A 53079-nucleotide genomic window follows, 5' to 3' on the forward strand; every position below is an offset into this window, starting at 1 on the left:
GGCTATGGGGCACGCTACCGCGAACGTCCGCCCCCTAGCCGCTATTTTTTAAGCGCGTTTGCGCACGCATCCCTCCTTTTCCGCTTTAGGCGCGTTGCTGACGGTCCCCGCGAACCCTGCGCGTTTTCTGCACCGCTCAGGGTTCGCGGGGCGACGTCTGTTTTTCCAACTTTCTGATACACAGAGTTACAGCATCCGGTCAGCGCGGACAAGGATGTTCAAGGTTCGGCCCGGCGGCTGCGTAGGTCTTCGGCGCGCGTCTGCGCAACCGCCAAGGCCGGCTGTATGTGACCTGCCCTAAAAAATAAGGGCATCGGTTTCCGGATCATAGCTCTTCCCCGCGCCGTGCTGTTCCACGCGCCGCTGCCAGTTTTTGCCCAGAAAATAGAACCGCAGGCTGTCTTGCGCGGCGTCAAAGGCCTCCAGCAACTGGGCGCGCAATGCCGCCCACTGGGCCGGGTCCACCACGCATTCAAACACGGAATACTGCACGCGCTGGCCGTAATTGGTGCAGATACGGGCAATGCGGCGCAACCGCCGCTTGCCGCCGGGATCTTCAAAACTCACGTCATAACTCACCAGAACAAGCATGGCTATTTCCAGAAAAAGGGCGGATATCCGTCCAGATCGCCGCGCAAATGCCGCGCCAGCAGTTGCGCCTGAATGTGAAAAAGCAACCCCAACGGCAGGGATTCGTTCAGAAAAGGATGCGTCACCTCCTGCTGTTTGCGCTTCTGCCAGGCGGTAAGCACGGTTTTGCGCGCAGCATCGTCCATAACTACTGCCCCGCTTTCCTTGCGCACAAAATCCCGGCCGCGCACCTCGCCCCGATTGATGAGCGAAAGCGCCAGCCGGTCCGCCAGCACAGATCGGAACTCCTCCATCATATCCAAGGCCAGACCAGGCCTGCCTGGCCTGTCCCGATGCAAAAAACCCACCTGCGGATCCAGGCCCACGCCTTCCAGGGCGGAGCGCATGTCGTGCGCCAGCAGCGTATAAAGAAACGACAGCAGGCAGTTGACCGCATCCAGCGGCGGACGGCGGTTGCGCCCGGCAAAGGGGAATTCCTCCCGATTCTGCAGGATCAGACAGTCGAACACGCCAAAGTAGGCGCTGGCCGCCTGCCCCTCCACCCCTCTGGCCTGATCCAGACCAAGAGGACGGCGCAGTTCCTGCGCGCAGGCGTCCAGCAGACGCAGGGCTTCCCCCATGCGCGCCGCGTCTACCCGCTCCCCGTGATCCCGCAGACACCGACGCAGCACCGTGCGCGTATTGGCCACCTTGCCCGCCAGCACGGCCCGCGCCATGGCGGCCGCGCTGGTCGGATCGTCGGCCTGGCGGTACTGCGCCTTGCGCAAGCGCACGTTGCCCTGCTGCGGCCCGCGCACCATGGCCAGAAAGCGACCGTGCTCCGTAAGAAAAGAAACGGCCAGCCCCAGCTCAGCGCAGTGCCCCAGCAGGAAAGGGCTGCACAGCACGTTGCCAAAGCAGACGATGCCATCCAGCACATGCAGCGGGAACCGCCGCGTTGCGCCGTCTTCCCCCCGCACCAGCACGCATTCCCCATCCTTGGAAAGATACGTTCCCTGTGCGGTGATGTAGAGCGTGTTGCACAGTTTTTTCATGACGTAAGCCCCTGGAGAAGATACGCCTCCACGCCCTGCCGGGGGGCCTTGGGCATGCAGTGGGACAAAAGCGAACAGCCCCGGCAACGCGGGCCATAACGCCCTGGGGGAATCCGGCCGCCTGCCAGCAGAGCATGCAGACCCCGGCAGGCTTCCGCCGTTGCGGCGCGCAAACGGGCGTCAAAAATCACCCGCTCCCGCCGACGCGGCTGCCCGTAAAAAATGGCCCCTTCGGGAATGTCCCGGCCCAGCATTTCTTCCAGGCACAAAGCCTGAGCGCAGAGCTGCGCGCGGTCCCAGTCCTCCACCTTGGGGCTGCCCCGCTTGTACTCCACGGGATAAACCGCACCCGTCGTCTCCGCCCCAGGCGCGCCGTGCTCCGCGGCTCCCCCGCGCCGCTCCACCAGATCGGCGATGCCGTAGAGGCCCAGCCGTTCGCTCCTGACCGGCACGCTGCGGTCTTCCGCCACACCATCGCGCGCGCCGGAAGATCCGGCGTCCACGCGACGGTGCAGCAGGCGGCCCTCAGCCGTAAAGCGATTTTCCTCCCAGACCCCTTCCAGATGGATGAGCGCGCACTGGCGCGGGCAGTACAGATAGTGCTGCAGGGCGGACAAGGGCAGGAGGTCGTCCACAATGCCCTCCCCTTACAGCCGCTCCACAACGCTGACCCCGGCGGGCACGGCGGCCGCATCCACGCTTACGGCATAGTCACCGAAAGACCGGGCCGGAGTGGTTCCGTCGCCCTGGCGGACCACGCGCACGGCGTCGAACAGCGCGTGCGCCGGGGCGTTGCCCAGCGCATCCTCATGCTTGAAGACAATAAGTTTGCGGGCGCTCATCAGACCGCGCGCCGCCGAGTGGTCCAGATCAAACATCTTCTCCAGCGCCTGCCAGAAGATCTCCAGGTCGTCGTCGGAAAAGCCCGTGCCCTTGTCCCCTTGCGCCAGATGGGGGGAGATAAAGCCGTGGGCGCAGTACAGGGCGTAAGGCAGGATGTGTTTGTTGCCCATGGTGCGGTTGCCGCCGGACTGCTTTTCGGATTCTTTTTCCGTTTCCACGGCCACGCGGGTAATGCTCACTTCCACGGGCACCACGGCCTCCACGCTGCGGGCAAAGGTGAGCTGCACCGGGCCGCGCACCTGGCCGCAATTGTTGAGCTTAGTGGACATGACTGCGCCGAAGGCGCGCACGTCATAAAAATTGGCGCACATCCAGCGCCGGGCAGCGTCAATTTTGTCAGGTTCCTTTGTGCAGGCTTTGGCTTCAGGGCTTTCATAGGCGGGAGCGCGCGATTGGGAGAGCACGGCCCGCTCCGCCACATAGATGTTATAGCCCGGCTGTCCGGCCTTGGCGATTTCCACAAAATTGCGCACCTTGCGCTTAAGGCAGACGTCCGTCACCAGGCCGAAGCCCGTTTCCGGATCCAGGCGCGGGGTATTGCCCGCGTCCGGGTCGCCGTTGGGGTTGCCGTTTTCCACATCAAACAGGTAGACGAAATCGTAGCGGTTGCTAATGGCGGCCATGGCTTAGTCCTCCTTCTGCGCTTCGGGCGCGGCGGCGTTATTTTCGGATGCGGCGGGTTCTTTTTTCGTAAAAACGGCTTGGCGTTGCTGATAATAGCCCAAAATGAACATGCCCTGCTCCTCCAGCCTGAGCGCGGCGGGAAAGCCGCCTTGGGCGGCGTCCAGGCCGCCCAGAATTTCCTGCAGGGATTTTTCCAGGTTGATGGCTTTCCCCGCCTCCTCCTTGCGGATTTTTGCCAGTCCGTGCTGGGCGTTACGCAGAATTATGGGGAAGGCGCGGGCGGGCGTGGCCGAGGCCGCCCCGAAAAAGCGGTCGCGCACCGTGGCGTTGACGCCGGGCACGGCGTTTTCCTGAATGCGCTCCACCAGGGCGAACAGGCGGCCCAGACGATAGCCCACATCCGTGATGCCGGTATCCAGACTCATGGGGATCTCCTTTTGTGCGTTGCGGGTGAGCCAGGCCTTGAGCAGGGCCGCCCGAAGATAGTTGACGTTCCTGTCCGCCCGGATGCGCTCTATGGCGGCGGTAAGCAGCGTGCGGGGATAGGGCAGGTTGCCCACAATGGCCCGCAGCAGTTGCCCGGCCAGCAGGGGAGAGATGTTTTTGGAGTCCTGCAGGGGGGCCAGCTCCCGCAGCAGCTGCCAGGGGCTGGGAAATTGCGGCTGATTATCAAAGCTGCGGCGCAGGGCCAGGGCCTGATAGTGGGCCGCCAGGCTGGCGGCCATGCCGCCCACCGTATTCCGCTGCCAGAAGCGCACGGCCACCCGGGCCGCATTGCCGGAAAGGCCCAGCACAAAAAAGCCGGTGGCGGGATCGCCCAGCTCTTCCGGGCAGCGGCCCTGGGCCACAGCGCTGAGATAGCCTTGCAGCCGCAGGACCAGGCCGGGGTCTTCGGCCTTGCCCCCCATGCTCATGTTGAACAGCCCTTCCGCCGCCGGAGCCGCGGACCAGAAGACCACCGTGGTGCCGCCGATGACAACCTTGCGGCGGCTGTTTGCGGCCAGCAAATGGTTGAGAGCCGTGGTGTAGGCAAAGGCCGCCTGTTCCCCCACGGGAGCGTTGCGGTTCTGCTCCTTGCCAAACGACGTGAAGGCGGCGATGTTGAAGGATACCAGGGCCGCGCCGGTGGGCTGCGCCCCAACCACGCCTTTAAGGGGCGGATGAATGAGGGGTATGGGCGCGTTTTTCTCGCCGGTGACCAGGCACATGCCCCGCTCTCCTGCGCTGTTGGCCGCCAGATATTCAAGCCAAGCCTTCTGAAGGGCCGGGCGGTCGTGCAGAAAACGCCGCTCCCCATCCAGACGGAAAACCACGTTCCAGCCCTCCATTTCCTGCCAATGCGGCAGGGCGGCGGCCTGTTCCGGATTCCAGGCATCCAGAAAATGCAGCAGGGCCACGGCCCCCTGATCGTCCACGGCATCCAGCAGCTCGTGGGCCAGCGTTTTGAAGGCGGCATGCGTCTCCGCAGTGCGTTTCGCCTTGCCCTTGGCGTCCGCGCCCAACACATAGCCCGTAGTGTCCCAGGCGAAGTTGGCCCGCACGTTGGCAGACCGCTTCACGGGCCCCGGCACGCGCAGTATTTTGGCCTTGCCCTTGGCGTCGCGCAGGTCGTCCACGGCGACCAGGCCGCCGTCGGGGCCCAGCGTCAGGCAGAACTGCACCCCCTGCATGCCAAAGCCGTAGGGCGAGATATCCGCCTCCGGGTCGGCGGCCAGACGTTCATAGTAGTTGTTAAGAGCCTGCAGAATCATGCGCCGTTCCCCCCTTCCCGGCAGTCCAGCACGCCGTCCCGCAGCCGCGCGCGGAAAAAGCGCGGGCTCATGTCCGCCGTGTAGTCCAGGTCATAGAGCATGAGCCCCAGGTCCAGCTCTCCCGCGAGGGCCGAAGCGGGAATCTCTCCTTCCACCGGGGCGAAAAAGGCGGCAAATTCCCGGCAGCCCAGATAGGGCCGGTGGAAGCACTGTCCCCTGGCCGCCCGGCGGTTGAAAATGTCCAGGTGTTTGCCGTCGTTATGGTCCTCCGCCCCAGTGTAGGCGAAGTGGGCCTCAATGACGTAGTCCACATGCCGCAGCACCAGGGCCGCCCGCTGCTGGCGGCTTTCCTCCACAAAAAGCCGCAGAGGCGTGACGCCGTCTTTCATGGCGGCGGCCACGCCCGTCTTGCCCTTGACGGGGATTTTGTCGGCCACCTCGTTGCGCCGCACGTTGTCAAAAACAATGGGCCGCAGCACATGGATTTTGTCCACCACCCAGCGGATGCTGGGCTTCCAGTACACTGCTTCCAGGACGCCACGGGCGGCGGAGGGCGTCATGACGTCGTAACTTACGCGCTCCGCCTTCATTTCCGGGCGGGTAAAGCAGGCGTAATCGCCCCAGACCCGCAATCGCACACCTTGCACAGGCAGACCTCCTTGCTGAAAAGGTCAGATCAGAAAATAAAATCTTCCGCCGCAGGCGCTTGGCAGACAAGGCCCAGGCGCTCGTCATACAGGCTCATGTCCGTCAGTACAGCATAGCCGCCCGCGCCTTCGCCCTGCGTCACTTCCGGCCGTTCCAGCGCGCCGCGCAGGTCCAGGGCCTGGAACTGCCCCTCATAGACCTGCACTGTGTACTGCTGTAACTGCCGTAAAATGCCGCGGGGATGCGCCGCAAACGGCAGGGCGTCCAGCAGCGCGCGGGCCGTGTCGTCGTAGGGAACAACAATAGGCAGCATGGCGTTTTCAATAAGCCGAAAGGCCTCCGCCGCGCTGCGGAAGGCCCACTCCCCTGTGGGGCTGGAAAACAGGCCAAGAATAGACTTGCTGTCCAGCGCGTCCGCCCTTCTCCAGTACACTTCGCGGAAATACTCGTGCAGGGCCGCAGGGCTGAAGGGGTCCGCAAAATGGCGCAGCACCCGGCGGGCGCTTTCCGCCGCGTGTCGGAAGGCCTTGGGCACGCCACCTTCCGGCATAAAGACGGTCACGGGCACGCGCCCGGCATATTCCCCTTCGCGGTTGCAGCGCCCGGCCGCCTGAACCAGAGAATCCAGCCCGGCCAGTTCGCGGAAGACTTCGGGGAAGGAAACGTCCACCCCCGCCTCCACCAGTTGAGTGGCGACGGTCAGGCAGGGCGCGCCCTCCCGCAGCGTGCGGCGGATCTCCTCCAGCACGCGGGAGCGGTGGGCCGGACACATGAGGGCGCTCAGGTGGCGCGCGCCAGGCTGGTCCTGCAGCAGACCGAAGAGGTCCGCCGCCCGCTGCCGGGTGTTGACGATGCACAAAGCCTGGCGCTTCCGCCGCAGACGTGCGGCCAGGGCTTCCAGGCTCAAGGGTTCGTCCGGCACTTCCAGACGGGTGCGGGCCAGCTCCTGCTGCAGGCGGGCCGGATCCGGGGCCAGCTCGCGCACCGCCCCCCGCAGGCCCTGTGCGAACTCGGCGGCGTCATAGCCCAGGGCTGGCTGGGTGGCCGTACAGAACACCACGCTGCACCCGTAATGGCTGGTCAGCTCTTCCAGCACGCGCAGGCAAGGGGCAAGATACTCCACAGGCAGCATCTGCGCCTCGTCCAGCACAATGACCGCGCGCGCCAGATTGTGCAGTTTGCGGCAGCGCGAGGGCCTGGCCGCGAACAAGGACTCAAAGAACTGCGCATTGGTGGTCACCACCACGGGCGCGTCCCAGTTTTCGCAGGCCAGGCGGTGCCGGCGGGCGGCGCGGCTCTCCCCCACCACGTCCGCGGCCGCGCCAGGCGCAAGAACGCGCGGGTCAAAGTTGCTGTGGTGTTCAATAACCGCGCCCTCCGGGAAAATATCCCGAAAAACTTTGGCGTTCTGTTCAATAATGGACGTATAGGGGATGACGTAGACCACCCGCCGCAGGCCGTGGGCCAAGGCGTGCCGCAGGGCGAAGCTCATGGACGAGAGCGTTTTGCCGCCGCCCGTGGGCACCGTGAGGCTGAACAGACCGGGCGCCAGCGCCGCACCCTGACGGCAGCCTTCCAGCACGGCGGCCCGCCAGGCGTTCACCCGGCCCAAGGCGCTGAACCCCGCGCAATGGCGGTCCAGAGCGGCCGCAAGAACCTCCAGACCGGGCGCGGCGCTGGCGGCCTCTTGCCGCTCCGCCGCCGTTTCCGGCTGGGCAAAGGCTTCGGTATCCGTATAATCCGCATCCACCAGGGCAGAAAACAGCATGCGCGTAAAAAAGCTCAAACCGAAAGGCGTGGGCGTAAAAGGCGGCCGCAAGGCGCGCACGGCGGCGGCATCCGGCGTGGCTTCCGGCGGCAGGGATGAGGCCTGGGCGCACAGTTGCCCCAAGGAGACCGCGCCGTCCCGGCCGTTGCTGCAAAAATCCGGCAACCCGCCGTGGTGTCCGGCCACACAATAGGCCAGCAGAAGGCCAGGCGCGCCGCCGTTTTCCCGCAGCCAGCGCGCGCCGGGGCCCTTGTGGTCCACCCGGCGGCGCAGCGTGCCCGCAAGCCGCTGCTGAAAATCGGGCAGGGCTTTGCCCGCATCGTGGTCAAGCCCGCACTGGCGGCCCCAGTCCGCCGCGCCGAAGGCGGCGGCGTAGGCCGCAGCCTTGTCCGCCACGCCCTGCAGGTGCTCGGCCAGGGGCTGCCAGCGCTCCGGCGGGCAATCTTCCAGCGTATGGGCGTACAGCACGAAAGCCTCCTTCTGGCCTCCATGCGCAGGAGGCGCATTGCTTATAACGTATATTTATTTGCATATACCGTTGCTGCACCCAACGCAAGCCGTGCCGGACGCAAAACCGCCCGCCGGACGCGGGGCCGGAATGGGCCGTCGCGCCCGCCGGGCGGCAGGCAGTGCGAAAAGGGCGCGCTGCGCTTACGGCATGGTATACTCGCGCTTGGTAGTAAAGATGTTGCCCTCGCGCTCCAGCCCCTGGGCCGCAGCTTTGCTGTACCACAGGGTGGCCTCGGCCGCGTCCTGCGGTGCGCCTACGCCGTATTCGTAGCAGGCCCCCACATAGCGCTGGGCCTGGGCAAAGCCCTGGTCCGCCGCCAGCTTGGCCCAGCGGAAGCTCTCCTGCGGATCTTTGGGGAAGCCATACTTGCCCTGGCTGCAGTAGAGGGCCAGATTGAAGCGGGCCTCGGCATTGCCGTTGTCGGCCGCGCGGCGCATCAGGTCCGCCACGGCGGCCTCGTTGCGGGGCAGGCCCACGCCCAGCTCGTACTGATAGGCCAGCAGCACCTGGGCCTCGGCGTCGTTCTGGTCCGCAGCCAGCCGGAACCACTTGGCCGCCGTGGCCAGATCCTGGTCCACGCCCAGGCCGTTTTCGTAGCAACGGCCCAGCAGCACCTGCGCCCTGGGGTTGCCGTCCGAGGCCAGGGGCTGCACCATCTGGATCACCTTCTTATATTGTCCTATGTTGTAGGCCGTCCAGGCTTCCTGCAAGGTCTGCGCCGCGTCCGCGGCCAAGGCCGGAGCCGCAAGGCCCCAGGCCAGGACCACGGCCGCCAAAAGCGCCGGGATGGATCGTTTCATGGCAAACTCCTTGGTATGACGGGGAGGAATGCCCCCGTGCGGCCCACGATAGTGTGCTCCCTGCCGCTTGGCAAGCGCCCCGCGCCGAAAACCCCGGACGCGGACAAAGACCCGGCCCCTGCGGGCCGCCCCGCCTTGACGCCGCGGCCCGCGCAAGGCACAACCGGAAGACGCACGTTGCAGCCGGGCCCGCCGGGCCCGCTTCAGGAGAACGCCATGCCCCAGTCCGACCACCAGCCTCCCCGCGCGCCTGGCGCAAATCCCGGCCGCAAAGCCCTGCCCGGCGGCCAGGGGCGCTCCGTCACGGAGGGCCCCAAGGTGGTGGACGCCGAGGTGCTGCACGGGGATGGGGAAGCGAACCAGGAAGACGCCCGCCGCGCCGAAGCGGGCGGCCCGTACCAGGAAGAGCGCTTTTATTACCGTGCCGCGTTCGGCAACGGCGGCAACGGCTTTGCCCGCCTCTGGACCTTCGGCCGCCAGGAAGACAACGCCTGCCTGGCCCCCTGCATCACCTTTGCCCTGTTCCTGGTCTGTCTGGCGCAGTTCGGCTTTCTGGCGGGCCTGGGCTTTGTATTCTTTCACACCGTGGGCGCGGTGCTGGGGGCCTTGAGCTCGGTGCGCCGCATGGCCGCGGGGCATGTGCCCAACCCCTGGGTCTGGCGGCTGGGCAACTGGGCGGTTTCGTTCCTTATCACCGTCTGGCTGGCGGGCGGCTTTGACTGATGCCCAAGGCCAGCGCAAGCCCCGCAGCCGTCGCTTCATCCTCTCTGGAATCTGAAGGACGTATGATGCCGCAGTCTTCTCTCTGGCACGTCTACCTGCTGGAATGCGCCGACGGCACCCTGTACTGCGGCGTCACCCGCAACCTGCGCCGCCGCCTGGACCAGCACAACGGCCTTTGCCCCGGCGGGGCGCGCTATACCCGCGGCCGACGGCCCGTGCGCCTGCTGGAGCACCGCGCCTGCCCCGACCAGGGCGCTGCTCTGCGCCTGGAGCGGGCGGTCAAAGCCCGTCCGCGCGGACAAAAACGGACCTTCCTGCAACAAGGGGCCGGGACGTGCTGACGCCGGAAACCGCCCTGGCATTTTTTGCCGCCGCGCTGCTGCTGAGCGTGGCCCCAGGGCCTGACAACATTTTTGTGCTCACCCAATCCGCCGTATACGGCACGGGCGCGGGCGTGGCCACCACCTTCGGGCTGGTCACGGGGCTCTGCGTGCACACCACGGCCGTGGCCGTGGGCGTGGCCGCCCTGTTCCAGAGTTCGCCCCTGGCCTTTACCCTGCTCAAGGCCGCGGGCGCGCTCTATCTGCTGCGCCTGGCCTGGCTCTCGTTCCGCGCGGGCGCGGCCCTGGCCCTGACCCCGGACGAAAAGCCGCCCTTTCCCGGCTACGCGGCCCTGTACCGGCGCGGCATTGTCATGAACGTGACCAACCCCAAGGTATCCCTCTTTTTTCTGGCGTTTCTGCCGCAGTTCTGCGACCCCGCGCGGGGCAGCGCGGCCCTGCAGGTGCTGCAGCTGGGCGGCCTGTTCATGCTGGCCACGGTAGTGGTATTCTGCGCTGTGGCCGCCCTGGGCGGCCGCCTGGCCCTTTGGTTCAACCGCTCGCCGCGCGGGCAGATGTGCATCCACCGGGCGGCCGGGACAGTCTTTGCCGGGCTGGCCCTCCTGCTGCTTTTTACCGGCCGCGGCGCCTGAACGCCCGCCTTGACATCCCCGCACGCCGGGCGTATGGGAATCAACTTTCAGAGGACAGCATGCAAAACTACCGCATCGGACTCGCCGACCTGCCCCCCGAGGGCAAGGAATTTGTGCTGGACGACCCCACCGTCTGGCAGGAACCCCTTAAGGAGTTCCATATGGATTGCCGGGTGCGCAAACCCTTGCGCGCCACGGTTTCCGTAACGCCTGTGGAGGACGGCTGGCTGGTGCGCGGCAGCCTGGAGGGCGAGGTGGTCCTGCCCTGCAGCCGTTGCGCTGAAGACGCCGTGATCCCCGTGGCCGCCCGCTTTGAGGAATTTGAAAGCCGGCCGGAGGAACCAGAGCCGGAGGCTGCCGGACGCCACGGCGCGCAGGAAGCCGCCCCCGTGGGGGAGCGCCTGATTTTTGAGCGCGGCGCGCCTTTGCTGGATCTGGCCGCCGTGTGCTGGGAAGAATTTGTGCTGGCCCTGCCTTCCACGCCCCTCTGCCGTGAAGACTGCAAGGGCCTCTGCGCCCGTTGCGGGGCCAACCTCAATGCCGGCCCCTGCGCCTGCCCGCCCGAAGAAGGCGACCCGCGCCTGGCGGTGCTGCGCGGGCTTGTCCGGCGCGGGAAGTAGACATCCGCCCAAGTTTTGCGTAACCTGCTGTGTCTTGCGGGCGGGCGTTATCCCGCCCCTTTACGCAGCCAGCCCAAGCCTTCCGTCTGTACGGAAAAGGAGACCCTCATGGCCGTTCAGCAAAATAAAAAATCCCGTTCCCGCAAAGGGATGCGCCGCTCTCACGACCGCGTGGCCGTGCCCGCCGTCATCTACTGCACCTGCGGCGAACCCACCCTGCCCCACAGCGTTTGCCCCAATTGCGGCGAATACAAAGGGCGCAAGGTGGTTGCCGGCAACGACAACGCATAATGAACGAGCGCCCCGTCATCGCCGTGGACGCCATGGGGGGGGATTTCGGCCCCGCCGTGGTGGTGCCCGGGGCCATTGAGGCCGCCAGGCTGCACGACCTGCACGTGCAACTCGTGGGGGATACCCCCAAGGTGGAGGCCGAGCTGGACAAGCTCGACCTCGCCAACGTGCATTTCGACATCGTGCAGGCCGATGACGTGGTGCACATGAACGAGCGCCCCTCGGACATCCTGCGGCGCAAAAAAAACGCCTCCATCCAGGTAGCCTGCCGCCTGGTCAAGGACGGCGCGGCCGACGCCGTGGTCAGCGCCGGGCATTCCGGGGCCACGGTGGCCTGCGGCATGTTCATCATGGGCCGGCTCGCCGGGGTGGAACGCCCGGCCCTGGCGGCCCTGCTGCCAACGGAGAAGAACCCCGTGGTGGTGCTGGACGTGGGCGCCAACGTGGATTGCCGCCCCTACCACCTGTTTCAGTTCGGCCTCATGGGCGACGCTTTTGCCCGCGACCTGCTGGGCTATGCCGCCCCGCGGGTAAGCCTGCTGAGCATCGGCGAGGAAGAAGGCAAGGGCAACAGTCAGGTTAAGGAAGCCTACGAGCTCCTGAAAATGGCGCAGAACCTCAACTTCGTGGGCAACGCCGAAGGACGGGACATTTTTACCGGCGACCTAGACGTGGTGATCTGCGACGGCTTTGTGGGCAATGTGGTGGTCAAAATGAGCGAAGGCCTTGCCGCCTCGCTGGTGCGCATGCTCAAAAAGGTCTTTACCTCCGGCCTGCTGCCCGCCCTGGGCGGCATGCTGGCCCGGGGGGCCTTCCGGCGTTTTGCCCGCACGGTGGACTACGCCGAATACGGCGGCGCGCCGCTCCTGGGGCTGCAAGGTCTGGCCATCGTCTGCCACGGGCGCTCCAGCGCGCGAGCCATGACCAACGCCGTCCGCATGAGCGGCACCTTCGTGCGCAAAGGCACCAACCTTCGCCTGGCCGAAACCATCCTGGCCAACGAGGAGCTCACCCGCTTCTCCCGCGCCATCTAACCCACGGTACACCCATGAATCCTTTTTGCCATCTGCTTGCCCTGCACGCCTACGCTCCCGATACGGTTCTGACCAACGACGACCTGGCCGCCGTGGTGGACACCAACGACGAGTGGATCGTCTCCCGGACGGGCATCCGGCAGCGCCACCGGCTGGACGCGGCGGACAACGCCTCGGACCTGGGCCTGCGCGCGGCGCGCGGCGCGCTTGAGGACGCGGCCCTCCTGCCGGAGGAGCTCACCCATGTGGTCACCGCCACCTGCACGCCGGACGTGCTCTCCCCTTCGGTGGCCTGCATCGTGGCGGGTCAGCTGGGCACAGGGCCGGTCATGGCCTTTGACTTCAGCGCCGCCTGCTCCGGCTTTCTGTACGGCCTTTCCCTCTGCCGCTCCCTCCTGGCCCAGGATCATGAAGCCAGAATTCTTTTTATCTGCACCGAGGCCCTGACCCGCCGGGTCAACTGGGCGGACCGCACCACCTGCGTGCTCTTCGGCGACGCGGCCACGGCCTGCGTGGTCAGCACGGGATCGGCCAACGTACTGGCCGGGCTTGAAGACGTGCTCTGCCTGAGCGACGGCCGCCAGCGCGACCTCATCGTGGTGGGCGGCGGCACCTCCAGCCGCTACGGCCTGGGCGACCCCGTGGGCGAAGATTTCTTTATCCGCATGCAGGGACGCGAAACTTACAAGCACGCCGTGCGCAGCATGGTGCAGGTCTGCGAGGACGTACTGGCCAAAAACGGCCTCACGGCCAAAGATGTGGACCTGCTGGTGCCCCACCAGGCCAACCTGCGGATCATTGAGGCCGTGGGCGGCCGCCTGGGCATCACGGGCGAGCGCGTCTTCGTCAATGTGGACAAATACGGCAACACCTCCTCAGCCTCCATTCCGCTGGCCATTGCCGAGGCCCGCGCCCAGGGGCGCATCAAGCCGGGCTGCCGGGTGCTGGCCACGGCCTTCGGCGCGGGGCTGACCTGGGGCGCCGCCCTGCTGCGGTTTTAAGCGCTGTCGCGCCGCGGGCGCGACGATATTTTCTGCGGGCGCAGCCGGCATGGGCATGGCAAGGCCTTTGCCGCGCCCTTCCAGGGCGGCCTTACGCCGTCCGTTTTTCCCCGCGCGGCCGGGTCGCCACCGCCTTCCCGCGCCGCAGGCCCCAACCGGCGTGGCCGCACGCCGCAGACCAAAGGCAGGCACAGCATGACAAGCGCGCAATGCCCCTCCCCCAACGACGCGCCCACGGCCCTGGTGACCGGCGGCTCGCGCGGCATTGGCCGGGCCATCGCCAGAACCCTGGCCAGAGAGGGCTTTCAGGTCTACCTCACCTATGTGAGCCGCCCGGAAGAGGCGGAAAAAACCGTGGAAGAAATCCGCGCCCAGGGCGGCAGCGCCCGGGCCTTTGGCCTGGACGTGAGCGACGGGGCCGCTGTGACCGCCTTTTTCGCCGCGGAAATCAAAGACAAGGTGAACCTGGCCGTACTGGTCAACAACGCGGGCATCACCAAGGACGGCTTTCTGGTGCGCATGAAGGACGAGGATTTCGACCGCGTGCTCACCGTGAACCTGCGCGGCGCGTTTCTCTGCACGCGCGAGGCGGCCAAAATCATGAGCCAGGCCCGCCGGGGCCGGATCGTCAACATTTCTTCTGTGGTGGGGCAGATGGGCAACGCCGGGCAGGTCAACTACGCCGCCGCCAAGGCGGCCCTGCTGGGGCTGACCAAATCCTGCGCCAAGGAGCTGGCCGCCAGGCAGATCACGGTCAACGCCGTGGCCCCCGGCTTCATTGAGACGGACATGACCGCGGTCCTGACCGACGAAGTGCGCGCCCAGTATGTGGAGGCCATCCCTCTGCGCCGCATGGGCCGCGCCGAGGACGTGGCCGAGGCCGTGGCCTTTCTGGCCTCGGACAAAGCCGCCTACATCACCGGACAGGTGCTGGGCGTCAACGGCGGCATGTACTGCTGACCGGGCCCGCGCCACGAAGACCCCGCCCGGCCCCGCGCCGGGCCAACGTAGAGAGAGACCACTACTTTATTGCTGGAGGATACCATGTCTGACGTCGCTGAAAAAGTGAAAAAAATCATTGTGGATCAACTGGGCGTAAGCGCCGAGGAAGTGAAGCCCGAAGCCTCCTTTGTGGAAGACCTGGGCGCGGATTCCCTGGATCTTACCGAGCTGATCATGGCTATGGAAGAGGAATTTGACATTGAAATCGCCGACGACGACGCCCAGAAGATTCTGAAGGTGCAGGACGCCATCAGCTACATCGAAAACAAGCAATAGCGGCGGCGCGCCGGGGGGCATCCGGCGCCGGCCTGCGGCCCGCCGCCCGGCAGCCGTCCCGCAGCTACAGGGCGCGCCCCACCGGAACGCCGCACGCCGCAGCGCTGCCACGGCCCCGCCGGAGCCGCGCTTTCGCCGCAACGGGCGGCTGCACCGCGCAGCGCACGCCCTGAATTCCCATGACAGCCGCAGCGGGGGGACGCCGCGTCCCCCCGCCTTCAAAGGAGCATGCATGACCCGTCCCCGCGTAGTGATCACCGGCGTTGGCGGCGTTACGCCCCTCGCCAATGATATGGAAAGCACCTGGAAAAAGCTGCTCGCCGGCGAGTCGGGCATTGCGCCCATCACCCTTTTTGACGCTTCGGCCTACGATGCCCGCATTGCCGGCGAAGTAAAAAACTTTGTGCCCGAAGACCACATCCCCATGAAGCAGGCCCGGCGCATGGACCGCTTCACCCAGTTTGCGGTGGTTTCAGCCCAGATGCTCCTTAAAGACGCGGACTTTGCCGTTACCGAGGCCAACGCCTACGATACGGGCGTCATCCTGGGCATCGGCCTGGGCGGTCTGCACACGCTGGAGACCTACCACGCCAAGCTGCTGCAGTCCGGGCCCAACAAAATTTCGCCCTTCATGATCCCCATGCTCATTTCCAATATGGGCCCGGGGCAGATTTCTATTTTCACCGGGGCCAAGGGGCCCAACATCGTCACCACCACGGCCTGCGCCTCGGCCATCCACGCGCTGGGCACCTCTTTTGACGCCATCCGCCTGGGGCGGGTCACGGCGGTTATTTCCGGCGGGGTGGAGGCCACGGTCACGCCCCTGGGCGTGGCGGGCTTTACGGCCCTCAAGGCCCTTTCCACCCAGTTCAACGACGAGCCAGCCCGCGCCTCCCGGCCCTTTGACGCCAGGCGCGACGGCTTTGTCATCGGCGAGGGCGCGGGGCTGCTGCTCCTGGAATCGCTGGAGTCCGCCCAGGCCCGCGGGGCTAAAATCTACGCGGAAATGGTGGGCTACGGCGCTTCCGGCGACGCCTACCACATGACCGCCCCCTGTGAGGACGGCATGGGCATGGCCCGGGCCATGCAAAACGCCCTCAAAGACGCGGGCATCCCGCCCGATGCCGTGGAGCACATCAACGCCCACGCCACCTCCACCATGCTCAACGACAAAACCGAAACCCGCGCCATCAAGCTGGTCTTCGGCGCGCACGCGCCCAAGCTCAAAATTTCCGCCACCAAATCCATGACCGGGCACCTGCTGGGCGCGGCGGGCGGCATTGAATCCGTATTCACGGCCCTGGCCCTGCGCGACGGGGTGCTTCCCGGCACCATCAACTTGGAAAACCCCGACCCGGAATGCGATCTGGACTACCTGGCGGGCGGCTCCGAGCGCCGGGCCTGCGGCTACGCCATGTGCAACTCTTTCGGCTTCGGCGGCACCAACGCCAGCGTCATTTTCAAAAAATGGGAAGGCTAGGGCCCCGCGCCCTTTGAACATGCGGCCGGACGCTCCGGCCGCCGCCAAACACAAGGAAGCGCTCATGGACGAAATCCTGCTCCAAGACCCGGAACTGGCCCAGGCCATTATTCTGGAGTCCAACCGTCAGGTCAGCAAACTGGAACTCATCGCCTCGGAAAACTTTGTCTCCCCTGCCGTGCGCCAGGCCCAGGGCAGCGTGCTGACCCACAAGTACGCCGAAGGCTACCCCGGCAAGCGCTACTACGGCGGCTGCGAATATGTGGACATGGCCGAAACCCTGGCCCTGGACCGCGCCAAAAAACTTTTTGACTGCCAGTACGCCAACGTGCAGCCGCACTCCGGCTCCCAGGCCAACATGGCCGCCTATCTGGCCTTCATGAAGCCCGGCGACACCATTCTGGGCATGAATCTTTCCCACGGCGGGCATTTGACCCACGGCAGCCCCGTAAACTTCTCCGGCCGCCTCTTCCATGTGGTTTCCTACGGCGTGGAGCGCGAAACAGGCCGCATCGACTACGACCAGGTGGCCGCCCTGGCCCGCGAGCACAAGCCGCAGGCCATTGTGGCGGGCGCCAGCGCCTACCCCCGGGCCATAGACTTTGCGCGCTTCCGCCAGATCGCCGACGAGGTGGGTGCCACCCTGGTGGTGGATATGGCCCACATTGCCGGTCTGGTGGCCGCAGGTCTGCACCAGAGCCCCCTGCCCTACGCCCAGATCACCACCACCACCACGCACAAAACCCTGCGCGGCCCGCGCGGCGGCATGATCCTTTCCGGCGCAGACATGGGCAAAGCCCTCAACAGCCAGATTTTCCCCGGCATCCAGGGCGGCCCGCTCATGCACGTCATCGCGGCCAAGGCCGTGGCCTTTGGCGAGGCCCTGCGCCCGGCCTTCAAAAAATACCAGCTTCAGGTCATCCAGAACGCCGCAACCCTGGCCGGCTGCCTCACGGAAGCGGGCTACAACCTGGTTTCCGGCGGCACGGACAACCACCTCATGCTGGTGGACCTGACCAATAAGGATATTACCGGCAAAGACGCCGAACAGGCTCTGGACAAGGCGGGCATTACGGTGAACAAAAACACCGTGCCCTTTGAAACCCGCTCGCCCTTTGTGACCTCGGGCGTGCGCCTGGGCTCGGCGGCCCTGACCACCCGCGGCATGAAGGAAGACGACATGCGCCTGGTGGGCGGCTTCATTGTGGAAGCCCTGGAAAAACGCAACGAACCCGCCGCACTGGAAAACATCCGCACGCGGGTGGAGGAATTTGCCCGGGCCTTCCCGTTGTTCGCCTGGTAAGCCCGCCGCACAGCCTGACGGCGACCCGGCGGCGTAGCCTCGCAGCCGGGCCGCCCTTGCATTGCGCCCGCGCGCGGCGGCATCCTGGCCGGTTTTTTCCGGCCGCAATCCTTGCAGGGGTTCTTATGCCACGCATGCCCTGGCCCGAATACTTCATGAACATCACCTACCTGGTGAGCGGGCGCTCCACCTGCCTGCGCCGCCGGGTGGGCGCGGTGCTGGTGAAGGACAAGCGCATTCTGGCCACGGGCTACAACGGCGCTCCGGCCGGGGTGCCCCACTGCCTGGAAGTGGGCTGCCTGCGCGAGCAGCTGGGCATCCCCTCCGGGCAGCGGCACGAAATCTGCCGCGGCCTGCACGCGGAGCAGAACGTCATCATCCAGGCCGCGGTGCACGGCATCAATATCCGCGGCGCGGAACTCTACTGCACCACGCACCCCTGCGTGCTGTGCAGCAAAATGCTCATCAACTGCGGCGTTCGGCATATCCTCTATGCGGAGGACTACCCCGACAACCTGGCCGCGCAGATGCTGCGCGAGGCCGGGGTTCTTGTGGAACAGCTGCCCTTCGTCCCCCCCGTGGTCAGCGCCCAAACCGGAGAAGACCCAGATGTCTGAACTGGATTACGCCCCCTTCATGCGCGAGGCCATAGCCCTGGCCGAGCGGGGCCGCTGGAAAGCCTGCCCCAACCCCACTGTGGGGGCCGTGCTGGTGCGCGAAGGCCGGGTGGCGGCCCGGGGCTGGCACCACGCCGCAGGCGAGGACCATGCCGAAGTGGCCTGCATTAAGGACGCCCGCGCCCACGGCGTGGACCCGGCGGACTGCACCCTGGTGGTCACCCTGGAGCCTTGCTGCCACCAGGGCAAAACCCCGCCCTGCACCACGGCCGTGCGCGAGGCCGGCATCAAAAAACTGGTGGTGGGCCTGAGCGACCCCAACCCCGTGGCTTGCGGCGGCGCGTGCCGCCTGCGCGAAGCCGGGCTGGAAGTGGTGGAAGGCGTGTGCGCGCAGGAATGCCGCGACCTGGTGGCGGATTTTCTGGTCTGGCAGACTAGGCGGCGGCCCTACGTCATCCTCAAGATGGCCGCCACCCTGGACGGCCGCATTGCCACCCGCAAGGGGCAATCCCAGTGGATCAGCTCCGAGCCCTCCCGGCAGGAGGTGCAGCGCCTGCGCGCGGGGCTGGGCCAGTGCGGGGGGGCGGTGCTTATCGGCGGCGGCACCTTCAGGACGGACAATCCACGCCTTACCGTACACGGCGCCGAGGGCCAGGCCCCGCAACCTCTGGCCTGCGTGCTGACCTCGCGCCTGCCCCAGCCTGATGCGGACTTTTATCTGCTTAAGGAACGGCCGGGGCAGACCATTTTTATGGCCTCGCCGGCGGCGGCGGCCTCCACCACGGCCAAGGCCCTGCGGGAAAAAGGCTGCCGCGTGCTGGCCCTGGGGCCGCGCACGCAGGGCGGCGGGCCGGACTTTGCCGGGCTGCTGCGCCTGGTGTGGGAAGATCTGCACTGCCCCTATGTGCTTTGCGAGGGCGGCGGGCACCTGGCCCTGAGCCTGCTGGAAGCCGGGCTGGTGGACGACTTCCGCCTGCACCTGGCCCCCATAATCCTGGGCGACGCGGACGCCCATCCCCTGTTTTCCGGCCGCGCGCCCCTGAGCCTGGACGAGGCCCTGCGCCTGCGCGTGAGCCGCACGGACATCTGCGGCGGGGACGTGCACATCCGCCTGCAGCCCCTGGACACGCTGCTGCCCTGAGCGGAAGACCGGCAGACGAGCGGAACGCCCCGCCCTTTCCCCAGCGGAGCTTGCCCCGCCCGCGGCCGGGCGCGAAAGAAGTTTTCGCAGGCATGGAGCCTGGGGGCACACAAAAACACCATTATCTCCTCAGGAATACAACCATGTTCACGGGTCTGGTGCAAGGCGAAGGCGAGGTGGCGGCACTGCGCCGTGCAGGCGCAGAGTGCCGTCTGCGCCTGCGGCCCTTGTTCGCCCTGCCGCAGCTTGTGGCGGGCGAATCCATTGCGGTCAACGGGGCCTGCCTTTCGGTAGAAACGTTTACGGACGAAACCTTCACGGCCTACGCCTCGGCGGAGACCCTGGCCCGCACCACCCTGGGCGCGCTGCGGACGGGCGAGCGGGTCAATCTGGAGCGGGCCCTGGCCCTGGGCGATCGCCTGGGCGGCCACCTGGTGAGCGGGCATGTGGACGGCATCGCCACAGTGCTGGAAGTGCGCGCCGTGGGGCAGTCCCTGCGCTGCCGCCTGCGCTTTCCGCCGGAGTTCGCGCCGGAAGTCATCCCCAAGGGGTCCGTAGCCCTTGACGGCATCAGTTTAACGGTCAATGATTGCGGTTCGGATTTCCTTGAGGTCAACGTTATCCCCGATACCCGCGAGCGCACGAGTATGCGCCTCTGGCGGCCCGGCACGCGGGTGAATATGGAAACGGACCTCATCGGCAAATATGTGCGGCGCGTGCTCTGCATGCCCGCCGCGGCTTCCGCCCCCCCGGACGCGGACGCCACGGCGGACGGCGCGGGCGTGACCCGCGAGCTGCTGCTGCGCAACGGCTTTATCTGATTTTTGCGCGCCCCTGCCCTGCGCCGGGGCGCATCCCCTGAAGCAAGTACGGGAGTGACCATGACAGTACACACCATCGCCGGGCAGCTGGACGCCAAGGGCCTGAAAGTGGCCATGGTGGCCGCGCGCTTCAACGACTTTATCGTGGACCGGCTCATCAGCGGCGCGCTGGACTACCTGGAGCGCCACGGCGCAAACCGGGAGGACATCACCCTGGTACGCGTGCCTGGGGCCTTTGAGATGCCCCTGGTCTGCCAGAAGCTGGCCCAGAGCGGCCGCTACAACGGCGTGCTGGCCCTGGGCGCGGTCATCCGTGGCGGCACCCCGCACTTTGACTACGTCTGCGCCGAAGCCACCAAGGGCATTGCCCAGGCCATGCTCCAGGCGGGCACACCCATCGGTTTCGGCCTGCTGACCTGCGACAGTATTGAACAGGCCATTGAGCGCGCCGGGGCCAAGGCGGGCAACAAGGGGGCGGAAGCCGCCGCCGCCATGCTGGAAACTGTCCGCGTGCTGGAGCAGCTGTAGCCCATGGCCAAAGGTAAAAACGCCACCCGCCACGGCGAGCGGGCCCAGGCCTTTCAGGTGCTCTACGGCCTCTCTTTCAGCCCGGCCGCCAGCGCCGCGGAGCTGCGCCGCCAGTTCCGCCGCTCGCCCGACGCCGCCCCGGAAGCCCCGGCCGAGGACGCCGCAACGGCGGACGCGCCCTCAGGCTTCGCCTGGGAGCTGGTGGAGGGCGTCTGGCGGGAGCAGGAGCGCCTGGATGCAGCCATTGCCCGCCACGCCCGCAACTGGCGGCTGGACCGCATGGGGCGGGTGGAACTGACCCTGCTGCGGCTGGCAGTTTATGAGATGCTCTTCCGCCCCGACGTGCCGCCCAAGGTGGCCATCAACGAGGCCCTGGAGCTGAGCCGGGAATACGGCGCGGATACCGCCAAAAACTTTATCAACGGCATTCTGGACGCCGTGGCCAAGACCCTGGAAAGCCCTTCCGGGGAAGCCCCTTCGCCCGCCCCGTCCGTCTGACCTTCTGTGGTACGCCCATGACGCACGAACGCTATAATCCGCAAGCAATTGAAGAGAAATGGCAGGCCCGCTGGCAGGCGGAAAACGCCTTTGCCTGCAGCGACGCAAGCGACAAGCCCAAGTACTATGTTCTGGAAATGTTCCCCTACCCTTCGGGCAACATCCACATGGGCCATGTGCGCAACTACGCCATCGGCGACGTAGTGGCGCGCAGCCGCCGCATGCAGGGCTACAACGTGCTGCACCCCATGGGCTGGGACGCCTTCGGCCTGCCGGCGGAAAACGCGGCCATCAAGCACCACACCCACCCCGCCGCCTGGACCTACGACAACATCGCCAATATGCGCGCCCAGCTCAAGCGCCTGGGCTATTCCTACGACTGGGCGCGGGAAATCGCCACCTGCCGGCCGGAATACTACCGCTGGGAGCAAACGTTCTTTCTGCGCCTGCTGGAAAAGGGCCTGGTCTACCGCAAAAAGGCCCCGCAGAACTGGTGCCCCTCCTGCCACACGGTGCTGGCCAACGAGCAGGTTATCGACGGCCTGTGCTGGCGCTGCGACAGCCGCGTGGTCCAGAAGGATCTGACCCAGTGGTTCCTCAAAATCACGGCTTACGGCGATGAGCTGCTGGAAAACCTGCAGAAGCTGGAGGGCGGCTGGCCGGAACGCGTGCTGGCCATGCAGCGCAACTGGATAGGCAAATCCACGGGCGCGGCCGTTGCCTTTGCCCTGGAAAAACCCGTGGAAGGCGCGGCCAGTCTGGAGGTTTTCACCACCAGGCCGGACACGCTCTTCGGCGTGACCTTCATGACCCTGGCCCCGGAGCACCCCCTGGTGGAAAAGCTCATCGCCGGGCAGCCGCAGGCCGACCAAGTGCGCGCTTTTGTGGAGCGCATCCGCAATATGGACCGACTGGACCGACAGTCCGAAACTCTGGAGAAGGAAGGCGTCTTCACCGGGGCCTATGCCCTGCACCCCTTTACCGGTGCGCGCGTGCCCCTGTGGCTGGGCAACTTTGTGCTGGCGGACTACGGCACCGGCGCGGTCATGGGCGTGCCCGCCCACGACCAGCGCGACTTTGAATTTGCCCGCAAATACGGCCTGCCCGTCAAGGTGGTCATCTGCCCCAAAGGGGAGGATCTGCAGGCCGAAGGCCTCTGCGAGGCCTTCACCGGCGAAGGCGTTATGACGGCCTCCGGCCCCTTTGACGGCCTGCCCAATGTGGAAGGCAAGGCCGCCGTGGCCGCCGCCCTGGAAAAGGAAGGCAAAGGCCGCGCCACCACCCAGTTCCGCCTGCGGGACTGGAACATCTCGCGCCAGCGCTATTGGGGCGCGCCCATCCCGGTGGTTTACTGCGAGCAGTGCGGCGTGGTGCCGGAAAAGGAAGAAAACCTGCCTGTGCTCCTGCCCATGGACGTAAAAATCCGCGAGGACGGCCGCTCCCCCTTGCCGGAGACCCCGGCCTTCGCCCAGTGCCGCTGCCCACGCTGCGGCGGCCCGGCCCGGCGGGAAACCGACACCATGGACACCTTTGTGGAGTCCTCCTGGTATTTCGCCCGCTACACCAGCGCCCGCAATACGGCAGCCCCCTTTGACCCCGCCGCGCTCAGCTATTGGCTGCCCGTGGACCAGTACATCGGCGGCGTGGAACACGCCATTTTGCACCTGCTCTATTCCCGCTTTTTCACTAAGGTTTTGCGCGACCTGGGCTTTTTCCCTGCCGGGTTGGACGAACCCTTTGCCAAGCTGCTCACCCAGGGCATGGTGCTGAAAGATGGCGGCAAGATGTCCAAATCCAAGGGCAACGTGGTGGCCCCTTCGGAGATGATCGCCAAATACGGCGCGGACACGGTGCGGCTGTTCTGCCTGTTTGCCGCCCCGGCGGAACGGGATTTCGACTGGTCCGATTCGGGCATTGAAGGGGCCTCGCGCTTTATCGGGCGGGTCTGGCGGCTGTTTATGGAGGAGCGGGAACGCCTTCTGCCCCTCAAGGCCTGCGAGGCCACGGCCCGGGACGCGCAAACCCAGGAGACCCGCGATCTGCGCCGCCGCGAACACCTTACGGTCAAAAAAGCCGGGGAGGACATGGGCGAACGCTTCCAGTGCAATACGGCCATTGCCGCCGTTATGGAGCTGGTCAACGCCATGTACCTGGCCCGCGAAAAAATGGGCCGCAGCGAAGGCGAGCGGCGGGTTTTCTCTTCCGCCATGGCCACAGTGCTGACCCTGCTCGCGCCCATCACCCCCCACGTCTGCGAAGAGCTGTGGGAGCGCCTGGGCCACGCCGACGCCCTGGCGGGCCAGGCCTGGCCCCAGTGGGACGCGGCAGCCACGGCCCAGGACATGGTTACCGTGGCCCTGCAGGTCAACGGCAAACTGCGCGGCACCGTACAGGCCCCGGCCGGCGCGGACAAAGCGGCCCTGGAGCAGGCCGCCCTGGCGGACCCCGCCGTGCAGCGCCATACGGCCGGCCTCACCATACGCAAGGTAGTGGTGGTGCCGGGCAAGCTGGTCAATATCGTGGCCAACTAGGACCTTTCAAAGTTGAAATGCCCTGGCGGCTGCGTGGGCAGACGCCCGCTATGGAGGCGTAAGCGCAATTTATTTGCGCTGTTAAGCGCCGAAACGAGCGTGCCGCAAACTTTGAGGCCGCATATCCTCAAAGGCTGCAAAACACGCCCGCTCCGGCCTTATGGCGACACCACTGCGCCCGCGCCTCTGCAGCGGGCGTCAGCGCGCCTTTTGCAACAGCACAGCCCCGGCCTTGGCCGGGGCTTTTTTACGGCCGCATGCCGAGGTAACACGATTTAATAAATTTTATTACAAGTAAACTGCAATGAAATTCATCAGACAAACAATCTGTGAAAATTTTCCTGCCCATTGACGCGGTGCAGCCGTTGCGCTACTCCATTTGGTACTCATATGCACCAATTTTTATAAGGAGGATGCGTGTTACAGGTTGTGAGAAGGTCTGGATTAGGTGAATGTTTTCACAACTACTAGGGTAATGGGGCAACTATCATGAGCTTACTTGTCTTTTGTTGCGTTGTGCTGCCCTTTATTGTGGCCATTGCGCTTTATTTCACACAAAGCGACGGCTGTCGCAAACTTCTTGTGCCTGCAGCCGTGACGGTCATGGCGCTTGCCGCCGTCATCCTGGGGGCCAACGGGGCGTTTCGCCTGGAGGCCGAAACCCTGTTCGGCATTCCGCTGGACACGCTCTTCAGCGTTCTTGACCTGTTGCTGCTGCTCTACATTCTGGGCATCGGCTGGAAGCTGGGCAGCCGGCTGGTCATGGGCATGACCGTGCTGCAGCTGGCAGGCCTGCTCTACCTCAAATTTGCGCTGCCGGAAGGGGAAGCGCCCATCGTGGCCTTTGCCCCTGACGGCCTCTCCCTCATCATGGTCATCATCATTTCTGTGGTGGGCGGCCTTATTACCATTTACGGTCTCGGCTACATGGACGTGCATGAAGAGCACCTGCACCTGCGCGTCTCGCGCAAGCCGCGCTTCTTCGCCATTATTTTCTGCTTCCTGGGGGCCATGAACGGCCTGGTGCTCTGCAACAACCTCGCCTGGATGTTTTTCTTCTGGGAGGTGACCACCCTCTGCTCCTTCCTGCTTATCGGGCACGATCAGACCGAAGAAGCCAAAACCAACGCCTACCGCGCCCTGTGGATGAACGTGCTGGGCGGCCTGGCCTTTGTCTCGGCCATGCTCTTCATTCAGAAAAGCCTGGGCACCCTTTCCACGGAGCTGGTGCTGCAGAAGATGACCGCCATGGACGTGAAAAGCACGGCCATGCTGCTGCCCTTTGCCTTCTTCTGCGTAGCTGCCTTTACCAAATCCGCCCAGGTGCCTTTTGAAAGCTGGCTCTGCGGGGCCATGGTGGCGCCCACGCCGGTCTCCGCCCTGCTCCACTCGGCCACCATGGTCAAGGCGGGCACCTACCTTCTGCTGCGCATGGCCCCGGCCTTTGCCGACACCACCATGTCCACCATTGTGGCGCTGTTTGGCGCATTCACCTTTGTGGCCACCTGCATCCTGGCCGTAAGCCAAAGCAACGCCAAAAAAATTCTGGCCTATTCCACCATCGCCAATCTGGGCCTGATCATCGCCTGTGTGGGCATCAACACCGCGGCCTCCATGATGGCGGCCACCACCATCATCATCTACCACTCCGTTTCCAAGGGCCTGCTCTTCATGTGCGTGGGCACCATTGAGCAGCGCATCGGCTCGCGCGATATTGAAGACATGCGCGGCCTGTACGGCAGGATGCCGCGCACGGCCGTCATCACGGTCATCGGCATCTTTACCATGATGCTGCCGCCTTTTGGCATGCTCATCGGCAAGTGGATGGCCATTGAAGCCATTGCCCGCGCCACCCAGGCCATGACGCCCATCGTCTTCTTTGTGGCCCTGGGCTCGGCCTTCACCGTGCTCTTCTGGGCGCGCTGGGCCGGCGTCATCGTTTCTTCGGCCAACCTGCACGAGCGCGCGCAGCCCGGCGATACCCGGCCCTCCATCATGTTCGCCCTGCGGGTGCTCTGCGGGCTGGCGCTTATTTTCTCCTTCATTGCGCCGCTGGTGCTCAAGACCTTTGTGGAGCCCTCCGTGGCCGGCGTCTATGCCCGCTTTAACCTGCACGGCGAGGGCTTTATCCCCGGCGCTTCCCTTACGGGCGCGGCGGGCTTCGGCTGGATCTACCTGCTCTTCATCCTGCTGGCCGCAGGCGCGTGGCTGGCCTGGCGCGCAGCCCGCAAAGTGCCGGACAAGGCCCATGCCGAGCCCTACTTCTCCGGCCTGATGCAGCGGAAGGACGGCCAGGTGGGCTTCAAGGGCCCCATGAACGTCTTTGAGCCGGTACGGGTGGCTAACTTCTACCTTTCCCAGTACTTCGGCGAAGGCGCCATCACCAGGGGCATAGACATCATTTCCACGGCGTTTCTGATCGTTCTCATAGGAGGTCTGCTCTGATGCTTTCCATCCTCGGCGCTCTCGGCGGCCTGCTTTTGTCGCCCCTGGCGGGCGGATTGCTTACCGGTGTGGACAGACGCCTCACGGCGCGCATGCAGTCGCGCGTGGGGCCGCCCCTGTTGCAGCCCTTCTACGACATCCTCAAACTTGTGGGCAAGGAGGCCAAGGTCACCAACGCCTGGCTGGTCTTCTGCGCCTACATCACGCTCATTGCCTCGGCGCTGGCCCTGTTCATCTTCTTTATGGGCGGCGACCTGCTGCTGCTTTTCTTCGTGCTTTCGGTGGGCGCGGTCTTTCAGGTGGTAGGTGCCATCTGCGTGCCCTCGCCCTACAGCAACGTGGGCGCGCAGCGCGAGCTGCTGCTTATGCTGGCCTATGAGCCCATCCTCATCCTGGTCTTTGTGGGCTTTGCCATGTGCACGGGCTCCTTCTCCCTGGCGGACGTTTTCAGCCTCAAGGAACCCCTGCTGCTCAAGATGCCCCTGCTCTTCCTGGCCCTGGGCTACGCCCTGACCATCAAGCTGCGCAAATCGCCCTTCGACATCGCGGCCAGCCACCACGGCCATCAGGAGCTGGTGCGCGGCGTGCAGACTGAATACTCCGGGCCCTTCCTGGCGGTCATTGAGGTGGCCCACTGGCTGGACCTGGTGCTCATCCTGGGGCTGTGCGCCATGTTCTGGCACACCAGCGTGGTGGGCATGGCCATTCTGGTGGCCGCATCCCTGTTTACGGAAATCGTCATCGACAACATCACGGCCCGGCTTACCTGGCAGTGGATGGTGCAGAAAAAGTCCCTGCTGCTGGGCATGGGGCTGGCCCTGGTAAACCTTTTGTGGCTGTACGTTGCGTAAGGAGGCGGGAAAATGGGATTTGTCGATAAAATGATCAAGCGGAGCCGGCTTAAGTCTCCGTGGATCGTGCATTTTGACTGCGGTTCCTGCAACGGCTGCGATATTGAGGTTCTGGCCTGCCTCACGCCGCTCTACGATGTGGAGCGCTTCGGCGTGGTCAACACCGGCAACCCCAAGCACGCGGACGTGCTGCTGGTCACCGGCACGGTGAACCACCGTAACCGCCATGTGCTGCAGCAGATCTACGAGCAGATGCCCGAACCCAAGGCCGTGGTCTCCATCGGCGCGTGCAACCTTTCGGGCGGCGTGTTTAAGGATACGTACAACGTGCTCAACGGCGCGCACACCGTCATCCCCGTGGACGTCTTTGTGCCCGGCTGCCCGCCCAAGCCCGAAGCCATTATCGACGGCGTGGTGCAGGCCCTGGGCGTGCTCCAGGCCAAAATGGGCATGGGCCCCACCCCGGAGCCCACCCGCATGCCCGGCGATGAGGATAATGCCCCGCCCGCGCCCGCGGAAGCGGCCGCCCCCAAGGCCGAAGACCAGCCACTGCAAAACGCGGGCTAAGGCCCGAAGGATTGCGCCATGCTTTTTGAAGCCAAGGAAGTTACGCCGGAAACGCTGCTCAGCGAAGTGCAGCAACTGGCCAACAAAAAATACCGTTTCGTGACTATGTCGCAGACCGTGGTGGACGAAAACACCCTGCGGCTCTACTACCACTTTGACGAAAACCTTACCATGACCGACCTGCGCCACAACGCCGAGCTGTGCGTGTGGGAGCCGGAGGACGCCAAAGGCATGGTCCATCTGCGCATGGACGTGAACAAGGACGCCCCCATCCCCAGCATCACGCCCGTCTACTTTTGCGCCGTGCTCATTGAAAACGAAACCCAGGACCAGTTTGGCGTGCGTTTTGCGGGCCTGCCCCTGGACTACCAGGGCGGCATGTATCTGGAAGGCGAGGTGACCCACGCCCCCTACTTCACCATGACCACCGTGCGGCGCGCCCCTGGGGCCAAGGCCGGAGCCGCCGACGCGGCCCCCAAAGGAGAGCAGGCATGAGCAACCGCACCACCGTCATCCCCTTCGGGCCGCAGCACCCGGTGCTGCCCGAGCCGCTGCACATCAAGTTTGTGGTGGAAGACGAAACCGTGGTGGGGGCCGTGCCCCAGCTCGGCTTTGTGCACCGCGGGCTGGAAAGCCTGGTGCGCGTCAAGGACTACAACCAGATGGTCTTTGTGGTGGAGCGCATCTGCGGCATCTGTTCCTGCATCCACGCCAACTGCTACTGCAACGCCATTGAGGACCTCATGGGCATCACGGCCCCGCCCCGCGCGCAGTTCTTGCGGGTGGTCTGGTCCGAGCTGCACCGCATCCACTCCCACCTGCTCTGGCTCGGGCTGTTTGCGGATTCCTTTGGTTTTGAGAGCGTCTTCCAGCAGTTCTGGCGCATCCGCGAGCACGTCATGGACATCTGTGAAGCCACGGCGGGCAACCGCGTCATCCTTTCAGTCAACGTGGTGGGCGGCGTGCGCCGCGACCTCAACCCGGACCAGATCCGCTGGATGCTCGGCCGCCTGGACGAGCTGGAAACCGGCATGCGCGAGCTGACCCGCACCATGCTGGACGACTACACCGTGCAGGAGCGCACCCGCGGCATCGGCTACCTGAGCAAGGAAGACGCCCGCCTGCTGGGCGCGGCCGGCCCCACCCTGCGCGGCAGCGGCTGGGAAATCGACGAGCGCATGCACGGCTACGCCGCCTACAAAGACCTGAACTTCATCCCCGTGGTGGAGCCGGACGGCGACTGTTACGCCCGCGCCAAGGTGCGCTTCTTTGAGGTGCTGCACGCCATTGAGCTCATCCGCGAGGCCCTGAACCGCCTGCCGGAAAGCGAGCTTACGGTCAAAACGCCCGGCAACCCCGATGGCGAATCCGTCTTCCGCGTGGAGCAGCCCCGCGGCGAGCTCTTCTACTACATCCGGGCCAACGGCACCAAAAACCTGGAGCGCATGCGCGTGCGTACGCCCACTTTCGCCAATATTCCTGCCCTGCTGCACATGCTGCCGGGCTGCAAACTGCCCGACGTGCCGGTGATCGTGCTGAGCATCGACCCGTGCATTTCCTGCACCGAGAGGTAGCGCCATGTATATGCTTCCCAACGTGTTGCGCAATCTGTCCGCCAAGCCGGCCACCAGGCTTTACCCCCTGGAGGAGCGCGAACCCTTCGCCAATTACCGGGGCGTCATCACCAACGCGGTGGAGCGCTGCATCTTTTGCAGCACCTGCGCCCGCGTCTGCCCCACCGGGGCCATTGTGGTGGACGCCAAAGGCGGCAAATGGAACTATGATCCCTTCCTCTGCGTCTATTGCTCCGCCTGCGTGGAAAAATGCCCCACCAAATGCCTGCTGCAGGAGCCCATCCACCGCAAGCCTTCGGTGAGCAAGTTCGTGGTCCACAGGGCGGGCACGCCGCGCGTCAAGAAGGCCAAGCCTGCCCCCGCCAAAGCTGAAGGAAAGTAATCCGCCGAGTTCACTGCGGAAGCTACTGCCCCAGGCCGCCCGAAGGCGGCCTGGGGCTTTGTCGGGGCATAGGGGGCAGATTCCGGCTACGCTCGCCGAAAACCGCAGGCGCTTGGGCAGCTGTCGTCTTTGGTAGTGTCCAGAGTAGTGTCCGGTAGTGTCGGTAGTGTCCAGAATTTTTCGCACATTTCGTAGCGGCCGCGTGGTCAGGATTTTTGTTCTGCCTTAAGGCACTGGTGCGCTCACCTGGCTAAAGCCGTAAAAAAGCGTCCCCTGGTAACAGGGGACGCTACAGCATCGTGCGGAACCCAAAGTTCCGCAAATGGCCCCCGTCGGGGGCAAGGTTTATTTGTCGCTTTCAGTCGCTGCCGGGGCGGCTTCCTTGGCGGGAGCAGCGACGGCAGGGGCCGCTTCCTTGGCCGGAGCGGCCTCAAGGCTGCGCGTAAGCTCAATGATAGCCATGGGGGCATTATCGCCCTTGCGGGGCATGGCCAGCTTGAGCACGCGGGTATAGCCGCCGGGCACCCCGGCGAACAGGGGGCCGATCTCGTCGAACAGCCGCTTGACCAGGGCATGGTCGTTGAGCGTCCGATAGGCCAGCCGACGGGAGTGCAGGTCGTTGCGCTTGGCAAGGGTAATCAGGGGCTCCACCACCCGGCGCAGTTCCTTGGCCTTCATTTCCGTAGTGCGGATTTTGCCGTGGAGCAGCAGCGCCTTGGCGAGATTGTGCAACAGGGCCTTGCGGTGCGCAGGCGTGCGCGAAAGTTTCCTTCCGGAATTGCTATGCCTCATTTTGCAGCTTCCTTTTCCATTCCTGATATTTCTTGTCGAAGTTGTCGACCTTCATGCCGAAGTCGAGGCCCATATCCAGCAGCACGCTCTTGATTTCGTCCAGCGATTTGCGGCCGAAGTTTTTGGTCTTGAGCATTTCGGCCTCAGTCCGCTGCACCAGCTCGCCCACCAGGGCAATGTTGGCGCTGCGCAGGCAGTTGGTAGCCCGCACGGAAAGCTCCAGGTCGTCAATGCTCTTGAAGAGATGCTCGTTGAGCTCGCCGCTGTCGCCGCTGCCGTCGCGCATGTCGCCGGAAACCCGCTCATCAAAATTGATGAATACGGAGATCTGGTCCTTGATAATCTTGGCGCTGTAGGCAATGGCGTCCTCAGGCGTCAGGGAGCCGTCGGTCCACACTTCCAACAACAGGCGGTCATAGTTGGTCATCTGGCCCACGCGGGCCTGTTCCACCGTATAAGCCACCTTGCGCACCGGCGAGAAGCTGGAGTCCAGACGGATCAGGCCGATCTCGTCGTCCAGGCCCTCGTGCATGTCGGCGGGCACATAGCCCTTGCCCATGCGGACCTCAAACTCCATTTCCAGGTCCACGTCCTCAGTGAGGGTGGCGAGGTGCAGATCAGGATTGAGCACGCTGACGTGCTGGTTGGTCTCAATCTGCCCGGCCAGGACCGGCCCGCGGGAGGAGGCCCGCAAGGTCAGGCGCTGGGGTTCCTCCGTATCCATGCGCAGGCGCACCTGCTTGATATTGAGGATGACGTCGGTAACGTCCTCCAGCACCCCGTGGATGGTGGTGAACTCGTGCTGCACCCCGGCAATCTTCACGGAAACAAAGGCCGACCCCTGCAAGGAGGAGAGCAGCACACGCCGCAAGGCATTGCCGATGGTGGTACCGTAGCCCCGCTCCAGGGGTTCGCAGATGAACTTGCCGTGGGTGGCGCTGGCGGTTTCTTCTTCGCGCACGATCTGATCCGGCTTGACCAGCTCGGACCAGTTTCGCGCGTTGATAAGGCGTTCGCCCTGTTTTATAAGCATGCGAACCCCCGGTTATTTCGAGTAAAGTTCGACGATCAGCTGCTCGTTGACGGGGAACTGGATTTCGTCGCGCTGCGGCAGAGCCTTGACCGTACCCTTGAAGGCGGCGCCGTCCGCTTCCAGCCAGGGCGGGCAACCGCGGCGGGCGATGGCCTCCTGGGCTTCGGCCAGGACGGGAATCTTGCGGTTCTTTTCGGGAATCTCAATGGAGTCGCCCACCCGCACCTGCAGGGAGGGGATGTTCACCTTGCGCCCGTTGAGGGTAAAAATGCCGTGGCGCACCAGCTGACGCGCCTGGTTGCGCGAGTTGGCAAAGCCCAGGCGGTAGACCACGTTGTCCAGGCGGCGCTCCAGCATTACCAGCAGGTTGGTGCCGGTAACGCCCTTCTGCATTTCAGCCTTTTCAAAATAGGTGTGGAACTGACGCTCCAGCATGCCATAGGCGCGCCTGGTCTTTTGCTTCTCGCGCAGCTGCACCGCGTATTCGCTCACCTTCTTGCGGGCGCGGCCGTGCTGGCCGGGGGCATAGGGGCGACGGTCATAGGCGCATTTGTCGGTAAAGCAACGGTCGCCCTTCAGAAAGAGCTTGCAGCCCTCGCGGCGGCACATGCGGCACTTGGCTTCGGTATATTTGGCCATGAATCTGATCCTCTTGCGGTTTTACGCTGTCCGCCCGGGCGGACTAGACGCGGCGGCGCTTGGGCGGCCGGCAGCCGTTGTGCGGAATGGGCGTAACGTCACGGATAAAGGCCACCTTGAAGCCCACGGACGAAATGGCGCGCATGGCGGCCTCGCGACCGGAGCCAGGGCCCTTCACATAAATGCCCACGGTGCGCATGCCGTTGTCCTGCGCCTTGCGGGCCGCCGTTTCCGCCGCCACCTGGGCGGCAAAAGGCGTGGATTTGCGGGAGCCCTTAAAGCCGCTCTGGCCCGAAGAGGCCCAAGAAACGGCGTTGCCGCGCGTGTCCGTAAACGTGATGATGGTATTGTTGAACGAAGCCTGAATGTGCGCAATGCCCACCGGCACGTTCTTCTTTTCCTTCTTTTTGACCGCTTTTTTGGGTCTGGCCATACTGCAATCCCTCTGACTGGAGCTTTTCAGATTATGCTCCGCGCGGCGGCGGAAATTCCGTTCGTCCTCACGGCAGCCTTCTACGCTGCGTCCGCTTTACAAACTGCGTCCGACGCAACCGCCAAACTTACTTCTTTTTGCCCACAGCGCCGCGGCGGGGGCCCTTGCGGGTGCGCGCGTTGGTGTGGGTGCGCTGCCCGCGACTGGGCAGGCCGCGCCGATGGCGCAGGCCGCGGTAGCAGCCGATGTCCATCAGGCGTTTGATGTTGCTGGAGATATCGCGGCGCAGGTCGCCCTCCACCTTGTAATGCTGCTCCAGCTCTTTACGGATTTCGTTCACCTCGTCGGCGGAGAGGTCGTCAATGTTCCGCTCCCAGTTGACGCCGGTGGTGTCCAGAATTTTCAGGGCCGTGGTGCGGCCGATGCCATAGATATAGGTGAGCGCAATGTCCACCCGTTTGCCGCGCGGCAAATCAACACCTGCTATTCTCGCCACAGTACGTCTCCTGCCCTAGCCCTGGCGCTGCTTGTGCCGGGGGTTTTCGCAGATAACTCGAAGCACTCCCTTGCGCCGGATCACCTTACACTTGGGGCATATTTTCTTGACGGAAGGTCTTACTTTCATTTTACATCTCCCAATACGAGCCATTGCGTTGGCCGATAAAGCCGCCGGCACAACCCGGACCGCCGCAGCCGCTGGCGGCCCGCCGCCCCACGAAAATGGGGACGGGAACGGAAATCTTTATCCGGCTTTAGGTATTCTGTCAACCATCAAACAATGGTGTGCCGGTTCAGCCCCTTGTCCGAAACGCTGAGGATGCGCGGTCCGGCCGGGGTGATGGCCACACTGTGTTCAAAATGGGCCGCCCACTGGCCGTCCCGGGTTACGGCCGTCCACTGGTCGTCCAGAATGTCCACTTCATAGGTGCCCATGGTTACCATGGGCTCAATGGCGATGACCATGCCGTTCTGCAGGGTCAGGCCCTTCATGCCGGGGCGGAAGTTGGGCACCTCGGGCTTTTCGTGCATGCGCGAACCTACGCCGTGGCCCACAAAGCGGCGCACCACATTGAAGCCCGCGGCCTCCACATAATCCTGCACGGCCGCGCCGATGCTGTACACGTCGTTGCCGGCCCTGGCCTGCTCAATGCCCACATAGAGGCTTTCTTCCGTGACCTTGAGCAGCTTGCGCACGGGTTCGCTCACCGGGCCCACAGGGAAGGTGCGCGCCGCGTCGCCCACAAAGTCCTCAAACACCACGCCCATGTCGGCGCTCACAATGTCCCCTTCCTGCAGCACGCGCGTTTCAGAAGGAAAGCCGTGCACCACCTGCTCGTTGACCGAGCAGCAGAGGGCAAAGGGATAGCCGCAGTAGCCCAGAAAGGCGGGCTTCACCTTGTAATCGGCGCACATGTCGCGCGCCAGCTCTTCCAGGCGCATGGTGGGCACGCCGGGCGCAACCATGGCGCCCAGGGCGTCCAGAATGTTGGCCACCATGCGGTTGGCTTCCCGCAGGCAGGCCACTTCCCGTTCATTCTTAATAAATGCGCCGTGATACTTCTTCATGATTCACCATCCGCGCTTAGAGCCTGCCGCTCTTGCGCGCCTTGGCCATCAGGCCCTGGTACTGGCTGGAGATCATGTGGGATTCCACCTGATTCATGAAGTCCATGGCCACGCCCACGAGGATGAGGAGGCTGGTGCCGCCAAAGTAGAACGGCACGTTAAAGTTGCTGATGAGCAACATGGGCAGCAGGCAGACAATGGAAATGTAGATACCCCCAGAGAGGGTCAGCCGCGAAAGCACAGTATCAATATATTCCTGCGTTCTGTCTCCGGGCCGGATGCCGGGGATGAAGCCGCCGTTCTTCTTCAGGTTTTCGGCCATGTCCTTGGGGTCAAAAATAATGGCCGTGTAGAAGTAGCAGAAGAAGAACATCAGCGCCACATACAGCACGTTGTAGGCCACGCCGTGGGGCGAAAACCATGCCGCCGCCTGCTTCACATAGTGGTTGGTGGAAAACTGGCCGATCGTGGCCGGGAACAAAAGCAGCGAAGAGGCGAAAATGGGCGGAATAACGCCCGCCGTGTTCAGCCGCAGGGGCAGGTGCGAATTCTGCCCGCCGTACATTTTGCGCCCGATCTGGCGCTTGGCGTAGCTGATGGGGATGCGCCGCTGGGCGCGCTCCACAAACACGATGGCCACCAGCACCGCCGCCATAAAGGCCAGAATGACCACGGCCATAAAGATGCTCATGTCCCCGGCCTCAATGAGCGCCACGGACTGGATGATGCCGCGCGGGATGCCCACCACAATGCCGCAGAAGATGATCAGCGAAATGCCGTTGCCGATGCCGCGCTCCGTAATCTGTTCGCCCAGCCACATGACCAGCACGGAACCCGCCGTGAAGGTAATCATGGTCACCAGGCGGAAATGCCAGCCCGGCGCCAGCACCACAGGCGTGCCCGCAGGGCTGGTCATGTTTTCCAGGCCCACGGCGATGCCCAGGCCCTGCACCAGGGTGATGAGCACCGTCAGGTAGCGGGTATACTGGGTTATTTTGCGGCGGCCCGCCTGGCCCTCCTCGCGCGCCATGCGCTTGACGTCCGGGCTGACTACCTGCAGAAGCTGCATGATGATGCTGGCCGAGATGTAGGGCATGACGCCCAGGGCAAAAACCGAGACGTTGGAAAGCCCGCCGCCCGAAAACATATCGAAAAGACTGAACAGCGTGCCGGACATGCTCTCAAAAAACGAAGCCAGGGCCGAGGCGTTCACCCCCGGCACCGGCACATGTACGCCGATGCGGTAGCAGCACAGAATCAGGAAGGTCCAGCCCAGCTTTTTGGTCAGCGAGGCCTGTCCTGCCGTCACATTTGCCGATCCTACTGCCATGTATCACCTGCCGTAAAAACCCGTTGTGGTGCTGCGCCGGGGCCTTGCAGCGGGCCGAAGACCGCCGCGCCACAGCGCGGCCGGGGCCTCGCCCGGCTGGACGAAAACCCCGGCTCTCTCGTCATCCGCAAAAGCCTTACTCCGCCGGAACAGCCTCAAGCTCGTTGACGCTGCCGCCGGCCTGGCGGATTTTTTCCGCCGCGGCCTTGCTGAATTTGTGGGCCTCCACCGTCAGGGCCTTGGAGAGATCCCCGCGCGAAAGCACCTTCACCGGCGCGCCCATGCGGGCCAGGCCGCGGGCGTAAATGTCGTCCAGGGTGATGGACGTCTGCTCGCCGAAGGCGGCGGTGAGGCTGTCCAGATTGATGACGTCGTAGGTCACCTTGAACAGATAGTTCTTAAAGCCGTGCTTGGGCAAACGCCGCTGCAGGGGCATCTGGCCGCCCTCAAAGCCGGGGCGCACGCCGCCGCCCGCACGGGCGTTCTGGCCCTTGTGGCCCTTGCCCGAGGTGCCGCCCAGACCGGAACCCGCGCCGCGGCCCACGCGACGGCGGGTCTTGCGCTCTTCCGGAAAGGGAAAAAGATTGTGCAGTTGCATGGTCTATGTCCTCCGGCCGTTATTCAACGACGGCCACCATATGCGGAACTTTGGCGATGATGCCCCGAATGGCCGGGGTGTCCTTGAACGTCCGGACCTTTTCGCGACGCTTGAGGCCCAGGGCGTCCAGCAGCTTGCGTTGCGCGGGCGTTGCGCCAATGCGCGAGCGCACCAGTTTGACCTTGATTTCTGCTGCCATGACTACTTCCTCGGAGCTTCCAGCTTCTTGCCGCGCAGGGCCGAGACGTCGGCCGCGCTGCGCAGGGCACCCAGGCCCTGCATGGTGGCGCGAAGCACGTTGTGCGGGTTGTTGGTGCCGATGGCTTTGGCCAGCACGTCGCGCACGCCCACGGCTTCCATCACCGCGCGCACAGCGCCGCCGGCGATGATGCCCGTGCCTTCGGAGGCGGGCTTGAGCATGACGCGCCCGGCGCCGAAGCGGCCCAGCACCTCATAGGGCAGGGTGCCCTCCACCAGGGGGATCTGCACGCGGTTCTTGCGGGCGCGTTCCGTGGCTTTGCGCAGGGCCTCAGGCACTTCCTGGGCCTTGCCCAGACCGAAGCCCACGCCCCCCTTGCCGTCGCCCACCACCACCAGGGCGCTGAAGCTGAACCGGCGACCGCCCTTGACCACCTTGGCCACGCGGTTGAGGGAAACGATTTTTTCGATTTCGCCCAGTTCGTTCTGCTGGGTTTCGCTATTTTCCTGACGCATACTAGAACTCCAGGCCGCCTTCGCGGGCGCCGTCGGCCACGGCCTTGATCCGGCCGTGATAAAGATACCCGTTGCGATCGAATACCACCTGACTGATATTCTTTTCCTTGGCCAGGCGGGCAATTTCCTTGCCCACACGTTGGGCGCCGCTCAGGTTGCAGTGCAGGCCCGGTTCCGCTTTGGCCAGCGTGAGGGTGGAGGCGGCCGCCAGGGTCGCGCCGTCCACGTCGTTCACGATCTGGGCGTAGATGTGCAGGTTGGACCGGAAGACCACCAGACGCGGCCGTGCGGCCGTGCCGTTGACCTTTTTGCGGATGCGAATCTTGCGGCGCTGCCGGGATGAGTTCTTGCTGTTGATCATGACGCGCTCCCTACTTCTTGCCGCCGGACTTGCCCACCTTGCGGCGGATGGTCTCGGTCACATACTTGATGCCCTTGCCCTTGTAGGGCTCAGGCTTGCGGATGCGACGGATCTTGGCGGCCATTTCGCCCACCAGCTCCTTATCAATGCCGGAGAGGGTCAGCACCTGGCCTTCCACCGTCGCCTTGATGCCTTCGGGCAGATCCACCACCACAGGGTGGGAGTAGCCCACGGAAAGCTCGATGAGGTTGCCTTTCACCGCCACGCGGTAGCCCACGCCGATGACTTCCAACCCCTTGGAAAAACCCTTGGTCACGCCTTCAATGCAGTTGGCGAGCAGCGTGCGCCGCAGGCCGTGCTGGGCGCGGGTCTGCCGCTCGTCGTCCACCCGGGTAAGGGTAAGGTGGCCGTCGGCCAGTTCGTACTTGAGCAGGGGGCAGACAGGGGTGCACAACGTGCCCTTGGGGCCCTTCACTTCCACAACGTCCGTTCCGATCTTGACGTCAACGCCATTGGGAACGGGAATGGGCAGTCTACCTATTCTCGACATGGTGCACCGCCTACCAGATTTCGCACAAAAGTTCGCCGCCCACTTTCTTCTCTTGGGCGGTCATACCGTCCAGCACACCGCTGGACGTGGACAATATGCAGATGCCGAGGCCGTTCTGCACCCTGGGGATCTGGTGCGCGCCCACATACACCCGGCGACCGGGCGTGCTCACGCGCTTGAGCCCGGTAATGACGGGCCGGCCCTTTTCGTAGCGCAGGGCGATGGTGATGTTCTTCTCGTCCAGGGCCACGTCTTCCACATAGCCTTCCTGCTTGAGGATGGCGGCCAGCGCTGCCTTCATTTTCGAGCGCGGCACTTGCACATCCTTATGCAGGGCCAGGTGCGCGTTGCGGATGCGGGTGAGCATGTCCGCAATAGGGTCTGTCAACATGAAATGCTCCTGAGAGGTTGGGGGCGGGGTTGACGGCCCCATGCCGCCACTTCCCGCGGGCGCGCGCAGCGCGCCCCGGACCGCCGTGCGGCGGTCCTGAAAAACCGTGCTACCAGCTGGACTTGCGCACGCCCGGCAGATCGCCCTTGAGGGCAAGATTGCGGAAGCAGATACGGCAGACGCCGAACTGGCGCAGGAAGGCGCGCGACCGACCGCAGAGCGGGCAGCGGTTGTAGGCGCGGGCGCTGAACTTGGGCTTGCGCTTGGCCTTTACTTCCAAAGAAGTACGGGACATGGCTTGACTCCTACTTGCGGAACGGCATGCCCAGCTGGTCCAGAAGGAACTTGCCCTCCTTGTCCGTGGCCGCCGTGGTGACGATGGTGATGTTCATGCCCTTGGGGTTTTCCACGCGGTCCACCTCAAGCTCGGGGAAAATGGTGTGCTCTTTGATGCCCAGGGTGAAGTTGCCGCGCCCGTCAAAGCCACGGTCGGGAATGCCGCGGAAGTCGCGCACGCGGGGCAGAGCGAAGTTCATGAGCTTGTCCAGAAAGTCCCACATGCGGTCCTTGCGCAGGGTCACGCGCGCGCCGATGGGCATCCCTTCGCGCAGCTTGAAGGCGGCGATGGACTTTTTGGCGCGGGTCACCACAGCCTTCTGGCCGGCAATGGCGGTAAGCTCCGCCACGGCCTCTTCCATGAGCTTGTTGTTCTGGCTGGCCGCGCCCAGGCCGATGTTCAGAGAGACTTTTTCAATCCCGGGCAGTTGCATGGACGAGGAGTAGCTGAACTCCTTTTGCAGTACCGGAACCACCTTCTCTCTATATATCTTTTCAAGGCGTGTCATCGTTTCACCTTATTCCATGACTTCGTTGCACTTTTTGCAAAAGCGCACTTTCTTTTCCTTGCCCTCGGACTCAATGGTCCGATAGCCCACGCGCGTGGCCTTGCCGCAGGCGGAGCACACAACCATGACGTTGGAGACATGGATGGGCATCTCTTTCTCCACGATGCCGCCGGGCTGCTGGGCATAAGGATTGGGACGCATGTGGCGCTTGACCAGATTGGCCTTTTCCACCACCACTTTGTCCTTCTTGCGCAGGATCTTGAGCACCTTGCCGATCTTGCCCGCGTCCTTGCCGGCGATTACCATCACCTTGTCGTCCTTGCGGATGCGATACGTTTTCATGACGGTCTCCTACAGCACTTCCGGGGCCAGCGAAATAATCTTCATAAAGTTCTGGGCGCGCAGCTCACGGGCCACGGGTCCGAAAATACGGGTGCCCACGGGTTCGCCCTGGCTGGACAAAAGCACGGCGGCATTGCCGTCAAACTTGATGTAGCTGCCGTCGGCCCGGCGCACTTCCTTGGCCGTGCGCACGATGACGGCCTTCATCACGTCGCCCTTCTTCACTTTGCTGTGGGGCATGGCTTCCTTGACGGAAACCATGATGACGTCGCCCACCGAGGCGTAGCGGCGGTGCGAACCGCCCAGCACCTTGATGCAGGCGACCTTTTTGGCGCCGGAATTGTCGGCGACCTGAAGCGTGGACTCAACCTGAATCATGGCGCTACCCTACACGGCTTTTTCAATGACGGAGACCAGATGCCAGCGCTTATTGCGCGACAGGGGACGGTACTCCACAATCTTGACTTTGTCGCCCATACCGCATTCGTTCATGGGATCATGAGCCGTGAACTTTTTGCGGCGCCTCACATACTTTTTGAGCAGCGGGTGCTTGACCAGGGTTTCGACGCGCACAACAATGGTCTTGTCGTTTTTGTCGCTCACCACGATGCCGGTCAGCGTTCTGCCCTTGCGATCTTCCAGAGTGTGCATCTTACGCCCTCTGTTCCTTTTCGTTGAGAATGGTCTCCATACGCGCCACCTGGCGACGCATGACCTTGAGCTCGGAAGTTTTCTCAAGCTGGGCCATGGCGTGCTTGAAGCGGGCGTGCATCATTTCCTGGCGCTGTTCAGCCAGCTTGCCGCGCAGTTCTTCGGCGCTCATGGCGCGCAGGGCGGCAACGTCGGGCCTGGCGGCGTCGGTCTTCTTTTTGGCAGCCATCTTACAGGCCCTCCCTCAGCACGATAACGGTCTTCACAGGCAGCTTGTGCGCGGCGCGGGTGAGCGCCTCGCGGGCCAGGTCCAGGCTCACGCCGCGGATCTCATAGAGCACGCGGCCGGGCTTGACCGGCGCGCACCAGCCCACGGGAGCGCCCTTGCCGGAACCCTGACGGGTTTCCAGAGGCTTGGCCGTCACGGGGCGATCGGGGAAGATGCGGATCCAGACCTTGCCGCCGCGCTTGATGTGCCGCATCATGGCGATACGCGCGGCTTCAATCTGCTGGCTGGAAAGGTGCCCGTGCTGCACCGCCTTGAGGCCGATGTCGCCGAAGGCAATGGTGGCGCCGCGGGAGGCCAGGCCGCGCAGGCGGCCTTTCTGCCACTTGCGGTATTTAACTTTTTTGGGCGCAAGCATTACTATTCAACCTCTTTGTCAAGGATTTCACCCTTATAGATCCACACCTTGACGCCAATGATGCCGTAGGTGGTGCGCGCTTCGGCAAAGCCGTAGTCAATATCGGCGCGCAGGGTCTGCAAGGGCACGCGGCCGTCGCGGTACCATTCGGTGCGGGCGATTTCCGCGCCGGCAAGGCGTCCGGCGCAGGTCACCTTGATGCCTTCGCCGCCAAACTTGCGGGCCATGGAAACCGTGCGTTTCATGGCGCGGCGGAAGGCCACGCGGCGCTCCAGCTGCTGGGCGATGTTTTCGGCCACCAGCTGGGCGTCCACTTCGGGACGACGGATTTCATTCACTTCCAGCGAAAACTCGCGGCCGAATTTCTGCCGCAGGTCGGCGCGCAGCTTTTCAATTTCCACACCCTTGCGCCCGATGACAATGCCGGGGCGAGCCGTGGACAGGATGAGCCGTACCTTGCCGCCGGCGCGCTCGATCTCAATCTTGGAAAGCCCTGCATGGTACAGGAGCTTCTTGACGAACGCGCGGATTTTGCTGTCCTCGTAGACAAAGGCAGGGTATTCCTTCTTGCTGAACCAGCGGGACTGCCAGTTTTTGTTGTACCCAAGCCGGAACCCGAACGGATGTACTTTCTGACCCATAGCCTATTCCTGCCCTTCTGCGAGTATGACGGTGATGTGGCTCGTGCGCTTGCGGATCTTGGTGGCCCGGCCCTGGGCACGGGGCATGAAGCGCTTCCAGGAGGGGCCCTCGTTGACGACGATTTCCTTCACCACCATGGCGTCCACATCCACGCCGCCCAGCTGCGAGGCATTGGCGAGCGCGCTTTTAACCACGCCGTAGAGCACGCCGGCGGGCTTGTTGGGCGTAAAGCGGAGGAGGTTCATGGCCTCTTCCACCCCCAGGCCCTGCACGTTGCGGGCCACCAGGCGGGTCTTGCGCGGCGAGACGCGCTGGAACTTGGCGATTGCTTTGGATTCCATATCCCTACCCTACTTCTTGGCGGCCTTGGCCTTTTTATCGGCGGCGTGCCCATGAAAGGTGCGGGTGGGCGAAAACTCGCCCAGTTTGTGGCCCACCATGTTTTCGGTGACAAACACCGGCACGAACTTCTTGCCATTATGCACCGCGAAGGTCAGCCCCACCATTTCGGGCAGGATGGTCGAGCGGCGCGACCAGGTCTTGAGCACGCGGCGGTCACTGTTGGCCACGGCGCTGTCGACCTTCTTCATCAGATGGCCGTCCACAAACGGCCCTTTTTTCAGCGATCTCGGCATGAGCTACTCCTACTTCTGGCCGCGGCGTTTGATGATCAGCCGGGAAGAAGGCTTCTTCCTGTCACGGGTCTTGTAGCCCTTGGCGGGCATGCCCCAAGGCGACACGGGGTGCCGGCCGCCGGAGCTGCGGCCTTCGCCGCCGCCCAAGGGGTGGTCGATGGGGTTCATGGCCACGCCGCGCACCTGGGGGCGACGGCCCAGCCAGCGGTTGCGGCCGGCCTTGCCCAAAGAGATGGTTTCGTGGTGCAGGTTGCCCACCTGGCCCACCGTGGCCACGCACATGGCCAGGACCTTGCGCACTTCGCCCGAGGGCAGGCGCAGCAGGGCGTATTTGCCCTCCTTGGCCACCAGCTGGGCATAGGCCCCGGCGGCGCGGCAGATCTGCCCGCCCTTGCCGGGGTAGAGCTCCACGTTGTGGAGCACCGTGCCCACGGGAATGCGCAGCATGGGCAGCGCGTTGCCGGGCTTGATGTCGGCCGTTTCGCCGCTGCGTTCATTAACGCCGGCCATGACCGTATCGCCCTGCTTCAGGCCCACGGGCGCGAGGATATAGCGCTTTTCGCCGTCCGCGTAGTGCAGAAGGGCGATGCGGGCCGTGCGGTTGGGGTCATATTCAATGTGGGCCACAGTGGCCGGAACGCCGGTTTTATCGCGCTTAAAGTCAATGATGCGGTACAGCCGCTTGACCCCGCCGCCGCGACGGCGGCTGGTGACGCGCCCCAGATTGTTGCGACCGGCCTTTTTGGTCAGGCCCTCGGTGAGGGACTTTTCGGGCCGCGTCCGGGTGATTTCCTCAAAATCGGAAACCGTCTGGAAACGACGTCCCGCGGAGGTCGGCTTCAGCTTGCGGACAGCCATGATTACACTCCCTCAAAGAACTCGATTTTGTCGCCCTGGCGCAGCGTCACATACGCTTTCTTGAAGCCGGGCTTGCGGCCCACCACGCGGCCCTGACGCTCCCTGTTCCGGGGGGCGTGGCGCACCACGTTGACCGCTTCCACCTTAACGTCAAAGGCCTGCTCGACGGCCTTTTTGATTTCCATCTTGTTGGCCCCGGTGTGGACCAGGAAGGCCACCTGCCGCGCTTCGTCCTTGACCAGGGTGGTCTTTTCCGTCAGCAGGGGCTTGAGCAGAACAGAAGTGCTTTCCATGATTAAGCCCCCTTCCTGGCGAAGCGCGCCGCAACGGTTTCCAGGGCGCCTTCCAGCAGCACCAGCTGCTTGTGCCGAAGAATCTCCAGCACGCTGAGGTTGTCCGCCGTGGTCAGCGTCAGGCCCGGAATGTTGCGGGCCGAGCGGCACAGGGTTTCATCCGCGCCGGGCGCGACGATAAGGGCCTTGGTAAGGCCCAGAGCGGCGGCCACTTTGGCGAAATGCTTGGTCTTGGCTTCGGGCAGGGCGATCTCTTTGACCACCAGCAGGCTGTCCTCGGCAAGACGGCTCGAAAGGGCCATCTTGAGGGCCAAGGTCCGCACCTTGCTGTTGACCTTGAAGCTGTAGTCGCGCGGGCTGGGGCCGAAGATGACGGCGCCGCCCCGCCACACGGGGGAGCGGTTGGAGCCCGCCCGGGCGCGGCCGGTGCCCTTCTGCTTCCAGGGCTTGACGCCGCCGCCGGAAACCAGGGCGCGGGTTTTGACCATGTGGGTGCCGGCGCGCTTGGCGGCCATCTGGGCACGCACCACAAGGTGGAGGATTTCCGGACGGACCTCCACTTCAAACACGTCGGAAGCCAGCGTCACTTCACCGCTTTCCTGTTTGTTTTGATCGTAAACTTTCACGGTAGCCATCGCTGCTTCCCCTACTGCTTGCGGATCAGCACCAGCCCGTTTTTGGGGCCGGGCACAGAGCCTTTGACCAGGATGACGTTATCCTCAGGACGCACGTCAACGATGGTCAGGCCCAGTTCCGTCACGGTTTCATTGCCCCAATGGCCGGCCATTTTCCGGCCCTTGAAGACGTGGCCGGGAAAAGTGTTGTTGCCTACGGAGCCGTTGTTGCGGTGCACCTTTTCGCAGCCGTGGGTGTCCTTGGAGCCGGCGAAGTTCCAGCGGCGCATGCGGCCCTGGTAGCCTTTGCCCACGCTGGTGCCGGTCACCTTAACCTTGTCGCCGGCGGCGAACATGGCCACGGTGAATTCCTGCCCCAGCTCCTGCTCCGGCGCGCCTTCCAGACGGATCTCGCGCAGGTGGCGGAAAAGCCCCTTGCCCGCTTTGGCCAGATGGCCGCGCAGGGGCTTAGTGGTGTGCTTTTCCTTGGCGGCGGTCAGCGCAATCTGTACGGCGTTGTAGCCGTCCGTCGCCAGGGTTTTGACCTGCGTGACGGGGCACGGCCCGGCCTCGATCACCGTGACGGGCACGGCGGCGCCGGCGCCGTCAAAGATGCGGGTCATACCGAGTTTACGACCCAAAATTCCCATTTTCTCAGCCATGACTGCCTCTCGCTAGAGCTTGATTTCCACGTCCACACCGGCGGGCAAAGAAAGCTTGCCCAGCGCGTCGACGGTCTGCTGCGTGGGTTCCAGAATGTCCATGAGCCGCTTGTGGATGCGCATCTCAAACTGCTCGCGCGACTTTTTGTCCACGTGCACGGAGCGCTGGACGGTGTACTTGTGAATGTTGGTGGGCAGGGGGATGGGTCCCGCCACACCGGCACCGGTATTGCGCGCCGTATCCACGATTTCCGCAACGGCCTTGTCCAGGATGCGGTAATCGTAGGCTTTGAGCTTGATCCGAATGCGATCGCTGCTAACTGTCGTCATTGTGCCTACTCCGTTTGCAAAAACATCCCACGCGGCCCCAGGGCGGCAACGCGGGCTCCTTCACAGCATACACGGGCCATGAAGCGTGGCCCAGAAGGCCGGCCTCACCCTCAAGGGACGATAACGGAGCAACGTAAGGGGCTGCGCTGTTGCGCGCATCACGCCTGAACGATCAGGAAATTCGGAAGATGTGGACGCCCGGACGCGCCCTTGTGCATCATCCGCGTGATGCTCCCCGGCGTCGCCCAGGCCAGGCCACCGCAGAAAAGCAGTGGCGCGGCGGTCCCGCAGGGTCACCAAATGGGGTTCTCCCCCAACCTTACAGCCCCGGGTCACGCGCCGCCTTGCGAGGCTGCGGTGGGGTCCGTCCTTGGGCTGGAACGGCTCGACATTGTTCGGCATTTGGCAACGCCTGCACATGTCAAAACCCGTGACGCGCGGCACGCCGCCGCCAAGGGCACATCAGGACGGGCTCAACCCGCCCTTCCCTGCCGTCCAGGGAATGCCGCCACAGCTTGCAGCGGCAACGACTGGATTAGCCCAGTACTCCCCCGGCGTCAAGTTTTTTCCCCATTTTCCTGCCAACCTTTTTATTTCCGTTGCCTGCCGCCCCGTTGCGTCTCGTACTTTGCTTCACAATACAAGGGGTTATTGACACAGACCCTCGATGCTGTATATCCTAATTAAATTAATACAAATTGGCATTTGCTCACCCTACCCAACCGCCGCCCCCGGCCGGGAGGACTCTTATGGCATTTGATCAGGCCCAGCGCGCCCGCCAAAACAGCTACCAGGATACTGTTATCCATTTTATAAATAAGGATAAAGGGCACATCCTGACCGTAAGCGACGACCAGGCCTTCTGTACCCAGCTGCGCCTTACCCTGGCCCGGGAGCTGGGCCTTGCCGACGCCGGCTGTCTCACCCTGCTCACCGGCCCCAGCCAGCTGGTCCGCCGCCTGCGCGAGCTGGAATCCGCCTATCCCGTCATCCTGCTGTTTCTGGAGCGCGCTTTGGCGGGCCAGGACCAGAGCCTTCTGGTCAAGCACCTGCACCAGACCTTCCCTGGGCTCAAGATCATCATCCTCACCACCGAGGTTCCGCGCGAGCGGCTGCTGCTACTGCACGAGCTGGGGGCGGACAACGTTATTGCCAAGCCGGTGTCGGCCAACACCCTGATTGAAAAAATGGCCTTTACCATCAGGCCCCAAAGCCGCATCGGCAAGGCCATAGACCTGGCCCGCGCCCTGCTGGAGCAAAAAAAGTACGCCGAAACCCTGGACGCCTGCGCCAAAATCCTGGCGCTCAAGCCCGGCAGCGCCGCCGCCTACCTGCTCATGGGCGACGCCTACCGCGAAACGGGCGCCTATGACAAAGCCCGCACAGCTTACGAAACCGCGGCCAGCGGCGCGGATCTCTACCTGGCCCCCCTGCAGCGCCTGGCTGAGCTTTACGAAGCCACCGGCGACAAGGCCCGCCTCAAGGAGTGCCTGGAACGCCTGGACGCCCTCTCCCCCCTCAACGTGGACCGCAAGGTCAGCCTGGGCTCCGTCAACCTGGAGCTCGGCAATACGGAAAAGGCCGAGGAATATTTTGACAAAGCCGTGGTCCAGATGCAGCACGACGCCCTGGACGGCCTGAGCGCCCTTTCCGGCCGCATTGCCGACATCTATACGGACCGCGACCCCGGCAAAGCCGAAAAATACCTGCGCAACAGCCTTGAAATAAAAGAAAAATATCTTTCGCGCAACGACATTGCCCTCTTCAACCGCCTGGGCCTCAGCCTGCGCCGCCAGGGCCGCTGGCAGGACGCCGTAACCGAATACCGCCGCGCCCTCAAGCTGGCCCCGGACGACGCCAACCTGTACTACAATCTGGGCATGGCCCTGGCCGAAGGCCGCGACTTTCCCCAGGCCAAGGCCCATATGCTCAAAGCCCTGGAGCTCAACCCCCAGCTGCCCCGCACCGGAGCCACCATCGCCTTCAACTGCGGGGCCGTCTTCCTTCAGACCGGGGACCGCGCCCGCGCCGCGGGCTTTTTTCGCCAGGCGCTGGAGCAGGAGCCGGACTTCAAAGCCGCCCAGGAGGGCCTTGCCCGCTCCGGCGGGTAGCCGCTTCTCCCAGCCGCTGCGCACAGCCGCCAGATGCCTGCGGCCGCCGCAAAACAGCCCCGGCAACGACAGGCAGGGCGCTTGCTGCCGCGCCTGCGCCGTTGTCAGCGCATCGCGCAGGTCAGATGCCCTCGCCGCGCGGATGAAGGGCTTTGGCGATGCAGGCGGCGGCGTAGTTCAGATCCGCTTCCGTATGCGCGGCCATGACGGTGAGCCGCAGCCGGGCCGCGCCCCGGGCCACAGTGGGGTAACGGATGCAGGGGATGAAGACGCCCATGCGCAGCAACGCCGCGCCGGCGCGACGGGCCTTTTCTTCGTCGCCCACCAGGATAGGAAAGATCGGCGTATCCGCGGCAGCGGGCAGGCCCAGATCCCTGAGGTTGCGCGCCATGCAGGCCGTGTTTTCCCGCAGGCGGCGCACCAGCTCAGGGTGCGCCATGATCTGCGCCAGACCCGCGTGCGCGGCCGCCACCGTGGCGGGGGAAAGCGCAGTGGTAAAGATAAAGGGCCGGGCCGTGTTGCGCAGCAGGTCGCACAGCTCCCGCGAGCCGCAGATCGCGCCGCCTTCGCTGGGCACGGCCTTGCTCAGCGTGGTCATGACGATGGGCACGTCCTCATGGCTGAGGCCGAAATGCTCCAGGCTGCCCCGTCCCGTGGCCCCCAAAACGCCGGTGGCGTGCGCGTCGTCCACCATAAGGGGCAGGCCGTAGCGGCGGCTGATGCGCGCCAGCTCCGGCAGGCGGGCCACATCGCCGTCCATGCTGAACACGGAATCGGTGACGATGAGTCCCTCCCGCGGCCGCTCCCGCCTGATCTTCGCTTCCAGATCCGCGGGGTCGTTGTGGGCGTAGACCACGGTGTGCGCCCGCGCCAAGCGGCAGCCGTCAACAATGCTGGCGTGGTTGAGCGCATCGCTGAAGATGTGGCTTCCCGCGCCGCACAGGGCGCTGATGGCGCCCGCATTGGCCGTATAACCGCTGTTGCACAGCAGGGCGGCCTCGCTGCCCTTAAAGCGGGCCAGCAGCTTTTCCAGCCGGACATGGGGCCGCAGGTTGCCCGAAACGAGCCGCGAACCCCCCGCGCCCACGCCATAGGCCTTCACGGCCCGCACGGCCGCGCGGAGGATTTCCGGCCGGTTGTTGAGGCCAAGATAGCTGTTGGAACAGAACAGCAGCACGCGGCGGCCGTCCATAACCACCTCGCGCCCCTGGACGGATTCCATCAGGTACGGCGTCCTGTACAGGTGAGCGGCCTTGACGGCGGCCAGCCGGGCGGCGAAATCCATACCCCTCCTCAGCGCAGCTCCACCATGACGGGCTGCCGCTCAAGGTAATCTATGCAGCGGGGCACGTCGTCCGCACCGCCCCGAAAAAGAAACACCCGCCCGCCCTGTTCGCTCCCGCGTTCCTTGATATGGGGGATGCGCACATAGCCCCGCCCGCGCGCGGCAAAATACCCGATGGTGTAGTCCGGATCGTCGGATATGCACAATTCACCAATAATCCAGGGGCAGTGCGCCACCTTGGTGGCCAGGCACAGGGCTTCCTGCATATGGCGTTTGCCCCCGCCGTCGTTGCCGACGTAGTCCATGCAGGTGGCGCGCACGCCGCGCGCTTGATCCGGCTCCAGCCGCTGCAGGCTGTCCGCATGCAGCAGCACGGCCCCGCGCATGGGCCGGACGTTATAGAGCAGGGGCAGGACGCGCTCCGGGTCCAGGCCCAGCCGCCGCAGTTCCGCGGCCAGCACGGCCCGCGCCGCAGCTGCGTCGCGCACCGCCGGCTCCAGCACCGGCAGCGGCGGCAGGTGAAGAATAGGCAGGGTTATGGCCCGCACAGTCAGGGTAAGGGTGTCGGGTTCGCCGTTGGGATGTTCCAGGGCCCGCCGGGCCAGGGCCTCCAGGGCCGCCGCCGCCTGCGCGCGCTCCACAATGCGCTCCGCCCCTGAAACATGCCGCGAGCCTTTTTCGGCCCGCATTTTAATGCTGAATGCCATGGATGCGTAAACCTTTGGGCAACCGGCGGCGCAACGGGCTGTCGCGCGGCTGCGGCTGCAAACCGGATGCCCCCGGCGCAGTTTCACGGCAGAGCCGCACCCTGCTTTTCACTGCGTTGCGGGAGGGAAGATAATTATGATAGCGCCAACGCCGCCGGCTGACAATGCGCCGCAATGGCCGCCACGCCGGGGCAGCGGCTGCGCCGTCGGCTTCAGCGCGCAGTTTCCCGCCCCGGCCCGGCCGCCGGGGCTTTTATTCCTGCCGGGCATCTGCTACACAAGGGCCACGCGCCGCGCTGCACGCGGCCGGCCAAGGAGGCCTGTATGAAAGTCGTCATCCTATGCGGCGGCAAGGGCACGCGCCTGCGCGAGGAAACCTCGGTCAAGCCCAAGCCCATGGTGGAAATCGGCGGACGCCCCGTGCTCTGGCACATCATGTCCATCTACGCCCGTTTCGGCTTCAAGGATTTTATCCTCCCCCTGGGCTACAAGGGGGAGGTCATCAAACAATATTTTCACGACTACAACATGCGCAACACGGACTTTACCGTGGATCTTAAAAGCGGTGCGCTTACGGTCTATCCCAACCATGTGGAGGACTGGCGGGTGACGCTCTGCGATACCGGGCAGGAAACCCTCAAGGGCGGCCGCCTCAAACGGGTAGCCAAATACATTGATACGGACCGCTTCATGGTCACTTACGGCGACGGCGTGGCGGATATCAACCTGGACCAGCTCATCGCCTTCCACCAGCAGTCTGGCTGCATGGGCACTTTTACGGGCGTGCGCATGCCCTCGCGCTTCGGCTCCGTGCGCACGGACGCCGCGGGCAAGATTCTTTCCTGGGAAGAAAAGCCCCTGCTCAACGAGTACATCAACTGCGGCTTCTTTGTCTTTAAGCGGGAGTTTCTGGACTACCTGAGCGAAGACGAAAGCTGCGACCTGGAAAAAGAACCCCTCCAGCGCCTGGCCGCCGAGGGGCAGCTTTCCATGTATCCCCATCCCGGACAGTGGCAGTGCATGGATACCCTGCGGGATTCGCTTTTCCTCAACGAGCTGTGGGATTCGGGCCGCGCCTTCTGGGCCTGACGCGCAAGGAGCGGAAAACATGTTTGCAGACGCATACAAAGGACGCCGGGTGCTGGTCACCGGGCACACGGGCTTCAAAGGTTCCTGGCTGGCGGCCTGGCTCACCCGCCTGGGCGCGGCGGTGGCGGGCTTTGCCGACGGCGTGCCCACCAGCCCCTCGCACTACGAGGCCATGGGCCTCGGCGCGCACCTGGCGGCCGACCTGCGCGGCGACATCCGCGACCGCGAGGCCATGGTCCGCGCGGTGCGCCAGTTCCGGCCCGAAGTGGTCTTCCACCTGGCGGCCCAGGCCCTGGTGCGCAAATCGTATGAAGACCCGGCAGCCACCTTCGAGGCCAACGCCCTGGGCACCCTGAATATGCTGGAGGCCGTGCGCGCCTGCCCCGACGTGCGCGCTGTGGTCATGATCACCTCCGACAAATGCTACCGCAACGACGAATGGGTCTGGGGCTACCGCGAAACCGACCACCTGGGCGGCAGCGACCCCTATTCCGCCTCCAAGGGCTGCGCCGAAATCATCGCCCATTCCTATTTTGCCAGCTTCTTCAAAGATGGCCCGGCCTGCGCCACCGTGCGCGCGGGCAACGTCATCGGCGGCGGGGACTGGGCCCAGGACCGCATCGTGCCGGACTGCGCCCGCGCCTGGGCCGCCGGCAAGCCCGTGCGCATCCGCAGCCCCTGGGCCACCAGGCCCTGGCAGCTGGTGCTTGAGCCGCTCTCCGGCTACCTCTGGCTGGGCGCGCGCCTGCTTACGGGGCAGAACACGCCCTTTGACCTGCGCGGCCAGGCCTACAACTTCGGCCCGGCAGCGGACGTCAACAACACGGTGGCCGAGGTGGCGGCCGCCCTGGGCCGGCACTGGCCGGGCTTCCAGTGCGAGATGGACGCCGCCGGCCAGGCGGGCATGAAGGAATGCACCCTGCTCAAGCTCTGCTGCGACAAGGCCCTGGCCCATCTGGGCTGGAAGGCCACCCTGAACTTTGAGGAAACCATCCGCTATACAGCGGAATGGTACCACAGCTTCTATCAGGGCGCAGGCGGCAAAAAGCCCCAGCATATGCTGGATTTCACCCTGGGGCAGATCGCGGCCTACGTCAACGCCGCCGAACAGCGCGGCCAGGTCTGGGTGCGCTGAGATGGACATGCACGACGCCGCTCCGGAAAGCCTGGCCCGCGACGCGGGCATTGCCGACGCCCTGCTCCAGCCCCTGGGCGTCATCCCCACCCCGGGCGGCCCGGTGCTGCACATGCTGCGGCCGGGCTGCGCCCTCTGGCCCGAGGGCGGCCGCGTGGGCGAGGTCTACTTTTCTGAGGTTCTGCCCGGCCGCGTCAAAGCCTGGAAGCGCCACACCCGCCAGACCCAACGCTTTGCCGTGCCCGCCGGGCTGCTTCGCATTGTGCTCTACGACGACCGGCCCGGCTCCCCCAGCGAGGGGGCCTTGTTGGAGATGCTCCTGGGGCGGCCGGAAAACTACCGGCTCCTGTGCATCCCCGTGGGCGTCTGGTACGGCTTTACCGCCATGGGCGCGGCCCCGGCCCTGATCTGCAACTGCCCGGACCTGCCCCACGACCCGACCGAAGGCGAACGCCTGCCGCAGGATACGGACCGCATCCCCTACCGCTGGTCAGAGGAGGCCGCGTCATGACCTGCCGCGCCCTGCTGCGCGCCGCCTGGCAGCCCCGCCCGGCGGACGCGCCGCCGCTGCCCCCGCGCGCAAAGTTCCGCGCCTGGCGGCAGGCCTGCCGCCCGCCTTTTTTCATTACCGCGGCCATTCCCGTCCTCCTGGCCCTGGCCTTTGCCTTTCAGACGCAAGGCGCGGTAAGCCCCCGCCAGTGGGGCATATGGGGCCTTTTGCTGCTGGGCTGCTTCATGGGCCTGACCATCGCCAACTTCGCCAACGACCTGTTTGACCACATTCTGGGCGTGGACGGCGGGGACAATATCGGCGGCTCGCGCGTCATCCAGAGCGGGCTCATCAGCCCGCGTCAGCTCAGCGTGGCCTTGCTGCTGCTCACCCCCGCCACCCTGGCCGTGGGCGGCCTGCTCATCTGCGGCGCGCCCGCCCCGCTGCGGCCGGGGCTGTGGGCCGCAAGCCTGTTTGCCGTGGCCTCGGCCGTCTTTTATGTGGCCCCGCCCATCCGCTACGGCCACCGCGCCCTGGGCGAGCTTTTTGTCTGCTGCAACATGGGCTTCATCATTGTGGGCGCCAGCAGCGTTCTGCTGCTGGGGCGCTTCGATCCCCGCAGCCTGGCCCTGGCCCTGCCCGTGGGCCTTATGGTGGCGGGCGTGCTCTACTACCAGAGCCTGCCTGAAATCGACACGGACGCGGCCGCGGGCAAGCGCACCCTGGCCAACTGCCTGGGCAAGCCCCGCGCCGCCTTTTTGTTCACCCTCTGGTGGCCCACGGTCTGGGTTCTGCTGGGCAACCTCTGGGCCGTGGGCCTGGCGGGCTGGCCCGTGGCCCTGGCCCTGCTCACCCTGCCCCTGTACCTCCGGGCCCGCGCCCACATCGCCGCCGCCGGTCAGGGCGATTGGCTGCCCCTGGACAACCACGGCGCGCTGGTGCGCCTGTGCTACCTGGGCAGCGGCCTCGCCCTGATCATCGGCGTGGCCGCCGCCTGAAAACCCGCTCCGGGATTCTGTCATGTCCGCACCGCTTGTCACTGTTGCAAACGTCAGCCTGTTCCTGCCCGGCGACGCCAGCCAGACCCTTGTCCTGCACCATATTTCCTGGACCGTGGAACGCGGCCGCCACTGCGCCCTGCTGGGGCCCAACGGTTCGGGCAAATCCACCCTCCTGCGGCTGCTGCGCGGCGAGCTTTGGCCCGCCCAGGGGCGCATCCTCTGGCACGGGCCCGAAGGCCCGGAAGACGCCCCCCTGGCCGGACGCGCCATGACGGCCCTGGTTTCCCCGGCCCAACAGGAAAATTACCAGCGCCAGGGCTGGGATCTTACGGGCCGCGACCTGCTGCTCACGGGCTTTGCCGATACCCCCCTGCTCTACACCGCGCCCCAGCCCGCCAGAGAAGAAGCAGTGGAAAACATGGCCCGCCGCCTCCAGGCCCAGGGCCTGCTGGAGCGGCGCATGCCCACCCTCTCCCAGGGCCAGCTGCGCTTGCTGCTGCTGGGCCGCGCCTTGCTGCGCGCCCCGGAGCTGCTCTTGCTGGACGAATGCGCCGAGGGCCTGGACAGCCGCCGCAAAGCCATCTTTTTTGATGCGCTGGAAGCCTCTGCCGCGCACTGCACCATTGTTATGACCGCCCACCGCCCCGGGCAGATCCCGGACTGGTGCGCGGAGCGCCGCTATGTGCGCCAGGGCCGCCTGCTCGCCACGCCCCCCGCCGACGCGGCCGCTGCGGACGCCGCTGCCGCGCCTTCCCGGCCGCCCGCCGCAGTTGATCCCGCCGCGCTCGCCCGCGCGGACGCCGCCACTGCAGCCCCCAACGGCACGGCCGACGCTCCTCTGGGGCGGCCGCTGCTGGATCTGGAAAACGTCACGGTTTTCATCAACCGGCAGGAAGTGCTCCACCAGATAACCTGGAGCCTGCACCGGGGCGAGCACTGGCGCATCGCCGGGGCCAACGGCTCCGGCAAATCCACCCTGCTGCGGCTCCTGGCGGGCGACGAATTTGTGGCCGCCGGGGGGCGGCTGGAATACTGGCTGCCCGGCCAGGG

68 protein-coding genes (1 of these 68 only partly in view) are annotated in these 53079 nt (G+C 64.8%); 29 read left to right on the plus strand and 39 right to left on the minus strand.

Annotated elements, in window-relative coordinates; all coding sequences use genetic code 11:
* Window positions 1–297 precede the first annotated feature (297 nt).
* The 8 genes from cas2 to BLS55_RS07630 form a co-directional block, all read right to left on the minus strand.
* Complete coding sequence (gene cas2, locus BLS55_RS07595) at window positions 298–591, minus strand: CRISPR-associated endonuclease Cas2 (protein ID WP_092153974.1); 294 nt, start codon at window positions 589–591, stop codon at window positions 298–300.
* Window positions 592–593: 2 nt separating this feature from the next.
* Window positions 594–1625, minus strand: a complete 1032-nt coding sequence (gene cas1c, locus BLS55_RS07600) for a type I-C CRISPR-associated endonuclease Cas1c (RefSeq protein WP_092153975.1) — start codon at window positions 1623–1625, stop codon at window positions 594–596.
* Window positions 1622–2260: a CRISPR-associated protein Cas4 gene (cas4, locus tag BLS55_RS07605; RefSeq protein ID WP_092153977.1), complete on the minus strand. Its 639-nt coding sequence runs from the start codon at window positions 2258–2260 to the stop codon at window positions 1622–1624. Before cas4 ends, cas1c begins: the two co-directional genes overlap by 4 nt.
* A gap of 12 nt (window positions 2261–2272) precedes the next feature.
* Complete coding sequence (cas7c, locus tag BLS55_RS07610) at window positions 2273–3151, minus strand: type I-C CRISPR-associated protein Cas7/Csd2 (RefSeq protein WP_092153979.1); 879 nt, start codon at window positions 3149–3151, stop codon at window positions 2273–2275.
* Between the two features lie 3 nt (window positions 3152–3154).
* Complete coding sequence (gene cas8c, locus BLS55_RS07615) at window positions 3155–4903, minus strand: type I-C CRISPR-associated protein Cas8c/Csd1 (RefSeq protein WP_092153981.1); 1749 nt, start codon at window positions 4901–4903, stop codon at window positions 3155–3157.
* Window positions 4900–5550: a type I-C CRISPR-associated protein Cas5c gene (gene cas5c / locus BLS55_RS07620; protein WP_092153983.1), complete on the minus strand. Its 651-nt coding sequence runs from the start codon at window positions 5548–5550 to the stop codon at window positions 4900–4902. The genes cas8c and cas5c overlap by 4 nt, the downstream gene beginning before the upstream one ends.
* Before the next feature lie 29 nt (window positions 5551–5579).
* Entirely contained in the window at window positions 5580–7787 is a 2208-nt protein-coding gene (locus BLS55_RS07625) for a CRISPR-associated helicase/endonuclease Cas3 (protein WP_092153985.1), read from the minus strand.
* 183 nt (window positions 7788–7970) lie between these two features.
* A complete protein-coding gene (locus tag BLS55_RS07630) occupies window positions 7971–8630 on the minus strand; it encodes a tetratricopeptide repeat protein (protein ID WP_092153987.1) in 660 nt (219 codons plus the stop codon).
* A gap of 216 nt (window positions 8631–8846) precedes the next feature.
* On the opposite strand from BLS55_RS07630, the gene BLS55_RS07635 reads away from it, so the two are divergent.
* The 23 genes from BLS55_RS07635 (at window position 8847) to BLS55_RS07745 (ending at window position 29288) form a co-directional block, all read left to right on the plus strand.
* Window positions 8847–9353: a hypothetical protein gene (locus tag BLS55_RS07635; RefSeq protein ID WP_257243176.1), complete on the plus strand. Its 507-nt coding sequence runs from the start codon at window positions 8847–8849 to the stop codon at window positions 9351–9353.
* Window positions 9354–9415: 62 nt separating this feature from the next.
* The gene (locus BLS55_RS07640; protein WP_092153988.1) at window positions 9416–9694 is read left to right on the plus strand and encodes a GIY-YIG nuclease family protein; all 279 of its coding nucleotides are present in this window, start codon (window positions 9416–9418) and stop codon (window positions 9692–9694) included.
* On the plus strand, window positions 9688–10326 hold the full coding sequence (locus BLS55_RS07645; protein ID WP_092153990.1) for a LysE family translocator: 639 nt from the start codon (window positions 9688–9690) through the stop codon (window positions 10324–10326). The genes BLS55_RS07640 and BLS55_RS07645 overlap by 7 nt, the downstream gene beginning before the upstream one ends.
* Before the next feature lie 59 nt (window positions 10327–10385).
* Window positions 10386–10946 (plus strand): YceD family protein, encoded by a 561-nt coding sequence (locus BLS55_RS07650; protein WP_092153992.1) that lies wholly within the window; start codon window positions 10386–10388, stop codon window positions 10944–10946.
* A 108-nt stretch (window positions 10947–11054) separates the two neighbouring features.
* Window positions 11055–11237, plus strand: a complete 183-nt coding sequence (rpmF, locus tag BLS55_RS07655; RefSeq protein WP_092153993.1) for a 50S ribosomal protein L32 — start codon at window positions 11055–11057, stop codon at window positions 11235–11237.
* Window positions 11237–12271 (plus strand): phosphate acyltransferase PlsX, encoded by a 1035-nt coding sequence (gene plsX / locus BLS55_RS07660; protein ID WP_092153995.1) that lies wholly within the window; start codon window positions 11237–11239, stop codon window positions 12269–12271. The genes rpmF and plsX overlap by 1 nt, the downstream gene beginning before the upstream one ends.
* A 14-nt stretch (window positions 12272–12285) precedes the next feature.
* Entirely contained in the window at window positions 12286–13272 is a 987-nt protein-coding gene (locus BLS55_RS07665; protein ID WP_092153997.1) for a beta-ketoacyl-ACP synthase III, read from the plus strand.
* 195 nt (window positions 13273–13467) lie between these two features.
* Entirely contained in the window at window positions 13468–14232 is a 765-nt protein-coding gene (gene fabG, locus BLS55_RS07670; protein WP_092153998.1) for a 3-oxoacyl-[acyl-carrier-protein] reductase, read from the plus strand.
* Window positions 14233–14316: 84 nt separating this feature from the next.
* A complete protein-coding gene (gene acpP, locus BLS55_RS07675; protein ID WP_092154000.1) occupies window positions 14317–14550 on the plus strand; it encodes an acyl carrier protein in 234 nt (77 codons plus the stop codon).
* A 232-nt stretch (window positions 14551–14782) separates the two neighbouring features.
* Window positions 14783–16030, plus strand: coding sequence for a beta-ketoacyl-ACP synthase II (gene fabF / locus BLS55_RS07680; RefSeq protein WP_092154002.1), 1248 nt, complete (start codon window positions 14783–14785; stop codon window positions 16028–16030).
* Between the two features lie 64 nt (window positions 16031–16094).
* The gene (gene glyA / locus BLS55_RS07685; protein WP_092154148.1) at window positions 16095–17333 is read left to right on the plus strand and encodes a serine hydroxymethyltransferase; all 1239 of its coding nucleotides are present in this window, start codon (window positions 16095–16097) and stop codon (window positions 17331–17333) included.
* Window positions 17334–17458: 125 nt separating this feature from the next.
* Entirely contained in the window at window positions 17459–17950 is a 492-nt protein-coding gene (locus BLS55_RS07690; protein WP_092154004.1) for a deoxycytidylate deaminase, read from the plus strand.
* Entirely contained in the window at window positions 17943–19091 is a 1149-nt protein-coding gene (gene ribD, locus BLS55_RS07695; protein WP_092154006.1) for a bifunctional diaminohydroxyphosphoribosylaminopyrimidine deaminase/5-amino-6-(5-phosphoribosylamino)uracil reductase RibD, read from the plus strand. Before BLS55_RS07690 ends, ribD begins: the two co-directional genes overlap by 8 nt.
* 143 nt (window positions 19092–19234) lie before the next feature.
* On the plus strand, window positions 19235–19912 hold the full coding sequence (locus tag BLS55_RS07700; protein WP_092154007.1) for a riboflavin synthase: 678 nt from the start codon (window positions 19235–19237) through the stop codon (window positions 19910–19912).
* A 60-nt stretch (window positions 19913–19972) separates the two neighbouring features.
* A complete protein-coding gene (gene ribH, locus BLS55_RS07705) occupies window positions 19973–20440 on the plus strand; it encodes a 6,7-dimethyl-8-ribityllumazine synthase (protein WP_092154009.1) in 468 nt (155 codons plus the stop codon).
* Between the two features lie 3 nt (window positions 20441–20443).
* A complete protein-coding gene (nusB, locus tag BLS55_RS07710) occupies window positions 20444–20938 on the plus strand; it encodes a transcription antitermination factor NusB (protein WP_092154011.1) in 495 nt (164 codons plus the stop codon).
* Window positions 20939–20955: 17 nt separating this feature from the next.
* Window positions 20956–23469: a leucine--tRNA ligase gene (leuS, locus tag BLS55_RS07715; RefSeq protein WP_092154013.1), complete on the plus strand. Its 2514-nt coding sequence runs from the start codon at window positions 20956–20958 to the stop codon at window positions 23467–23469.
* A 489-nt stretch (window positions 23470–23958) separates the two neighbouring features.
* Complete coding sequence (locus BLS55_RS07720; RefSeq protein ID WP_092154016.1) at window positions 23959–25914, plus strand: NADH-quinone oxidoreductase subunit 5 family protein; 1956 nt, start codon at window positions 23959–23961, stop codon at window positions 25912–25914.
* The gene (locus tag BLS55_RS07725; protein WP_092154018.1) at window positions 25914–26765 is read left to right on the plus strand and encodes an NADH-quinone oxidoreductase subunit H; all 852 of its coding nucleotides are present in this window, start codon (window positions 25914–25916) and stop codon (window positions 26763–26765) included. The genes BLS55_RS07720 and BLS55_RS07725 overlap by 1 nt, the downstream gene beginning before the upstream one ends.
* Before the next feature lie 12 nt (window positions 26766–26777).
* The gene (locus BLS55_RS07730; RefSeq protein ID WP_092154020.1) at window positions 26778–27332 is read left to right on the plus strand and encodes an NADH-quinone oxidoreductase subunit B family protein; all 555 of its coding nucleotides are present in this window, start codon (window positions 26778–26780) and stop codon (window positions 27330–27332) included.
* An 18-nt stretch (window positions 27333–27350) separates the two neighbouring features.
* A complete protein-coding gene (locus BLS55_RS07735) occupies window positions 27351–27827 on the plus strand; it encodes an NADH-quinone oxidoreductase subunit C (protein WP_092154022.1) in 477 nt (158 codons plus the stop codon).
* Complete coding sequence (locus BLS55_RS07740) at window positions 27824–28906, plus strand: hydrogenase large subunit (protein ID WP_092154024.1); 1083 nt, start codon at window positions 27824–27826, stop codon at window positions 28904–28906. The genes BLS55_RS07735 and BLS55_RS07740 overlap by 4 nt, the downstream gene beginning before the upstream one ends.
* Before the next feature lie 4 nt (window positions 28907–28910).
* A complete protein-coding gene (locus tag BLS55_RS07745) occupies window positions 28911–29288 on the plus strand; it encodes a 4Fe-4S binding protein (RefSeq protein ID WP_092154026.1) in 378 nt (125 codons plus the stop codon).
* Between the two features lie 345 nt (window positions 29289–29633).
* Here the strand turns inward: BLS55_RS07745 and rplQ are convergent, their stop codons facing one another.
* The 29 genes from rplQ to rpsJ form a co-directional block, all read right to left on the minus strand.
* Window positions 29634–30080, minus strand: a complete 447-nt coding sequence (gene rplQ / locus BLS55_RS07750) for a 50S ribosomal protein L17 (RefSeq protein ID WP_092154028.1) — start codon at window positions 30078–30080, stop codon at window positions 29634–29636.
* Complete coding sequence (locus BLS55_RS07755; RefSeq protein ID WP_092154030.1) at window positions 30070–31113, minus strand: DNA-directed RNA polymerase subunit alpha; 1044 nt, start codon at window positions 31111–31113, stop codon at window positions 30070–30072. The genes rplQ and BLS55_RS07755 overlap by 11 nt, the downstream gene beginning before the upstream one ends.
* A 12-nt stretch (window positions 31114–31125) precedes the next feature.
* Entirely contained in the window at window positions 31126–31752 is a 627-nt protein-coding gene (gene rpsD / locus BLS55_RS07760; RefSeq protein WP_092154031.1) for a 30S ribosomal protein S4, read from the minus strand.
* Between the two features lie 43 nt (window positions 31753–31795).
* Window positions 31796–32185 (minus strand): 30S ribosomal protein S11, encoded by a 390-nt coding sequence (gene rpsK, locus BLS55_RS07765; protein WP_092154033.1) that lies wholly within the window; start codon window positions 32183–32185, stop codon window positions 31796–31798.
* A gap of 127 nt (window positions 32186–32312) precedes the next feature.
* Complete coding sequence (gene rpsM, locus BLS55_RS07770; RefSeq protein ID WP_092154035.1) at window positions 32313–32681, minus strand: 30S ribosomal protein S13; 369 nt, start codon at window positions 32679–32681, stop codon at window positions 32313–32315.
* 15 nt (window positions 32682–32696) lie between these two features.
* Window positions 32697–32810, minus strand: a complete 114-nt coding sequence (gene rpmJ / locus BLS55_RS07775; protein WP_005027799.1) for a 50S ribosomal protein L36 — start codon at window positions 32808–32810, stop codon at window positions 32697–32699.
* Window positions 32811–32956: 146 nt separating this feature from the next.
* Window positions 32957–33751: a type I methionyl aminopeptidase gene (gene map / locus BLS55_RS07780; RefSeq protein ID WP_092154037.1), complete on the minus strand. Its 795-nt coding sequence runs from the start codon at window positions 33749–33751 to the stop codon at window positions 32957–32959.
* A gap of 16 nt (window positions 33752–33767) precedes the next feature.
* Complete coding sequence (secY, locus tag BLS55_RS07785) at window positions 33768–35081, minus strand: preprotein translocase subunit SecY (protein ID WP_092154039.1); 1314 nt, start codon at window positions 35079–35081, stop codon at window positions 33768–33770.
* Window positions 35082–35217: 136 nt separating this feature from the next.
* Window positions 35218–35679, minus strand: coding sequence for a 50S ribosomal protein L15 (gene rplO / locus BLS55_RS07790; protein ID WP_092154041.1), 462 nt, complete (start codon window positions 35677–35679; stop codon window positions 35218–35220).
* A gap of 19 nt (window positions 35680–35698) precedes the next feature.
* Entirely contained in the window at window positions 35699–35878 is a 180-nt protein-coding gene (gene rpmD / locus BLS55_RS07795) for a 50S ribosomal protein L30 (RefSeq protein WP_092154043.1), read from the minus strand.
* Window positions 35879–35880: 2 nt separating this feature from the next.
* Entirely contained in the window at window positions 35881–36393 is a 513-nt protein-coding gene (gene rpsE, locus BLS55_RS07800) for a 30S ribosomal protein S5 (protein ID WP_092154044.1), read from the minus strand.
* A 1-nt stretch (window position 36394) separates the two neighbouring features.
* Window positions 36395–36754 carry a 50S ribosomal protein L18 gene (rplR, locus tag BLS55_RS07805; RefSeq protein WP_092154046.1) on the minus strand — a complete coding sequence of 120 codons (360 nt, stop codon included), beginning with the start codon at window positions 36752–36754 and terminating at the stop codon, window positions 36395–36397.
* Window positions 36755–36764: 10 nt separating this feature from the next.
* A complete protein-coding gene (gene rplF, locus BLS55_RS07810; RefSeq protein WP_092154048.1) occupies window positions 36765–37304 on the minus strand; it encodes a 50S ribosomal protein L6 in 540 nt (179 codons plus the stop codon).
* A 10-nt stretch (window positions 37305–37314) separates the two neighbouring features.
* Window positions 37315–37695 carry a 30S ribosomal protein S8 gene (gene rpsH, locus BLS55_RS07815; protein WP_092154050.1) on the minus strand — a complete coding sequence of 127 codons (381 nt, stop codon included), beginning with the start codon at window positions 37693–37695 and terminating at the stop codon, window positions 37315–37317.
* Window positions 37696–37804: 109 nt separating this feature from the next.
* On the minus strand, window positions 37805–37990 hold the full coding sequence (locus tag BLS55_RS07820; RefSeq protein ID WP_092154052.1) for a type Z 30S ribosomal protein S14: 186 nt from the start codon (window positions 37988–37990) through the stop codon (window positions 37805–37807).
* Between the two features lie 10 nt (window positions 37991–38000).
* On the minus strand, window positions 38001–38540 hold the full coding sequence (rplE, locus tag BLS55_RS07825) for a 50S ribosomal protein L5 (protein ID WP_092154054.1): 540 nt from the start codon (window positions 38538–38540) through the stop codon (window positions 38001–38003).
* A gap of 9 nt (window positions 38541–38549) precedes the next feature.
* Window positions 38550–38882 (minus strand): 50S ribosomal protein L24, encoded by a 333-nt coding sequence (rplX, locus tag BLS55_RS07830; RefSeq protein ID WP_092154056.1) that lies wholly within the window; start codon window positions 38880–38882, stop codon window positions 38550–38552.
* Between the two features lie 9 nt (window positions 38883–38891).
* A complete protein-coding gene (rplN, locus tag BLS55_RS07835; protein ID WP_092154058.1) occupies window positions 38892–39260 on the minus strand; it encodes a 50S ribosomal protein L14 in 369 nt (122 codons plus the stop codon).
* A gap of 9 nt (window positions 39261–39269) precedes the next feature.
* Window positions 39270–39533: a 30S ribosomal protein S17 gene (gene rpsQ, locus BLS55_RS07840; RefSeq protein ID WP_092154060.1), complete on the minus strand. Its 264-nt coding sequence runs from the start codon at window positions 39531–39533 to the stop codon at window positions 39270–39272.
* A 1-nt stretch (window position 39534) separates the two neighbouring features.
* On the minus strand, window positions 39535–39762 hold the full coding sequence (rpmC, locus tag BLS55_RS07845) for a 50S ribosomal protein L29 (protein WP_092154062.1): 228 nt from the start codon (window positions 39760–39762) through the stop codon (window positions 39535–39537).
* Between the two features lies 1 nt (window position 39763).
* Window positions 39764–40177, minus strand: a complete 414-nt coding sequence (gene rplP / locus BLS55_RS07850; protein WP_092154064.1) for a 50S ribosomal protein L16 — start codon at window positions 40175–40177, stop codon at window positions 39764–39766.
* A gap of 2 nt (window positions 40178–40179) precedes the next feature.
* Complete coding sequence (gene rpsC, locus BLS55_RS07855; protein ID WP_092154066.1) at window positions 40180–40818, minus strand: 30S ribosomal protein S3; 639 nt, start codon at window positions 40816–40818, stop codon at window positions 40180–40182.
* A gap of 3 nt (window positions 40819–40821) precedes the next feature.
* Window positions 40822–41160, minus strand: a complete 339-nt coding sequence (gene rplV / locus BLS55_RS07860; protein WP_092154068.1) for a 50S ribosomal protein L22 — start codon at window positions 41158–41160, stop codon at window positions 40822–40824.
* Between the two features lie 9 nt (window positions 41161–41169).
* Window positions 41170–41454 (minus strand): 30S ribosomal protein S19, encoded by a 285-nt coding sequence (gene rpsS / locus BLS55_RS07865; protein WP_092154070.1) that lies wholly within the window; start codon window positions 41452–41454, stop codon window positions 41170–41172.
* A 9-nt stretch (window positions 41455–41463) separates the two neighbouring features.
* Window positions 41464–42312: a 50S ribosomal protein L2 gene (rplB, locus tag BLS55_RS07870; RefSeq protein ID WP_092154072.1), complete on the minus strand. Its 849-nt coding sequence runs from the start codon at window positions 42310–42312 to the stop codon at window positions 41464–41466.
* A gap of 2 nt (window positions 42313–42314) precedes the next feature.
* Complete coding sequence (gene rplW, locus BLS55_RS07875) at window positions 42315–42605, minus strand: 50S ribosomal protein L23 (RefSeq protein WP_092154074.1); 291 nt, start codon at window positions 42603–42605, stop codon at window positions 42315–42317.
* A gap of 2 nt (window positions 42606–42607) precedes the next feature.
* Window positions 42608–43240 carry a 50S ribosomal protein L4 gene (rplD, locus tag BLS55_RS07880; protein WP_092154076.1) on the minus strand — a complete coding sequence of 211 codons (633 nt, stop codon included), beginning with the start codon at window positions 43238–43240 and terminating at the stop codon, window positions 42608–42610.
* 11 nt (window positions 43241–43251) lie between these two features.
* A complete protein-coding gene (gene rplC / locus BLS55_RS07885) occupies window positions 43252–43881 on the minus strand; it encodes a 50S ribosomal protein L3 (RefSeq protein WP_092154078.1) in 630 nt (209 codons plus the stop codon).
* Between the two features lie 12 nt (window positions 43882–43893).
* Window positions 43894–44211: a 30S ribosomal protein S10 gene (gene rpsJ, locus BLS55_RS07890; protein ID WP_022658146.1), complete on the minus strand. Its 318-nt coding sequence runs from the start codon at window positions 44209–44211 to the stop codon at window positions 43894–43896.
* 749 nt (window positions 44212–44960) lie between these two features.
* Here rpsJ and BLS55_RS07895 point away from each other — a divergent pair.
* Window positions 44961–46322 (plus strand): tetratricopeptide repeat protein, encoded by a 1362-nt coding sequence (locus BLS55_RS07895; RefSeq protein ID WP_092154080.1) that lies wholly within the window; start codon window positions 44961–44963, stop codon window positions 46320–46322.
* Window positions 46323–46443: 121 nt separating this feature from the next.
* Here the strand turns inward: BLS55_RS07895 and bioF are convergent, their stop codons facing one another.
* The gene (bioF, locus tag BLS55_RS12195) at window positions 46444–47607 is read right to left on the minus strand and encodes an 8-amino-7-oxononanoate synthase (RefSeq protein ID WP_092154082.1); all 1164 of its coding nucleotides are present in this window, start codon (window positions 47605–47607) and stop codon (window positions 46444–46446) included.
* Window positions 47608–47615: 8 nt separating this feature from the next.
* Window positions 47616–48314 carry a 6-carboxyhexanoate--CoA ligase gene (locus tag BLS55_RS12200; RefSeq protein ID WP_092154084.1) on the minus strand — a complete coding sequence of 233 codons (699 nt, stop codon included), beginning with the start codon at window positions 48312–48314 and terminating at the stop codon, window positions 47616–47618.
* Between the two features lie 324 nt (window positions 48315–48638).
* Between BLS55_RS12200 and rfbF the strand changes: the two genes are divergently transcribed.
* The 5 genes in view from rfbF to BLS55_RS07930 are tightly spaced (at most 22 nt apart) and all read left to right on the plus strand, a layout consistent with a single transcriptional unit that may run on beyond the window.
* Entirely contained in the window at window positions 48639–49403 is a 765-nt protein-coding gene (gene rfbF / locus BLS55_RS07910; RefSeq protein WP_092154086.1) for a glucose-1-phosphate cytidylyltransferase, read from the plus strand.
* 19 nt (window positions 49404–49422) lie between these two features.
* Window positions 49423–50538: a CDP-glucose 4,6-dehydratase gene (rfbG, locus tag BLS55_RS07915; protein WP_092154088.1), complete on the plus strand. Its 1116-nt coding sequence runs from the start codon at window positions 49423–49425 to the stop codon at window positions 50536–50538.
* 7 nt (window positions 50539–50545) lie between these two features.
* Entirely contained in the window at window positions 50546–51049 is a 504-nt protein-coding gene (locus BLS55_RS07920; RefSeq protein WP_092154150.1) for a dTDP-4-dehydrorhamnose 3,5-epimerase, read from the plus strand.
* Window positions 51046–52026 carry a prenyltransferase gene (locus BLS55_RS07925; RefSeq protein ID WP_092154090.1) on the plus strand — a complete coding sequence of 327 codons (981 nt, stop codon included), beginning with the start codon at window positions 51046–51048 and terminating at the stop codon, window positions 52024–52026. The genes BLS55_RS07920 and BLS55_RS07925 overlap by 4 nt, the downstream gene beginning before the upstream one ends.
* A gap of 22 nt (window positions 52027–52048) precedes the next feature.
* Window positions 52049–53079 carry the 5' portion of an ATP-binding cassette domain-containing protein gene (locus BLS55_RS07930; protein WP_092154092.1) on the plus strand. It continues 496 nt past the right edge of the window, so the window shows 1031 of its 1527 coding nt (coding positions 1–1031); its start codon is at window positions 52049–52051; its stop codon lies beyond the right edge, outside the window.

It is taken from the genome of Desulfovibrio legallii (assembly GCF_900102485.1).
GTDB classification, from domain to species: Bacteria; Desulfobacterota; Desulfovibrionia; order Desulfovibrionales; family Desulfovibrionaceae; genus Desulfovibrio; species Desulfovibrio legallii_A.

Bases quoted from the DNA above. Each gene is read 5' to 3' on its own strand.
- cas2 (WP_092153974.1), bottom strand. From the start codon at position 591: ATGCTTGTTCTGGTGAGTTATGACGTGAGTTTTGAAGATCCCGGCGGC.
- cas1c (WP_092153975.1), bottom strand. From the start codon at position 1,625: ATGAAAAAACTGTGCAACACGCTCTACATCACCGCACAGGGAACGTAT.
- cas7c (WP_092153979.1), bottom strand. From the start codon at position 3,151: ATGGCCGCCATTAGCAACCGCTACGATTTCGTCTACCTGTTTGATGTG.
- cas8c (WP_092153981.1), bottom strand. From the start codon at position 4,903: ATGATTCTGCAGGCTCTTAACAACTACTATGAACGTCTGGCCGCCGAC.
- BLS55_RS07630 (WP_092153987.1), bottom strand. From the start codon at position 8,630: ATGAAACGATCCATCCCGGCGCTTTTGGCGGCCGTGGTCCTGGCCTGG.
- BLS55_RS07635 (WP_257243176.1), top strand. From the start codon at position 8,847: ATGCCCCAGTCCGACCACCAGCCTCCCCGCGCGCCTGGCGCAAATCCC.
- BLS55_RS07640 (WP_092153988.1), top strand. From the start codon at position 9,416: ATGATGCCGCAGTCTTCTCTCTGGCACGTCTACCTGCTGGAATGCGCC.
- BLS55_RS07650 (WP_092153992.1), top strand. From the start codon at position 10,386: ATGCAAAACTACCGCATCGGACTCGCCGACCTGCCCCCCGAGGGCAAG.
- rpmF (WP_092153993.1), top strand. From the start codon at position 11,055: ATGGCCGTTCAGCAAAATAAAAAATCCCGTTCCCGCAAAGGGATGCGC.
- plsX (WP_092153995.1), top strand. From the start codon at position 11,237: ATGAACGAGCGCCCCGTCATCGCCGTGGACGCCATGGGGGGGGATTTC.
- BLS55_RS07665 (WP_092153997.1), top strand. From the start codon at position 12,286: ATGAATCCTTTTTGCCATCTGCTTGCCCTGCACGCCTACGCTCCCGAT.
- fabG (WP_092153998.1), top strand. From the start codon at position 13,468: ATGACAAGCGCGCAATGCCCCTCCCCCAACGACGCGCCCACGGCCCTG.
- acpP (WP_092154000.1), top strand. From the start codon at position 14,317: ATGTCTGACGTCGCTGAAAAAGTGAAAAAAATCATTGTGGATCAACTG.
- fabF (WP_092154002.1), top strand. From the start codon at position 14,783: ATGACCCGTCCCCGCGTAGTGATCACCGGCGTTGGCGGCGTTACGCCC.
- glyA (WP_092154148.1), top strand. From the start codon at position 16,095: ATGGACGAAATCCTGCTCCAAGACCCGGAACTGGCCCAGGCCATTATT.
- BLS55_RS07690 (WP_092154004.1), top strand. From the start codon at position 17,459: ATGCCACGCATGCCCTGGCCCGAATACTTCATGAACATCACCTACCTG.
- ribD (WP_092154006.1), top strand. From the start codon at position 17,943: ATGTCTGAACTGGATTACGCCCCCTTCATGCGCGAGGCCATAGCCCTG.
- BLS55_RS07700 (WP_092154007.1), top strand. From the start codon at position 19,235: ATGTTCACGGGTCTGGTGCAAGGCGAAGGCGAGGTGGCGGCACTGCGC.
- ribH (WP_092154009.1), top strand. From the start codon at position 19,973: ATGACAGTACACACCATCGCCGGGCAGCTGGACGCCAAGGGCCTGAAA.
- nusB (WP_092154011.1), top strand. From the start codon at position 20,444: ATGGCCAAAGGTAAAAACGCCACCCGCCACGGCGAGCGGGCCCAGGCC.
- leuS (WP_092154013.1), top strand. From the start codon at position 20,956: ATGACGCACGAACGCTATAATCCGCAAGCAATTGAAGAGAAATGGCAG.
- BLS55_RS07720 (WP_092154016.1), top strand. From the start codon at position 23,959: ATGAGCTTACTTGTCTTTTGTTGCGTTGTGCTGCCCTTTATTGTGGCC.
- BLS55_RS07725 (WP_092154018.1), top strand. From the start codon at position 25,914: ATGCTTTCCATCCTCGGCGCTCTCGGCGGCCTGCTTTTGTCGCCCCTG.
- BLS55_RS07730 (WP_092154020.1), top strand. From the start codon at position 26,778: ATGGGATTTGTCGATAAAATGATCAAGCGGAGCCGGCTTAAGTCTCCG.
- BLS55_RS07735 (WP_092154022.1), top strand. From the start codon at position 27,351: ATGCTTTTTGAAGCCAAGGAAGTTACGCCGGAAACGCTGCTCAGCGAA.
- BLS55_RS07740 (WP_092154024.1), top strand. From the start codon at position 27,824: ATGAGCAACCGCACCACCGTCATCCCCTTCGGGCCGCAGCACCCGGTG.
- BLS55_RS07745 (WP_092154026.1), top strand. From the start codon at position 28,911: ATGTATATGCTTCCCAACGTGTTGCGCAATCTGTCCGCCAAGCCGGCC.
- rplQ (WP_092154028.1), bottom strand. From the start codon at position 30,080: ATGAGGCATAGCAATTCCGGAAGGAAACTTTCGCGCACGCCTGCGCAC.
- BLS55_RS07755 (WP_092154030.1), bottom strand. From the start codon at position 31,113: ATGCTTATAAAACAGGGCGAACGCCTTATCAACGCGCGAAACTGGTCC.
- rpsD (WP_092154031.1), bottom strand. From the start codon at position 31,752: ATGGCCAAATATACCGAAGCCAAGTGCCGCATGTGCCGCCGCGAGGGC.
- rpsK (WP_092154033.1), bottom strand. From the start codon at position 32,185: ATGGCCAGACCCAAAAAAGCGGTCAAAAAGAAGGAAAAGAAGAACGTG.
- rpmJ (WP_005027799.1), bottom strand. From the start codon at position 32,810: ATGAAAGTAAGACCTTCCGTCAAGAAAATATGCCCCAAGTGTAAGGTG.
- map (WP_092154037.1), bottom strand. From the start codon at position 33,751: ATGAAGAAGTATCACGGCGCATTTATTAAGAATGAACGGGAAGTGGCC.
- secY (WP_092154039.1), bottom strand. From the start codon at position 35,081: ATGGCAGTAGGATCGGCAAATGTGACGGCAGGACAGGCCTCGCTGACC.
- rplO (WP_092154041.1), bottom strand. From the start codon at position 35,679: ATGCAACTGCACAATCTTTTTCCCTTTCCGGAAGAGCGCAAGACCCGC.
- rpmD (WP_092154043.1), bottom strand. From the start codon at position 35,878: ATGGCAGCAGAAATCAAGGTCAAACTGGTGCGCTCGCGCATTGGCGCA.
- rpsE (WP_092154044.1), bottom strand. From the start codon at position 36,393: ATGCGTCAGGAAAATAGCGAAACCCAGCAGAACGAACTGGGCGAAATC.
- rplR (WP_092154046.1), bottom strand. From the start codon at position 36,754: ATGATCAACAGCAAGAACTCATCCCGGCAGCGCCGCAAGATTCGCATC.
- rplF (WP_092154048.1), bottom strand. From the start codon at position 37,304: ATGTCGAGAATAGGTAGACTGCCCATTCCCGTTCCCAATGGCGTTGAC.
- rpsH (WP_092154050.1), bottom strand. From the start codon at position 37,695: ATGTTGACAGACCCTATTGCGGACATGCTCACCCGCATCCGCAACGCG.
- BLS55_RS07820 (WP_092154052.1), bottom strand. From the start codon at position 37,990: ATGTCCCGTACTTCTTTGGAAGTAAAGGCCAAGCGCAAGCCCAAGTTC.
- rplE (WP_092154054.1), bottom strand. From the start codon at position 38,540: ATGACACGCCTTGAAAAGATATATAGAGAGAAGGTGGTTCCGGTACTG.
- rplX (WP_092154056.1), bottom strand. From the start codon at position 38,882: ATGAAAACGTATCGCATCCGCAAGGACGACAAGGTGATGGTAATCGCC.
- rplN (WP_092154058.1), bottom strand. From the start codon at position 39,260: ATGATTCAGGTTGAGTCCACGCTTCAGGTCGCCGACAATTCCGGCGCC.
- rpsQ (WP_092154060.1), bottom strand. From the start codon at position 39,533: ATGCACACTCTGGAAGATCGCAAGGGCAGAACGCTGACCGGCATCGTG.
- rpmC (WP_092154062.1), bottom strand. From the start codon at position 39,762: ATGGCTGCCAAAAAGAAGACCGACGCCGCCAGGCCCGACGTTGCCGCC.
- rplP (WP_092154064.1), bottom strand. From the start codon at position 40,177: ATGCTTGCGCCCAAAAAAGTTAAATACCGCAAGTGGCAGAAAGGCCGC.
- rpsC (WP_092154066.1), bottom strand. From the start codon at position 40,818: ATGGGTCAGAAAGTACATCCGTTCGGGTTCCGGCTTGGGTACAACAAA.
- rplV (WP_092154068.1), bottom strand. From the start codon at position 41,160: ATGGAATCCAAAGCAATCGCCAAGTTCCAGCGCGTCTCGCCGCGCAAG.
- rpsS (WP_092154070.1), bottom strand. From the start codon at position 41,454: ATGCCGAGATCGCTGAAAAAAGGGCCGTTTGTGGACGGCCATCTGATG.
- rplB (WP_092154072.1), bottom strand. From the start codon at position 42,312: ATGGCTGTCCGCAAGCTGAAGCCGACCTCCGCGGGACGTCGTTTCCAG.
- rplW (WP_092154074.1), bottom strand. From the start codon at position 42,605: ATGGAAAGCACTTCTGTTCTGCTCAAGCCCCTGCTGACGGAAAAGACC.
- rplD (WP_092154076.1), bottom strand. From the start codon at position 43,240: ATGGCTACCGTGAAAGTTTACGATCAAAACAAACAGGAAAGCGGTGAA.
- rplC (WP_092154078.1), bottom strand. From the start codon at position 43,881: ATGGCTGAGAAAATGGGAATTTTGGGTCGTAAACTCGGTATGACCCGC.
- rpsJ (WP_022658146.1), bottom strand. From the start codon at position 44,211: ATGACGACAGTTAGCAGCGATCGCATTCGGATCAAGCTCAAAGCCTAC.
- BLS55_RS07895 (WP_092154080.1), top strand. From the start codon at position 44,961: ATGGCATTTGATCAGGCCCAGCGCGCCCGCCAAAACAGCTACCAGGAT.
- bioF (WP_092154082.1), bottom strand. From the start codon at position 47,607: ATGGATTTCGCCGCCCGGCTGGCCGCCGTCAAGGCCGCTCACCTGTAC.
- BLS55_RS12200 (WP_092154084.1), bottom strand. From the start codon at position 48,314: ATGGCATTCAGCATTAAAATGCGGGCCGAAAAAGGCTCGCGGCATGTT.
- rfbF (WP_092154086.1), top strand. From the start codon at position 48,639: ATGAAAGTCGTCATCCTATGCGGCGGCAAGGGCACGCGCCTGCGCGAG.
- rfbG (WP_092154088.1), top strand. From the start codon at position 49,423: ATGTTTGCAGACGCATACAAAGGACGCCGGGTGCTGGTCACCGGGCAC.
- BLS55_RS07920 (WP_092154150.1), top strand. From the start codon at position 50,546: ATGCACGACGCCGCTCCGGAAAGCCTGGCCCGCGACGCGGGCATTGCC.
- BLS55_RS07925 (WP_092154090.1), top strand. From the start codon at position 51,046: ATGACCTGCCGCGCCCTGCTGCGCGCCGCCTGGCAGCCCCGCCCGGCG.